63 protein-coding genes, 2 tRNA genes, 3 rRNA genes and 1 other RNA gene (2 of these 69 running past the window's edge) are annotated in these 53,981 nt (G+C 54.4%); 27 read left to right on the top strand and 42 right to left on the bottom strand.

Annotated features, from left to right (window positions below; all coding sequences use genetic code 11):
* Positions 1-219, bottom strand: the 5' portion of a protein-coding gene (locus tag H3L93_RS12880) for a hypothetical protein (protein WP_003793095.1). 150 nt of this gene lie to the left of the window's left edge; only the first 219 of its 369 coding nucleotides appear in the window; it begins with the start codon at positions 217-219; its stop codon lies off the left edge, out of view.
* 27 nt (positions 220-246) lie between these two features.
* Positions 247-414, bottom strand: coding sequence for a hypothetical protein (locus tag H3L93_RS12875; protein ID WP_155802902.1), 168 nt, complete (start codon positions 412-414; stop codon positions 247-249).
* A gap of 450 nt (positions 415-864) precedes the next feature.
* Between H3L93_RS12875 and H3L93_RS12870 the strand changes: the two genes are divergently transcribed.
* Together H3L93_RS12870 and H3L93_RS12865 are read left to right on the top strand one after the other, a co-directional pair.
* A complete protein-coding gene (locus H3L93_RS12870; RefSeq protein ID WP_003793086.1) occupies positions 865-1,113 on the top strand; it encodes a hypothetical protein in 249 nt (82 codons plus the stop codon).
* Between the two features lie 25 nt (positions 1,114-1,138).
* Complete coding sequence (locus tag H3L93_RS12865) at positions 1,139-1,468, top strand: NGK_0946 family protein (RefSeq protein ID WP_003793085.1); 330 nt, start codon at positions 1,139-1,141, stop codon at positions 1,466-1,468.
* Between the two features lie 80 nt (positions 1,469-1,548).
* On the opposite strand, the gene rnpB is transcribed toward H3L93_RS12865, so the two are convergent.
* Positions 1,549-1,898: RNase P RNA component class A (gene rnpB, locus H3L93_RS12860), an RNA gene on the bottom strand.
* Positions 1,899-2,103: 205 nt separating this feature from the next.
* On the opposite strand from rnpB, the gene H3L93_RS12855 reads away from it, so the two are divergent.
* The 3 genes from H3L93_RS12855 (at position 2,104) to H3L93_RS12845 (ending at position 4,113) form a co-directional block, all read left to right on the top strand.
* Entirely contained in the window at positions 2,104-2,730 is a 627-nt protein-coding gene (locus tag H3L93_RS12855; RefSeq protein WP_003793081.1) for a TetR/AcrR family transcriptional regulator, read from the top strand.
* On the top strand, positions 2,727-3,785 hold the full coding sequence (locus H3L93_RS12850) for an HlyD family secretion protein (protein ID WP_003793079.1): 1,059 nt from the start codon (positions 2,727-2,729) through the stop codon (positions 3,783-3,785). Before H3L93_RS12855 ends, H3L93_RS12850 begins: the two co-directional genes overlap by 4 nt.
* A gap of 100 nt (positions 3,786-3,885) precedes the next feature.
* Entirely contained in the window at positions 3,886-4,113 is a 228-nt protein-coding gene (locus tag H3L93_RS12845; RefSeq protein WP_003793076.1) for a hypothetical protein, read from the top strand.
* A 118-nt stretch (positions 4,114-4,231) separates the two neighbouring features.
* Here the strand turns inward: H3L93_RS12845 and rpiA are convergent, their stop codons facing one another.
* The 3 genes from rpiA to H3L93_RS12830 all read right to left on the bottom strand — a co-directional run bounded on the left by rpiA (position 4,232) and on the right by H3L93_RS12830 (position 5,840).
* A complete protein-coding gene (gene rpiA / locus H3L93_RS12840) occupies positions 4,232-4,915 on the bottom strand; it encodes a ribose-5-phosphate isomerase RpiA (RefSeq protein ID WP_003793074.1) in 684 nt (227 codons plus the stop codon).
* Between the two features lie 25 nt (positions 4,916-4,940).
* Positions 4,941-5,147 (bottom strand): hypothetical protein, encoded by a 207-nt coding sequence (locus tag H3L93_RS12835; protein WP_003793072.1) that lies wholly within the window; start codon positions 5,145-5,147, stop codon positions 4,941-4,943.
* A 159-nt stretch (positions 5,148-5,306) separates the two neighbouring features.
* Positions 5,307-5,840, bottom strand: coding sequence for a hypothetical protein (locus H3L93_RS12830; RefSeq protein WP_003793068.1), 534 nt, complete (start codon positions 5,838-5,840; stop codon positions 5,307-5,309).
* Positions 5,841-6,005: 165 nt separating this feature from the next.
* Between H3L93_RS12830 and H3L93_RS12825 the strand changes: the two genes are divergently transcribed.
* Entirely contained in the window at positions 6,006-7,040 is a 1,035-nt protein-coding gene (locus H3L93_RS12825) for an ACP S-malonyltransferase (protein ID WP_003793066.1), read from the top strand.
* Between the two features lie 1,164 nt (positions 7,041-8,204).
* On the opposite strand, the gene H3L93_RS12820 is transcribed toward H3L93_RS12825, so the two are convergent.
* From H3L93_RS12820 to H3L93_RS13235, 12 genes are all read right to left on the bottom strand, one after another.
* Positions 8,205-8,633: a hypothetical protein gene (locus tag H3L93_RS12820; RefSeq protein ID WP_050755527.1), complete on the bottom strand. Its 429-nt coding sequence runs from the start codon at positions 8,631-8,633 to the stop codon at positions 8,205-8,207.
* A 1-nt stretch (position 8,634) separates the two neighbouring features.
* Positions 8,635-9,171 carry a hypothetical protein gene (locus H3L93_RS12815; protein WP_003793058.1) on the bottom strand — a complete coding sequence of 179 codons (537 nt, stop codon included), beginning with the start codon at positions 9,169-9,171 and terminating at the stop codon, positions 8,635-8,637.
* Positions 9,172-9,205: 34 nt separating this feature from the next.
* A complete protein-coding gene (gene uvrA / locus H3L93_RS12810; RefSeq protein WP_040558205.1) occupies positions 9,206-12,058 on the bottom strand; it encodes an excinuclease ABC subunit UvrA in 2,853 nt (950 codons plus the stop codon).
* 143 nt (positions 12,059-12,201) lie between these two features.
* Positions 12,202-12,314: ribosomal RNA gene (rrf, locus tag H3L93_RS12805) — 5S ribosomal RNA — on the bottom strand.
* Positions 12,315-12,452: 138 nt separating this feature from the next.
* A 23S ribosomal RNA gene (locus tag H3L93_RS12800) occupies positions 12,453-15,341 on the bottom strand.
* A 369-nt stretch (positions 15,342-15,710) separates the two neighbouring features.
* Positions 15,711-15,786: transfer RNA gene (locus tag H3L93_RS12795), tRNA-Ala, on the bottom strand.
* Positions 15,787-15,836: 50 nt separating this feature from the next.
* Positions 15,837-15,913: transfer RNA gene (locus H3L93_RS12790), tRNA-Ile, on the bottom strand.
* Between the two features lie 67 nt (positions 15,914-15,980).
* A 16S ribosomal RNA gene (locus tag H3L93_RS12785) occupies positions 15,981-17,521 on the bottom strand.
* Together the 16S, 23S and 5S rRNA genes with 2 tRNA genes alongside form the textbook arrangement of a ribosomal RNA operon.
* A 509-nt stretch (positions 17,522-18,030) precedes the next feature.
* Positions 18,031-19,485 carry a cell division protein ZipA C-terminal FtsZ-binding domain-containing protein gene (locus tag H3L93_RS12780; RefSeq protein WP_003798556.1) on the bottom strand — a complete coding sequence of 485 codons (1,455 nt, stop codon included), beginning with the start codon at positions 19,483-19,485 and terminating at the stop codon, positions 18,031-18,033.
* Between the two features lie 203 nt (positions 19,486-19,688).
* Complete coding sequence (gene grpE, locus H3L93_RS12775) at positions 19,689-20,222, bottom strand: nucleotide exchange factor GrpE (protein ID WP_040559084.1); 534 nt, start codon at positions 20,220-20,222, stop codon at positions 19,689-19,691.
* Positions 20,223-20,360: 138 nt separating this feature from the next.
* Positions 20,361-20,792: a hypothetical protein gene (locus H3L93_RS12770; protein ID WP_003798553.1), complete on the bottom strand. Its 432-nt coding sequence runs from the start codon at positions 20,790-20,792 to the stop codon at positions 20,361-20,363.
* A gap of 53 nt (positions 20,793-20,845) precedes the next feature.
* On the bottom strand, positions 20,846-21,034 hold the full coding sequence (locus H3L93_RS13235) for a hypothetical protein (protein WP_246313983.1): 189 nt from the start codon (positions 21,032-21,034) through the stop codon (positions 20,846-20,848).
* A gap of 63 nt (positions 21,035-21,097) precedes the next feature.
* On the opposite strand from H3L93_RS13235, the gene H3L93_RS13230 reads away from it, so the two are divergent.
* Positions 21,098-21,343: a hypothetical protein gene (locus H3L93_RS13230; RefSeq protein WP_003798551.1), complete on the top strand. Its 246-nt coding sequence runs from the start codon at positions 21,098-21,100 to the stop codon at positions 21,341-21,343.
* Positions 21,344-21,372: 29 nt separating this feature from the next.
* Here H3L93_RS13230 and H3L93_RS12760 read toward each other — a convergent pair whose 3' ends face one another.
* The 8 genes from H3L93_RS12760 to H3L93_RS12725 form a co-directional block, all read right to left on the bottom strand.
* Entirely contained in the window at positions 21,373-22,095 is a 723-nt protein-coding gene (locus H3L93_RS12760; RefSeq protein WP_003798550.1) for a hypothetical protein, read from the bottom strand.
* 46 nt (positions 22,096-22,141) lie between these two features.
* The gene (locus H3L93_RS12755; RefSeq protein ID WP_003798549.1) at positions 22,142-22,591 is read right to left on the bottom strand and encodes an Imm63 family immunity protein; all 450 of its coding nucleotides are present in this window, start codon (positions 22,589-22,591) and stop codon (positions 22,142-22,144) included.
* A gap of 23 nt (positions 22,592-22,614) precedes the next feature.
* Complete coding sequence (locus tag H3L93_RS12750; protein ID WP_040559082.1) at positions 22,615-23,019, bottom strand: hypothetical protein; 405 nt, start codon at positions 23,017-23,019, stop codon at positions 22,615-22,617.
* A 101-nt stretch (positions 23,020-23,120) separates the two neighbouring features.
* Positions 23,121-23,798, bottom strand: coding sequence for a DKNYY domain-containing protein (locus tag H3L93_RS12745; protein ID WP_003798547.1), 678 nt, complete (start codon positions 23,796-23,798; stop codon positions 23,121-23,123).
* A 42-nt stretch (positions 23,799-23,840) separates the two neighbouring features.
* Positions 23,841-24,152, bottom strand: a complete 312-nt coding sequence (locus H3L93_RS12740) for a hypothetical protein (RefSeq protein ID WP_003798546.1) — start codon at positions 24,150-24,152, stop codon at positions 23,841-23,843.
* 81 nt (positions 24,153-24,233) lie between these two features.
* A complete protein-coding gene (locus tag H3L93_RS12735) occupies positions 24,234-24,575 on the bottom strand; it encodes a hypothetical protein (protein ID WP_003798545.1) in 342 nt (113 codons plus the stop codon).
* Positions 24,576-24,881: 306 nt separating this feature from the next.
* On the bottom strand, positions 24,882-25,385 hold the full coding sequence (locus tag H3L93_RS12730; RefSeq protein WP_003798542.1) for a hypothetical protein: 504 nt from the start codon (positions 25,383-25,385) through the stop codon (positions 24,882-24,884).
* A 7-nt stretch (positions 25,386-25,392) separates the two neighbouring features.
* The gene (locus H3L93_RS12725) at positions 25,393-25,815 is read right to left on the bottom strand and encodes a toxin-antitoxin system protein (RefSeq protein ID WP_155803228.1); all 423 of its coding nucleotides are present in this window, start codon (positions 25,813-25,815) and stop codon (positions 25,393-25,395) included.
* A gap of 64 nt (positions 25,816-25,879) precedes the next feature.
* On the opposite strand from H3L93_RS12725, the gene H3L93_RS13415 reads away from it, so the two are divergent.
* Entirely contained in the window at positions 25,880-26,014 is a 135-nt protein-coding gene (locus H3L93_RS13415; RefSeq protein ID WP_281365006.1) for a hypothetical protein, read from the top strand.
* Here H3L93_RS13415 and H3L93_RS12720 read toward each other — a convergent pair.
* From H3L93_RS12720 to H3L93_RS12690, 8 genes are all read right to left on the bottom strand, one after another.
* Entirely contained in the window at positions 25,978-26,967 is a 990-nt protein-coding gene (locus tag H3L93_RS12720; RefSeq protein WP_003798538.1) for a Rieske 2Fe-2S domain-containing protein, read from the bottom strand. The genes H3L93_RS13415 and H3L93_RS12720 overlap by 37 nt on opposite strands.
* A gap of 74 nt (positions 26,968-27,041) precedes the next feature.
* Positions 27,042-27,224 carry a hypothetical protein gene (locus H3L93_RS13035; protein WP_211204742.1) on the bottom strand — a complete coding sequence of 61 codons (183 nt, stop codon included), beginning with the start codon at positions 27,222-27,224 and terminating at the stop codon, positions 27,042-27,044.
* Positions 27,160-27,972 (bottom strand): pentapeptide repeat-containing protein, encoded by an 813-nt coding sequence (locus tag H3L93_RS12715; protein ID WP_003798534.1) that lies wholly within the window; start codon positions 27,970-27,972, stop codon positions 27,160-27,162. The genes H3L93_RS13035 and H3L93_RS12715 overlap by 65 nt, the downstream gene beginning before the upstream one ends.
* A 201-nt stretch (positions 27,973-28,173) precedes the next feature.
* Positions 28,174-28,914: a hypothetical protein gene (locus H3L93_RS12710; RefSeq protein WP_003798531.1), complete on the bottom strand. Its 741-nt coding sequence runs from the start codon at positions 28,912-28,914 to the stop codon at positions 28,174-28,176.
* Entirely contained in the window at positions 28,907-29,533 is a 627-nt protein-coding gene (locus tag H3L93_RS12705; RefSeq protein ID WP_003798530.1) for a hypothetical protein, read from the bottom strand. Before H3L93_RS12705 ends, H3L93_RS12710 begins: the two co-directional genes overlap by 8 nt.
* 552 nt (positions 29,534-30,085) lie before the next feature.
* A complete protein-coding gene (locus H3L93_RS12700) occupies positions 30,086-30,415 on the bottom strand; it encodes a hypothetical protein (protein ID WP_003798520.1) in 330 nt (109 codons plus the stop codon).
* Positions 30,412-31,419 carry a Rieske 2Fe-2S domain-containing protein gene (locus tag H3L93_RS12695; RefSeq protein ID WP_003798518.1) on the bottom strand — a complete coding sequence of 336 codons (1,008 nt, stop codon included), beginning with the start codon at positions 31,417-31,419 and terminating at the stop codon, positions 30,412-30,414. The genes H3L93_RS12700 and H3L93_RS12695 overlap by 4 nt, the downstream gene beginning before the upstream one ends.
* 24 nt (positions 31,420-31,443) lie before the next feature.
* The gene (locus H3L93_RS12690; RefSeq protein WP_003798513.1) at positions 31,444-32,031 is read right to left on the bottom strand and encodes a class I SAM-dependent methyltransferase; all 588 of its coding nucleotides are present in this window, start codon (positions 32,029-32,031) and stop codon (positions 31,444-31,446) included.
* A gap of 133 nt (positions 32,032-32,164) precedes the next feature.
* Between H3L93_RS12690 and H3L93_RS12685 the strand changes: the two genes are divergently transcribed.
* From H3L93_RS12685 to H3L93_RS12650, 8 genes are all read left to right on the top strand, one after another.
* Positions 32,165-33,262: a GNAT family N-acetyltransferase gene (locus tag H3L93_RS12685; RefSeq protein WP_003798508.1), complete on the top strand. Its 1,098-nt coding sequence runs from the start codon at positions 32,165-32,167 to the stop codon at positions 33,260-33,262.
* Between the two features lie 123 nt (positions 33,263-33,385).
* Positions 33,386-34,105 carry a hypothetical protein gene (locus tag H3L93_RS12680; RefSeq protein WP_003798507.1) on the top strand — a complete coding sequence of 240 codons (720 nt, stop codon included), beginning with the start codon at positions 33,386-33,388 and terminating at the stop codon, positions 34,103-34,105.
* Positions 34,106-34,200: 95 nt separating this feature from the next.
* The gene (locus H3L93_RS12675; RefSeq protein WP_003798506.1) at positions 34,201-35,112 is read left to right on the top strand and encodes a fatty acid desaturase family protein; all 912 of its coding nucleotides are present in this window, start codon (positions 34,201-34,203) and stop codon (positions 35,110-35,112) included.
* A gap of 87 nt (positions 35,113-35,199) precedes the next feature.
* On the top strand, positions 35,200-37,014 hold the full coding sequence (gene recQ, locus H3L93_RS12670) for a DNA helicase RecQ (RefSeq protein ID WP_003798505.1): 1,815 nt from the start codon (positions 35,200-35,202) through the stop codon (positions 37,012-37,014).
* Between the two features lie 233 nt (positions 37,015-37,247).
* On the top strand, positions 37,248-37,904 hold the full coding sequence (locus H3L93_RS12665; RefSeq protein ID WP_155803227.1) for a leucine-rich repeat domain-containing protein: 657 nt from the start codon (positions 37,248-37,250) through the stop codon (positions 37,902-37,904).
* An 88-nt stretch (positions 37,905-37,992) separates the two neighbouring features.
* Complete coding sequence (locus H3L93_RS12660) at positions 37,993-38,295, top strand: hypothetical protein (protein ID WP_003798501.1); 303 nt, start codon at positions 37,993-37,995, stop codon at positions 38,293-38,295.
* A 13-nt stretch (positions 38,296-38,308) separates the two neighbouring features.
* On the top strand, positions 38,309-39,289 hold the full coding sequence (locus H3L93_RS12655) for a PhoH family protein (protein ID WP_003798500.1): 981 nt from the start codon (positions 38,309-38,311) through the stop codon (positions 39,287-39,289).
* A gap of 58 nt (positions 39,290-39,347) precedes the next feature.
* On the top strand, positions 39,348-40,019 hold the full coding sequence (locus tag H3L93_RS12650) for a tetratricopeptide repeat protein (protein WP_003798499.1): 672 nt from the start codon (positions 39,348-39,350) through the stop codon (positions 40,017-40,019).
* 57 nt (positions 40,020-40,076) lie between these two features.
* Here H3L93_RS12650 and H3L93_RS12645 read toward each other — a convergent pair whose 3' ends face one another.
* A complete protein-coding gene (locus H3L93_RS12645) occupies positions 40,077-40,394 on the bottom strand; it encodes a hypothetical protein (protein WP_003798498.1) in 318 nt (105 codons plus the stop codon).
* A 95-nt stretch (positions 40,395-40,489) separates the two neighbouring features.
* On the opposite strand from H3L93_RS12645, the gene H3L93_RS12640 reads away from it, so the two are divergent.
* A complete protein-coding gene (locus H3L93_RS12640; protein ID WP_003798497.1) occupies positions 40,490-40,930 on the top strand; it encodes an RpiB/LacA/LacB family sugar-phosphate isomerase in 441 nt (146 codons plus the stop codon).
* Positions 40,931-40,980: 50 nt separating this feature from the next.
* On the opposite strand, the gene ampD is transcribed toward H3L93_RS12640, so the two are convergent.
* Complete coding sequence (gene ampD / locus H3L93_RS12635) at positions 40,981-41,550, bottom strand: 1,6-anhydro-N-acetylmuramyl-L-alanine amidase AmpD (protein WP_040559157.1); 570 nt, start codon at positions 41,548-41,550, stop codon at positions 40,981-40,983.
* A 398-nt stretch (positions 41,551-41,948) separates the two neighbouring features.
* Between ampD and H3L93_RS12630 the strand changes: the two genes are divergently transcribed.
* The 5 genes from H3L93_RS12630 (at position 41,949) to H3L93_RS12610 (ending at position 46,090) form a co-directional block, all read left to right on the top strand.
* Positions 41,949-44,045: an ATP-binding protein gene (locus tag H3L93_RS12630; protein WP_003798491.1), complete on the top strand. Its 2,097-nt coding sequence runs from the start codon at positions 41,949-41,951 to the stop codon at positions 44,043-44,045.
* Between the two features lie 12 nt (positions 44,046-44,057).
* The gene (locus tag H3L93_RS12625; RefSeq protein ID WP_003798489.1) at positions 44,058-44,423 is read left to right on the top strand and encodes a response regulator; all 366 of its coding nucleotides are present in this window, start codon (positions 44,058-44,060) and stop codon (positions 44,421-44,423) included.
* A 105-nt stretch (positions 44,424-44,528) separates the two neighbouring features.
* Positions 44,529-44,981, top strand: coding sequence for a chemotaxis protein CheX (locus tag H3L93_RS12620; RefSeq protein WP_003798487.1), 453 nt, complete (start codon positions 44,529-44,531; stop codon positions 44,979-44,981).
* A 39-nt stretch (positions 44,982-45,020) separates the two neighbouring features.
* The gene (locus tag H3L93_RS12615) at positions 45,021-45,863 is read left to right on the top strand and encodes a substrate-binding periplasmic protein (protein ID WP_246313981.1); all 843 of its coding nucleotides are present in this window, start codon (positions 45,021-45,023) and stop codon (positions 45,861-45,863) included.
* A 65-nt stretch (positions 45,864-45,928) separates the two neighbouring features.
* Entirely contained in the window at positions 45,929-46,090 is a 162-nt protein-coding gene (locus H3L93_RS12610; protein ID WP_182077691.1) for a hypothetical protein, read from the top strand.
* A gap of 34 nt (positions 46,091-46,124) precedes the next feature.
* Here H3L93_RS12610 and cysS read toward each other — a convergent pair whose 3' ends face one another.
* Positions 46,125-47,549: a cysteine--tRNA ligase gene (gene cysS / locus H3L93_RS12605; RefSeq protein WP_003798484.1), complete on the bottom strand. Its 1,425-nt coding sequence runs from the start codon at positions 47,547-47,549 to the stop codon at positions 46,125-46,127.
* Positions 47,550-47,651: 102 nt separating this feature from the next.
* Positions 47,652-48,104: a surface-adhesin E family protein gene (locus H3L93_RS12600; protein WP_003798483.1), complete on the bottom strand. Its 453-nt coding sequence runs from the start codon at positions 48,102-48,104 to the stop codon at positions 47,652-47,654.
* Here H3L93_RS12600 and H3L93_RS13410 point away from each other — a divergent pair.
* Positions 48,103-48,225 carry a hypothetical protein gene (locus tag H3L93_RS13410; RefSeq protein ID WP_281365004.1) on the top strand — a complete coding sequence of 41 codons (123 nt, stop codon included), beginning with the start codon at positions 48,103-48,105 and terminating at the stop codon, positions 48,223-48,225. The genes H3L93_RS12600 and H3L93_RS13410 overlap by 2 nt on opposite strands.
* A 197-nt stretch (positions 48,226-48,422) precedes the next feature.
* On the opposite strand, the gene alr is transcribed toward H3L93_RS13410, so the two are convergent.
* The 4 genes from alr to H3L93_RS12580 form a co-directional block, all read right to left on the bottom strand.
* Positions 48,423-49,478 carry an alanine racemase gene (alr, locus tag H3L93_RS12595; protein ID WP_003798479.1) on the bottom strand — a complete coding sequence of 352 codons (1,056 nt, stop codon included), beginning with the start codon at positions 49,476-49,478 and terminating at the stop codon, positions 48,423-48,425.
* A gap of 81 nt (positions 49,479-49,559) precedes the next feature.
* A complete protein-coding gene (locus H3L93_RS12590; RefSeq protein ID WP_003798477.1) occupies positions 49,560-50,414 on the bottom strand; it encodes an aldo/keto reductase in 855 nt (284 codons plus the stop codon).
* Between the two features lie 82 nt (positions 50,415-50,496).
* Complete coding sequence (locus H3L93_RS12585; protein ID WP_155803225.1) at positions 50,497-50,820, bottom strand: hypothetical protein; 324 nt, start codon at positions 50,818-50,820, stop codon at positions 50,497-50,499.
* 179 nt (positions 50,821-50,999) lie between these two features.
* Complete coding sequence (locus tag H3L93_RS12580) at positions 51,000-52,148, bottom strand: M20 metallopeptidase family protein (protein WP_003798471.1); 1,149 nt, start codon at positions 52,146-52,148, stop codon at positions 51,000-51,002.
* 254 nt (positions 52,149-52,402) lie between these two features.
* On the opposite strand from H3L93_RS12580, the gene rpsP reads away from it, so the two are divergent.
* The 4 genes in view from rpsP to rplS are tightly spaced (at most 24 nt apart) and all read left to right on the top strand, a layout consistent with a single transcriptional unit that may run on beyond the window.
* Positions 52,403-52,651, top strand: coding sequence for a 30S ribosomal protein S16 (gene rpsP, locus H3L93_RS12575; protein ID WP_003798468.1), 249 nt, complete (start codon positions 52,403-52,405; stop codon positions 52,649-52,651).
* 10 nt (positions 52,652-52,661) lie between these two features.
* Entirely contained in the window at positions 52,662-53,171 is a 510-nt protein-coding gene (rimM, locus tag H3L93_RS12570; protein WP_003798466.1) for a ribosome maturation factor RimM, read from the top strand.
* Complete coding sequence (gene trmD / locus H3L93_RS12565) at positions 53,171-53,938, top strand: tRNA (guanosine(37)-N1)-methyltransferase TrmD (protein WP_003798461.1); 768 nt, start codon at positions 53,171-53,173, stop codon at positions 53,936-53,938. Before rimM ends, trmD begins: the two co-directional genes overlap by 1 nt.
* 24 nt (positions 53,939-53,962) lie before the next feature.
* Positions 53,963-53,981: the start of a 50S ribosomal protein L19 gene (gene rplS / locus H3L93_RS12560; protein ID WP_003798459.1), read on the top strand. 353 nt of this gene lie beyond the right edge of the window; the window shows 19 of its 372 coding nt (coding positions 1-19); its start codon is at positions 53,963-53,965; the stop codon falls past the right edge of the window.

Here is a 53,981-nt window from a genome sequence, read left to right as displayed (position 1 = left end):
TATCGGCATATTCATCGCCGTTATGCCGTTGAGGCGGTAATCGGTATCCGGCGCGGCGACGTAGTATTTGCCTTCATACGACAGCTCCACTTTAACCGTATGGCTATGCGCGTCCGGCTGCATGCACGCGCAGCTGTATTCGCTGGAAAAATATTTGATAATGGCGGGATTTTCCAGTCGCCACGAAATTTCCGCCTCTGCGCTGCCATCGTTTTTCAAATAAACCTTATCGATTCTGACCGCCGCTTAGGGATATTGCTGCGCCCAGCGGTTCATTTTGGCAAATATTTTTGCCTGATGCTGGCGCAACGTTGATTCATTAGGCGACAACACCAGATGATGCCGGTCGGTCATCATAATCAACTGCCCGTCTTTGTCCAAACCCATGTAGCACAGGGTTTCTTGGCTGTACATTTCCTTTTGCTCAGGTATTTGATCGACTTTGTCGTGCATCAACTATGTGGCGCAACCGCCCAATAGCCAAGCGGATAATGCGATAACGCTAAAACGAATTTTGGTTTGCATGGTAACGCTCCTATTCGGGTTCACTAAACAGCGCAAATTTTACGCGATTTCAGGCTGCCTTGATAATTAAGGCGCGCGATTATACGCGCTTTTAAAACCATTTTTGCCTTACCGTTTGACTGCGCTTTTCAGGCTGCCGCAAAAGCGAGAACCAAGCCGGTTCTTTCATACCCAGCCGTCCGAATGCAAAACACTGTTTGCCTGTATCATCTTCACCAGCAAACACCGCTTAATTTGAAAAAAACAATAAGAAAAACCCAATTTTCAGGTAAAATAACGACTTTCCCATATGGCTGAATTTTCTCGCCATTTACTTTTCTTAAAACGGAGTAACTCATCGTGTTGAAACACACCCTATTATCCTTGGTATTGGCTGCAAGCCTCACCGGCTGCGTAACTTACGGCACGCAACACTTCAACCCCACGCCCGAGCAATCCGCCGCCATGGAAGCCGATTCCCGCGCCGTGCAAGCCGCAGAACGCGCAGAACGCCGCGAACGCCGTGCAGAACGCCGCGAAGAAATGATGGACGAAGCCGATGCCATCAACCGCGCTTACGGCAACCGCAAAGTGTACATCCTGCACTAATTTTTAATCCTTTGGAGTTTATGCAATGAAAAATAACATTCTATTCTTGGTTTTAACTGCATTCATCGCAACAGGTTGCACCACCAGCGGCAGCTCTGTGGGCGACATGGCAATCGGCAGCGATTCTGCCGCCATCAAAGCTGGTCGTAACCGCAAAGAAGCGCAACTTTCACGCGCCGAGTTGGAACAACACCGTCGCCAACGTGCTAACGTATCCGAAGAATTGGCTTTGGAGCGTGAAAAACGTGCCAACAAACGCGATCAAATCAACGGCGCAATGGGCACAGCCGCTGGCGCGGTGGGCTTGATTGGCGGCATCGCAGCAACTGCGGGCATGATTAAATCCATTTTCTAATCGCTTAACCGCGCAAGATAAGGCAGCCTGAAAACGGAAAAACCAGTTTTCAGGCTGCCTTTTTATGCTTGGATAATGGGGGCGCAGGTAAAACGATAAGCCGGGTTCTGTCGTTGAACAGCCATTCATCTAGACTTTGCGTTGCCACAAAGTTCAAGCAACCTACCCGAACGCTCGGCGAGCAGCGTCAATGCGTTCTGTTTGGTCTTGCTACCAATGGGGTTTAGCCTGCTGCGCGTTGTTACCAACGGCACGGTGCGCTCTTACCGCACCTTTTCACCCTTGCCTGTGCGCGATGCGCCATCGGCGGTCTTGCTCTCTGCGCCACTTTCCGTCGTGTTACCACGCCCAGCCGTTAGCTGGCATTGTGCTCTGTGTAGCCCGGACTTTCCTCCCCGTGTTGCCACGCGGCGGCTGTCTGTTTTGCCTGCGCGGCCGATTATACAAGGTTTCGTTGGTTTCAGGCAGCCTGAAAAGCGCGGCAAAGCCCGAACCGCGAAATCATTGCGCCGACCTTGATGGCTGGGCTACAATCCGCCATCTTGTTCTGCCAATTCATCCCGCCAACGGGCCAGCGTGGTTTTCAGGCTGCCTTAATTTTTTAACCTTTATTGGACGGCTGTCCAACCGCTTTTATGTCACTTGATTTTTCTTCTTCCCAACAATTTATCCGTGCGGCGGAAAGACTTTACCCGCAGCTGGGCTATCAAAAATTATCGGTGCGCGCGTTGGCTGCCCAAGCGCAACTCAGCTCGGGGCTGTTTCATCATTTGTTTGCCAACAAGGATGATTTTATGGCGCAGGTGTTTGCACAGCATTTTCAACGCGCGTTTGGCTGGCTTGCGCCCGAGTTTGCCGCCGATGCGCCGCCGTTGGAACGCTTGCGCCGTTTGTATTTTCAGGCTGCCTTATCGTTGCGCAATGAAGTGCCGTGGATTACGCGGATGATGATTGATAGCGCGGATAATGTGGCGACGGCGCAGCAAAGTATGCAGGATTTGGTGCTGCGCGAGTTTCATATTGTGCGCCAGATGGTGCGCGAGATTGCGCCGCAGCTATCGAACGAGCAGGCGATGCTGGCGATTAGCCAAATGCAAACCAGCATTTTGCTGCCGATTTTGGCGGCGAACACGTTTAGCCGCATTCGCGTGGTGCCCGATGAATTGCGCCGTCCGATTTTGCAGCAGCTAACTGATGAGGCGCTGGCGCAGCGTGTGGATTGGATGATAAAGGCTTTGTTTAGTGCGAAGGAAACGCAATGAAAAAATGGATTATTCCGGTGGTGATTGTGGCTGCGGGCGCGGCGGGTTTTGCAGTTTACCAAAAGCAGCACGCCGATAGGCAGCCTGAAAACATTATCGCCTCCAACGGGCGCTTGGAATTGGAGCGCATTGATGTCGCCACCCTGTATGCGGGGCGGGTGAAAAGCATGAATGTGGACGAAGGCAGCGAAGTGAAGGCGGGCGATGTGTTGGCGGAATTGTCGTCCGACACCACGTCTAGCCGCGTGGAAGAAGCCGAAGCGGGCGAATTGGCGGCGAAAGAGATGGTGCAGCGGGCGCAAGCGGGCGTGAAACAGGCGCAGGAAGCGGTGGCACGGGCGGATGCCCAGATTGCGGCGCAGTTGCAGCAGCAAAAATTGGCGCAGATGGAATTGGACAACGCGGGCAAGATGCAAAGCGAGGATTTGGTTTCGCCCGTGGAAACGCAGCGTCGCCGTTCGCAACGCGATGGCGCGGCGGCGGCGGTGAAAGCGGCGCAGGCGGCGAAAGCGGAAGCCTTGGCGGCGGTGCGGCAGGCGCAGGCGCAAGTGGCGGAAGCGCAAGCGGGCGTGGCGGCGCGGCAGGCGCAGCTTAAATTGGCGCAGTCTGCCAACAGCGACATGCAAATCACCAGCCCGAAAGACGGCGTGGTGGAATACAAAATCGCGCAGGCGGGCAATGTGGTCGGCGCGGGCGGCAAGGTGGTGAGCCTGCTGGATTTTAGCGATGCGAGCATGGCGATTTTCTTGCCTACGGCGCAAGTAGGCAGCCTGAAAGTGGGCGACGAGGCGCGGATTAAGCTGGACGGCTTGGATGCGGTGTTCCCCGCCAAAATCAGTTTTATCGCTACCGAAGCGCAGTTCACGCCGAAAAATGTGGAAACGGCAAACGAGCGGGCGAAGCTGATGTTTAAAGTGAAACTGCGGATTCCGAAAGAAACGGCGTTGCAATACAAAGGATTGCTCAAAGGCGGCATGGTGGGCAACGGCTATGTGCGCACCAACGGGCAGCAGGCTTGGTCGGCGGATTTGGCGGTGAAACTGCCGCAGTTTTGATTGTTTGGATAATGGGATAGAGGCAGCCTGAAAATGGGATGGGCGTTTTAACGCGCTTCGCTCGTTTTCAGGCTGCCTCAAATTTGGCTTTTGGCAAATAATGGAGAACATCATACCCGCTATCCATCCCCATCTCACCATCACGCTGATTGCGCTGCCACTTTTTTGGGCTTGGCTGCCTTGCGTATGCGCGGCGCAAAAGGGCGATTTCGCCGGGCATGGTGGGCTGCACGCGCTGGTGGATTTGCCCGTTGCACAGTGGCAGGCAGGCTTGTTGGCACAGAGGGGAATGGCGTTGGCGGTGTTGAGCAAACGGTGTTTGCGGTAAGCATAAGGCAGCCTGAAAACGGGATAAGCATTTTCAGACTGCCTTTATTTGTGGTTAGGATTTCAATTTTCAGGCTGCCTTTTTATCCGCAAAAGGCAGCCTGAAAACCGTATCCCCATCAAACGTGCGCTTGAATCACTTCCGCGCCGTCTTTTTTGGCGAGTATCAGCAAATCGGCATAGCGGTGGGCAAACAAGCCGTTTTCCACCACGCCCGTGATGCGGTTGAGCGTGTCTTCCATTTTCATCGGCTCGGAAAGGTCCAGCCCGTGCACATCCAAAATTTCGTTGCCGTGCAGGGTTTTGCAGCCGATGCGTAATTCAGGCTGCCCGCCCAGTTTCACGATTTTGCGCGCCACCATGGAACGCGCCATCGGAATCACTTCCACCGGTAGGGGAAACTTGCCCAGCTTGCGCACATATTTGCTTTCGTCGGCGATGCAGATAAATTGGTCGGACAGCGTGGCGACGATTTTTTCGGGCAACAATGCCGCGCCGCCGCCTTTTATCATTTGCATCATGTGGTTGATTTCATCCGCGCCGTCAATATACACGCCCAAGCGCGTTACTTCGTTGAGCTGGATTTGCGGGATGCCGTATTGCTCCATCAGCTCCGCGCTTTTGAGCGAAGTGGTTACCGCGCCCTTGATTTTCTTGCCGCTTTGCCCGAGCGCTTGGATAAAGAAGTTTACGGTGCTGCCTGTGCCGATGCCGATGTATTCGTTTTCGGGCACAAATTCCACCGCTTTGGCGGCGGCGAGTTGTTTGAGTTGGTCTTGGGTGAAGTTGCTCATTTTGCACATCCTTTGGTTGGGGGGAACGGGATGATTATAGACGTTTCAGGCTGCCTTTGGGGGAGTGTTTTGCGGAGGCGGAGGCAGCCTGAAACCCTATTCGGCACGGAGCGACGATGGCTTGTTGTTCAATCGCGTTGATGGCGCTGGCGAGCGGTTGATACGTTTTGCAAACGATGCAGCTTGAAAAGCCAGAGTCGTTATCAGACAAACCGAGGGCGCGCGTTTTAGCAAAGCCCAAACGTTTTCAGACTGCCGTTGAGTGTTCAGATGGTGTTGGACGTTTAAAAATAGACGGGTTGGATGGCTTACAGCGAGCAGCGAGATTGGTTGCCGCCGGATTGCGGCAGCCTGAAAATAGCGTTTCAGGCTGCCTCATAGCACAAAAGCAGCCTGAAAACTATATCGCAGCGTGTTTGGCGGCGGCTTTGATTGCTAGGATTTGGTGCACGAAGGCGGCGAGTTTTGCGGGGAAAGCGGTGTCGTTCAGGCTGCCGATTAGGGCGAAGGTGTCGGGTTTGCCGCCGTCGTCTGCGGTAAGGGTTTCGCCTTGGTAGTATTGGAAAAACAGGGCTTTTCCGCCGCGGATTTTGCCGCGGTGCAGCACCCAAACGCCGCCGTTGCTATCCTCCGCGAACACGCCGGAAACGGCGCGGTTCAGACCTTCAGTGGGGAAATTGATTTCCGCCGCAATCAACACCTTTTTGCCGGCCACGGGCTGGCCGATACCGAAGCCGTTCCAACATTTTTTACCCTGCGCCTGCATGGCGTACCACAAATCCAGTTCGGCTGAATAAGACACTTCAGCTTCAAAGCCGCCGCCCGCACCCGATACGGTGCAGGCTGCTTTTTGCGGCAGCGCGGCCAGCAGGGTTTCGACAAACAAGGCTTGCGCAGCGGCGAGTTTTTCTGAGGCAGACATAACAGCGAGCATAGAATTTCCTTTCAACAATAAAACGGAATGATAACGGGAAATCGGATGAGGCAGCCTGAAAGCTGTGACTGACTCGAAGGCGTGGCACAAGCGCGTTATTCGTCATACAATCATCACATTAAGTTTTGCAAACCGTTCAACACCGATTACGGAGGGAGTGAAACCATGAGCCAACTGCAACAAAACCGCCTGCCGGAACATTTTTATGACAAACCGTTCGCATTGTGTTTTTCCGGACAGGGCTTTGATTGGATAAGCAGCCTGCGCGAGACTTTGGCCGACGGGGCGCGGGACAGGGCAAATGAAGTGGCCGCCGCTGCCGCCCGAATTTTGGCACCAGTCGCAGAGCAGCTTGCCACCGCCCGCCCGCAGGGTTTCGAGCCGATCAAATGGGCGGAAAATGGCGCAGACGGCATTGATTTGGTGCGTGCCGCCGTGAGCGCGCCCGGCATTTTCCTTGCGCAAATCGCCAATCTGCACACGCTGGAAGCGCGCGGGCTGGACAGCGGCAAGGCGGCGGGCGTTATCGGGCATTCGCAGGGCATACTCGGGCGCTATCTGATGCGCGAGCCGCAGCACGCCGCCAAACTGCTGGCTTTGGCCGAATTGATTGGCGCGGCGGCCACGCTGCAAGGGCGCGCAACGGGCATGTATCTGCACGACGACTTGCATCCGATGGTGATGGTGCAGGGCGTGAGCCGCGGGCAGCTTGCCGCCGTGATTGACGAACTGTTCCCCGCGGATTCTGCCGACCGCCCGTGTATCGGCTTGCAGAACAGCGCGGACGGTTTTGTCGTCAGCGGCAAGCCCGAATCGGTGGCGCGTGTGTGCGGCGTGTTGTCCAACACGGTGAAAGACGAAAACGGCCAAACGCCCGAAAACCTGCTGTGGCGGTTGGACGTGGAAGTCGGTTTCCACCACCCCGCCATGCTGCCCGCCGTAGCGCAAGTGGCTGAATGGGCGGCAGCCTGCGGTTTGGATGCGGAACAGGCACGCAGCATCGCGCAAAATGTGTTGGTCAATCCCGTGGACTGGGTGGCCGAATGCCGCAGCATGGCCGCGCTGGGCGTGCGGCGGATTTTGGAAATCGGCCCCTCCGGCGGTGTGGCCATGCTGACGCAGGCCGTGCTGGACGGGGAAGGAATTGAAGTGCTGGATGTTTCCGGCGCGGAAGGCAAGGCGGCGTTGTTTGGCGGATAACGGCGGTCTCTGATTTTTGAAACTGCGGCTGCCGTGAAGTTAAAAAAGGCTACCTGAAAAATATTCGGCTTTGTTGAAGTGTATAATTTTCAGGTAGCCTTTATTGATGGGATATTTGAATGGCAGCTTGCTCAAAACGAAACTTCAACGAAGTTGAAAAGTAGCCTGCACATGGATTTGTTTTAGGTGGGTAGGTGATTGGGGCTGGAGGCTACGGCTTCCTAGGTTGGCTGAATAGTATGGGAACAACTAGAGATATTCATGATAAACTTAAAAATATTCGATAAAATGAAGCAAAAAAATCGCTTCTTTCTTATTGCTCAAATTTTATTAAATCTCCCATCATCGATATTTTTGACCGTATGGCTCATAAAAATAACCATAGTGATGGATGCAGAATTATTTTCATATTTACGTAAATTCATTAAATTATCAAGCTATATTGCAAGCCTATTCGCAGTGGCAACCTTGATCAATTTATTTTTTATAAGAGATATAAAAACCCTACCCATTGCGATGCTCATAAGTATATTTACATTGTTATTCAGTGCATATACCGTAACTTCGTATGCCTGTGATTCTTTTTATGGATATTGCATGTGCTTGGTTAGCAATTATATTTATGAAATTATTCACTAAACAACAAGAGAGACGTAGCCCTATGAAAACTTCAATTCCGAAGTGGCGTGAATATGGTTTGGCAGCACGCATACGGCGATGGTTTCAAAGGGATATTGTTTTTGCACATCCATATAAGCCGCGCGCGAAGCCGATATGTTCGACAAGCAGGCGTGATTTCGAGTCGGCGAGTTTGACAGTGAAAAAGAATGTGCCGCCGGCAATGAAGTTTCTGCGATAACGCGCCATAGGATTTTTGTTTGTGGTTTAGGTGTTGGATGTGCAGGCTGCGGCTTACTCACTTTGTTTGTTTTCAGGTAGTCTTTATCGATAGGATATTTGAATGGCAGCTTGTTGAAGACGAATCTTCAACGGAGTTGAAAAGCAGCCTGCACATTTGAAAACGGCAAACCGACAATCAAGTAACCGCGTGCGTGCGTACTGCACACACCCTACACGTTGGCTTTGAAGTTCCTTGTAATTCACAGGTAGGGTGTGTGGCGCAGCCACGCACGCGGTCGGTTGGGTATGTAAGCTACGGTTTGCTTATTTAATTAAAATAATTTTATCTCCAATTTTAACATTATTTAATGGTTTTAAATTTGCTTCTTGAGGTTTAATTATTTCTGTTGTCGTTTGGCTTGGAGAGAGATTACCAAGTATTCTTGTTAGCGCATCACGTCCTTCGTGTAATTTGCTTACTTTTGTAATTTCTCTAACATCTGGCCTTTTAATTAAATCAGTGGATTGAAGTGTTGCCATTTTTTCTTGTACATGCACTACTTTTACATTTCCCTTGATAATTTCTACAAATCCTAGGGACTCTTCTGTATCTGGATCAAAGATTTCCTTGCCAATACCTACAATAAGAAATTGATTTCCAATTTTTACTCCCCTATTCTCTCCAGCATTCATCACAACATTAAGGTTATCTATAATATCAACAATTTGAGCAAAATATCGGTTGTTAGACATTTCAATAGCCTCCATTATTAGTTAAAACATCGATAGCTTGTCTAGGAATTACAGGTCTAATTTCAATAGATGATAATATTTCTTGCTTAATATTTCCTTGCAAATCAAATAGATCAACTTCTTGAACCCAAGTATTTACCCGAATCTGTAGCATTTTTTCTTGAGCATTTTCTACAAAACCAACAAATAATAAGGTATCTAATTGATTTCTTTTGCCGTATCCAGCAACAAATATATTATATTTAAAATTCTCATTATTTCTGATTAAAAATATTACTTCATTATTACCCATCTCATTTACTTTCATGCAGCTTATTGGATTTTCCATTGCTGGTTTACTCTGTTTTTTTAATAGTTCAAAAATATATTTACCAAGTGCACAAATCAAAGTTAAAGATATTACGATTAAAAATATTACCCATTTTATAGATATCTTCATATTTAAATCAATAAAAAGACTAACTATACTTGATGAAAAACCAATAACAGCTACCAATATTGGGAAGGAATAGTTAAAAATTTGTTTTAAATTTTTCATGATACTCCAAAAACAAGCTTAAAATTATCAAGTGTCAGATATTAATAACATCCTTCAAATACTTCCCAGTATAACTTCCCTTAACCTTCGCTACCTGCTCAGGGCTACCTGAAGCAATAATCCTCCCCCCGCCATCGCCACCTTCCGGCCCTAAGTCGACAATCCAGTCCGCAGTTTTAATTACGTCCAGATTATGCTCAATAATCACAATCGAGTTGCCTTTGCCTTTCAGACGGCCTATGACTTCCAGCAGCAGGGCGATGTCGGCGAAGTGTAGGCCGGTGGTGGGTTCGTCGAGGATATAGAGCGTTCTGCCAGTGTCGCGTTTGGACAGCTCCAAGGCGAGTTTGACGCGCTGGGCTTCGCCGCCGGAGAGGGTGGTGGCGGATTGGCCGAGGCGGATGTAGCCGAGGCCTACGTCCATCAGGGTTTGCAGTTTGCGCGATACGGTGGGGACGGCGTCGAAAAATTCGCGGGCTTCTTCGACGGTCATGTCGAGGACTTGGCTGATGTTTTTGCCTTTGTATTGGATTTCGAGGGTTTCGCGGTTGTAGCGTTTGCCGTGGCAGACTTCGCAGGGGACGTATACGTCGGGCAGGAAGTGCATTTCGACTTTGATGACGCCGTCGCCTTGGCAGGCTTCGCAGCGGCCGCCTTTGACGTTGAAGGAGAATCTGCCGACGTTGTAGCCGCGTTCGCGCGAGAGGGGCACGCCGGCGAAGAGTTCGCGGATGGGAGTGAACAGGCCGGTGTAGGTGGCGGGGTTGGAGCGCGGGGTGCGGCCGATGGGGGATTGGTCGACGTTGATGACTTTGTCGAGGTGTTCGAGGCCGTGGATGTCGTCGTATGGGGCGGGCTCTTCTTGGGCGCGGTTGAGTTCGCGGGCGGTAATTTTGGCGAGGGTGTCGTTAATCAGGGTGGATTTGCCGCTGCCGGATACGCCGGTGATGCAGGTAATCAAACCGAGCGGCAATTCGAGGGTAACGTTTTTAAGGTTGTTGCCGCGCGCGCCTTTGAGGACAAGCATTCGGTCAGGATTGACGGGCGTGCGTTCAGACGGCACGGCAATGGATTTTTTGCCGCTTAGATATTGTCCGGTAATGGATTTTTCGCATTTGGCGACGTTTTCGGGGGTGTCGGCAATCAGTACGTTGCCGCCGTGTTCGCCTGCGCCCGGGCCCATATCGACCACGAAATCGGCTTCGCGGATGGCGTCTTCGTCGTGTTCGACCACAATCACGCTGTTGCCCAAATCGCGCAGGCGTTTGAGGGTGGCGAGCAGGCGGTCGTTGTCGCGCTGGTGCAGGCCGATGGAGGGTTCGTCCAAAACGTACATCACGCCGGTCAGGCCGCTGCCGATTTGGCTGGCGAGGCGGATGCGTTGGGCTTCGCCGCCGGAGAGGGTTTCGGCGGAGCGGCTTAAATTTAGGTAATCCAGCCCGACGTTAATCAGGAAGCCGAGCCGCTCGGTGATTTCTTTGAGGATTTTTTCGGCGATTTGTTTTTTGTTGCCGTCCAAATCCAGCGTTTCGAAGAATTGGTGGGTTTTGGTGAGCGGCCAGGCGGAGACTTCGTGCAACGGTTCGCCGCTGACGTAAACGTAGCGGGCTTCTTTGCGCAAACGTGCGCCGCCGCAGCTCGGGCAGGCGCGGTGGTTTTGGTATTCGCGCAGTTTTTCGCGCACGGTTTCGCTGTCGGTTTCGCGGTAGCGGCGTTCGAGATTGGGGATGATGCCTTCGAAGGCGTGGCTGCGGTTGAAGGTGGTGCCGCGTTCGGATAGGTAAGTGAAATCAATGACTTCTTTGCCCGAGCCGTGCAGCACGACTTTTTTGACTTTTTCAGGTAGCGTTTCCCAAGCAGCCTGCACATCGAAACCGTAATGCCGCGCCAGCGACTGAATCATTTGGAAATAGAACTGGTTGCGCTTGTCCCAGCCGTCAACCGCACCCGAAGCCAGCGACAATTCGGGATGGGCGACTACTTTTTCGGGGTCGAAGAAATTGGTGTTGCCCAAGCCGTCGCAAGTCGGGCAGGAGCCCATCGGGTTGTTGAACGAAAAGAGGCGCGGCTCCAATTCGGGCAGGCTGTACGAACACACGGGGCAGGCAAACCGCGCGGAAAACCAATGTTCTTCGCCGCTGTCCATCTCCATCGCTAATGCGCGCTCGTTTCCGTGGCGCAGCGCGGTTTCAAAACTTTCTGCCAGCCGCTGTTTGATGTCCGCCTTCACTTTTACGCGGTCGATGACCACGTCGATATTGTGTTTGATGTTTTTTTCCAGCTTCGGCACTTCGTCAAGTTGATAGACTTCGCCGTCCACACGTACACGCGCAAAACCCTGCGCCTGCAAGTCGGCAAAGAAATCGACAAACTCGCCCTTACGCTCGCGCACCGCCGGTGCCAGAATCATCACGCGCGTGTCTTCCGGCAGCTTCAATACGGCATTGACCATCTGCGATACGGTTTGGCTCGACAGCGGCAGATTATGTTCGGGGCAATACGGCGTGCCGACGCGGGCGTATAAAAGGCGCAGGTAATCGTGGATTTCCGTAACCGTGCCGACGGTGGAACGCGGATTGTGGCTGGTGGATTTCTGCTCGATGGAAATCGCGGGCGACAGGCCTTCGATCAAATCGACATCGGGTTTGTCCATCATCTGCAAAAACTGCCGCGCATAGGCGGACAGGCTCTCGACATAACGCCGCTGCCCTTCGGCATACAGCGTGTCAAACGCTAGCGACGATTTGCCGCTGCCCGACAGCCCCGTTACCACCACCAGCTTGTGGCGCGGAATGTCCAAATCGATGTTTTTCAAATTATGCGTGCGCGCGCCGCGGATGCGGATGGTGTCGTGATCGCGGGTGTGTTGGGGCTTGGTTTTGGACATTTTCAGGCTGCCTGTAAAATTAAGAACCGTGTATTTTAACATTTGCTGGTAAATCCAATAAATAAAGTCTAACACTTCCCAACAAGTTGCCAAGACTAAACCCCTTTGGCTGTGATGGCAACCAAAGGGGTTTTGCATAAGGAGTTTGGCGATGACCTACTTTCGCATGGGAATCCATACTATCATCGGCGCTGGTTCGTTTCACTGTCCTGTTCGGGATGGGAAGGAGTGGGACCAAACCGCTATGGTCGCCAAACATAAACTGTCAAATTGGCAAGCCGTTTATCAACTTTTTATTTATTACTTTATTTTGTCTTATTTCGGTGATGAATGTATTCATCAGTAAGCTTTATCTTTGCTTCACTTTGTTTTATTGCAAAGTTCTTCAAATGATAGAGTCAAGCCTCACGAGCAATTAGTACAGGTTAGCTTCACACGTTACCGTGCTTCCACACCCTGCCTATCAACGTCCTGGTCTCGAACGACTCTTTAGGAGGATTAAATCCTCAGGGAAGTCTCATCTTCAGGCGAGTTTCGCGCTTAGATGCTTTCAGCGCTTATCTCTTCCGAACTTAGCTACCCGGCGATGCGACTGGCGTCACAACCGGTACACCAGAGGTTCGTCCACTCCGGTCCTCTCGTACTAGGAGCAGCCCCCGTCAAACTTCCAACGCCCACTGCAGATAGGGACCAAACTGTCTCACGACGTTTTAAACCCAGCTCACGTACCACTTTAAATGGCGAACAGCCATACCCTTGGGACCGACTACAGCCCCAGGATGTGATGAGCCGACATCGAGGTGCCAAACTCCGCCGTCGATATGGACTCTTGGGCGGAATCAGCCTGTTATCCCCGGAGTACCTTTTATCCGTTGAGCGATGGCCCTTCCATTCAGAACCACCGGATCACTATGTCCTGCTTTCGCACCTGCTCGACTTGTCGGTCTCGCAGTTAAGCTACCTTTTGCCATTGCACTATCAGTCCGATTTCCGACCGGACCTAGGTAACCTTCGAACTCCTCCGTTACTCTTTGGGAGGAGACCGCCCCAGTCAAACTGCCTACCATGCACGGTCCCCGACCCGGATTACGGGTCTGGGTTAGAACCTCAAAGCCACCAGGGTGGTATTTCAAGGACGGCTCCACAGAAACTGGCGTTTCTGCTTCTAAGCCTCCCACCTATCCTACACAAGTGACTTCAAAGTCCAATGCAAAGCTACAGTAAAGGTTCACGGGGTCTTTCCGTCTAGCAGCGGGGAGATTGCATCTTCACAACCATTTCAACTTCGCTGAGTCTCGGGAGGAGACAGTGTGGCCATCGTTACGCCATTCGTGCGGGTCGGAACTTACCCGACAAGGAATTTCGCTACCTTAGGACCGTTATAGTTACGGCCGCCGTTTACTGGGGCTTCGATCCGATGCGCTAACATCTTCAATTAACCTTCCAGCACCGGGCAGGCGTCACACTCTATACGTCCACTTTCGTGTTAGCAGAGTGCTGTGTTTTTAATAAACAGTCGCAGCCACCGATTCTCTGCGACCCTCAGATGCTTCCGGAGCAAGTCCTTTACATTAGAGGGCATACCTTCTCCCGAAGTTACGGTATCAATTTGCCGAGTTCCTTCTCCCGAGTTCTCTCAAGCGCCTTAGAATTCTCATCCTGCCCACCTGTGTCGGTTTGCGGTACGGTTCAATTCAAACTGAAGCTTAGTGGCTTTTCCTGGAAGCGTGGTATTTGCTGCTTCATGTCCGTAGACACTCGTCATCACGTCTCGATATTAAAGAAGCGGATTTGCCTACTCCTTCTACCTACCGGCTTAAACAATCTATTCCAACAGATTGCCAGCATAACCTTCTCCGTCCCCACATCGCATTTGAATCAAGTACGGGAATATTAACCCGTTTCCCATCGACTACGCATCTCTGCCTCGCCTTAGGGGCCGACTCACCCTACGCCGATGAACGTTGCGTAGGAAACCTTGGGCTTTCGGCGAGCGGGCTTTTCACCCGCTTTATCGCTACTCATGTCAACATTCGCACTTCTGATACCTCCAGCATACCTTACGATACACCTTCTCAGGCCTACAGAACGCTCCCCTACCATGCACTAAAAGTGCATCCGCAGCTTCGGTTACAGATTTGAGCCCCGTTACATCTTCCGCGCAGGAAGACTCGACCAGTGAGCTATTACGCTTTCTTTAAATGATGGCTGCTTCTAAGCCAACATCCTGGCTGTCTGTGCCTTCCCACTTCGTTTACCACTTAATCTGTCATTTGGGACCTTAGCTGGCGGTCTGGGTTGTTTCCCTCTTGACACCGGACGTTAGCACCCGATGTCTGTCTCCCGAGGAGCAACTTGATGGTATTCTTAGTTTGCCATGGGTTGGTAAGTTGCAATAACCCCCTAGCCATAACAGTGCTTTACCCCCATCAGTCTCATACTCGAGGCACTACCTAAATAGTTTTCGGGGAGAACCAGCTATCTCCGAGTTTGTTTAGCCTTTCACCCCTATCCACAGCTCATCCCCGCATTTTGCAACATGCGTGGGTTCGGACCTCCAGTACCTGTTACGGCACCTTCATCCTGGCCATGGATAGATCACTCGGTTTCGGGTCTACACCCAGCAACTATGTCGCCCTATTAAGACTCGGTTTCCCTACGCCTCCCCTATCCGGTTAAGCTCGCTACTGAATGTAAGTCGTTGACCCATTATACAAAAGGTACGCAGTCACGGAATTATTCCGCTCCCACTGTATGTATGCATCAGGTTTCAGGTTCTATTTCACTCCCCTCCCGGGGTTCTTTTCGCCTTTCCCTCACGGTACTGGTTCACTATCGGTCGATGATGAGTATTTAGCCTTGGAGGATGGTCCCCCCATCTTCAGACAGGATTTCTCGTGTCCCGCCCTACTTGTCGTATACCTAGTACCACCAATCTGTTTTCGAATACGGGGCTATCACCCACTATGGCAGAAGTTTCCAATTCCTTCTTCTAACAGTTTGGCTATCTTATACAGGCTCCTCCGCGTTCGCTCGCCACTACTTGCGGAATCTCGGTTGATTTCTTTTCCTCCGGGTACTTAGATGGTTCAGTTCTCCGGGTTCGCTTCTCTTGTCCTATGTATTCAGACAAGGATACTTAGTAAACTAAGTGGGTTTCCCCATTCGGACATCACCGGGTCATTGCTTTATTGCCAGCTCTCCGATGCTTTTCGCAGGCTTACACGTCCTTCGTCGCCTATCATCGCCAAGGCATCCACCTGATGCACTTATTCACTTGACTCTATCATTTGAAGAACCTTTTGACTTCGTTATAACCAGCGTTGACTACCGCTATAACTTAGATTCCCTACTTTGATAAAGCTTACTGCTTTGTTGTGTCTTAATCCTGCCTTTTGTGTTTCAGGATTAAGTCGATACAATCATCACCCAAATTCTTTTGTTTGTTTCTTTTTTGCCTGTTTGCTTTTTAACTTGCGTTAAATGGCATTTCAGGCTGCCTGAAATGCTGTTGCACCAGCATTTCAAACCAATCCAAACTTTTGTCTTTGTTTGTTGATTTCGGCTTTCCAATTTGTTAAAGATCGATGCGTTGTTTTCGCAAATTAAAATAGCCTAACATGCTTTCAGGCTGCTTTGATTTGGGAAATCTTGGTGGAGGCAAACGGGATCGAACCGATGACCCCCTGCTTGCAAAGCAGGTGCTCTACCAACTGAGCTATGCCCCCAGTATTCTCTTTTCCTCTCATGAGGTTTTTTACTTGCGGCTTGCTTCTCTTGGTGGGTCTGGTAGGACTTGAACCTACGACCCCACGCTTATCAAGCGTGTGCTCTAACCACCTGAGCTACAAACCCTATGTGTCGCATCTTTATGTACAGTTTACCGATAAGTGTGAGTGCCTAATCGTCTCTTTTTCTCTAGAAAGGAGGTGATCCAGCCGCAGGTTCCCCTACGGCTACCTTGTTACGACTTCACCCCAGTCATGAAACATACCGTGGTAAGCGGCCTCCTTGCGGTTAGCCTACCTACTTCTGGTATCCCCCACTCCCATGGTGTGACGGGCGGTGTGTACAAGACCCGGGAACGTATTCACCGCAGTATGCTGACCTGCGATTACTAGCGATTCCGACTTCATGCACTCGAGTTGCAGAGTGCAATCCGGACTACGATCGGTTTTCTGAGATTGGCTCCACCTCGCGGCTTGGCTACCCTCTGTACCGACCATTGTATGACGTGTGAAGCCCTGGTCATAAGGGCCATGAGGACTTGACGTCATCCCCACCTTCCTCCGGTTTGTCACCGGCAGTCTCATTAGAGTGCCCAACTGAATGGTGGCAACTAATGACAAGGGTTGCGCTCGTTGCGGGACTTAACCCAACATCTCACGACACGAGCTGACGACAGCCATGCAGCACCTGTGTTACGGCTCCCGAAGGCACTCTTCCGTCTCTGGAAGATTCCGTACATGTCAAGACCAGGTAAGGTTCTTCGCGTTGCATCGAATTAATCCACATCATCCACCGCTTGTGCGGGTCCCCGTCAATTCCTTTGAGTTTTAATCTTGCGACCGTACTCCCCAGGCGGTCAATTTCACGCGTTAGCTACGCTACTAAGCAATCATGTTGCCCAACAGCTAATTGACATCGTTTAGGGCGTGGACTACCAGGGTATCTAATCCTGTTTGCTACCCACGCTTTCGAGCATGAACGTCAGTATTATCCCAGGGGGCTGCCTTCGCCATCGGTATTCCTCCACATCTCTACGCATTTCACTGCTACACGTGGAATTCTACCCCCCTCTGACATACTCTAGCTTACCAGTTCAAAACGCAGTTCCCAAGTTAAGCTCGGGGATTTCACATCTTGCTTAATAAACCGTCTGCGCTCGCTTTACGCCCAGTAATTCCGATTAACGCTCGCACCCTACGTATTACCGCGGCTGCTGGCACGTAGTTAGCCGGTGCTTATTCTTTAGGTACCGTCAGCAGATAATGGTATTAACACTATCCTTTTCTTCCCTAACAAAAGTCCTTTACAACCCGAAGGCCTTCTTCAGACACGCGGCATGGCTGGATCAGGCTTGCGCCCATTGTCCAAAATTCCCCACTGCTGCCTCCCGTAGGAGTCTGGGCCGTGTCTCAGTCCCAGTGTGGCGGATCATCCTCTCAGACCCGCTACTGATCGTCGCCTTGGTAGGCCTTTACCCCACCAACTAGCTAATCAGACATCGGCCGCTCGAATAACGTGAGGTCCGAAGAGCCCCCACTTTCCTTCTCAAAGCGTATGCGGTATTAGCTATCCTTTCGGATAGTTATCCCCCATTACTCGGTACGTTCCGATGCATTACTCACCCGTTCGCCACTCGCCACCAAAAGAGCAAGCTCTTTCGTGCTGCCGTTCGACTTGCATGTGTAAAGCATGCCGCCAGCGTTCAATCTGAGCCAGGATCAAACTCTTATGTTTAATCTCTAACTTACTTTATTCTGGTCTGCTTCAAAGAAACTGACAAGGCAATCAATAACAATTCAAACTAAAAGCCTAAATCATCATTAATCCTTCTTGTCTGTTTTTGTCGCAGTGTGAGACCATCAGGCACTCACACTTATCGGTAATCTGTCTTCTTAAAGAACAAAACTTAAGCTTCTTTACAGAAGCTTTGACTGCCGTAGCAGCGAAAGATGCGAACTATACGCACACAAACCAATATTGTCAATCCCCACAACAGAAAATGTTTCTGTAAAACGGTCAAATGATTGCGCAATAATGGTTTTTTGTTCGGGGACTTTTATCAACAGAAGCAGCAAACAGCAAAAATGGCAGCATAAAAATGGAGGCACAGTTTCAGACTGCCTTGGAGGTTTAACACCTCATTTAGACAGAGGCAGCCTGAAAACGAGTATATGCGCTTCTGTGAAACCAACCTAATCCGCAAACAAAAACCGTATCCAAAATTTTAGGATACGGTTTGTTTATTAGGCGAACACGCGTTTGGCAAGCGGGCTGTTGGGTTCTATGCCTACGCGGCGCATTTCGGTTTGGCGCGCGCCAACATAGGTGCGGACTTCTTTGAGCCACTCGGTGGAGAGCTGGCGCACTTGGTCGTCCACAAGGTCTAAGCCGAGTTCGCCGGACAGCTTGACGGCGATGTTCATAAATTCGTTGAAGTCTTCTTCGGCACTGGGAACGCGCGTGATGTCAAACAGCATGCTGAATCCTTTGTAGGGCTGGTTGCTGAGCAGGGCTTCGGTGAACACGCTGCCATCAAGGGCGGCGATGGTGTATTTGGGGTCGCCGTCGCTGCCAAGGTAGGCGAATGTGCCGTCGTGCATCAGCATAAAGCCTGCTTTCTCTACGGCATGCCGCAGTTCGTTGCCTGATACGTTGGAGCGGGCAACGAGATGGATGGCGATGGTTTGATCGACGCGGGCGCAGAGTTCGTCTAGCGGTCGGGCGGCTTCAAGGAAATCGCCTGTGTGGGTGGTGCTGGCGATGCCGTTCATTTTTTCGGCGAATTGGCGCGATTGCTGGGCAAAGTGTTCCAGCTCTTCTTCGCTGGCTAAACCGCTGCGACTGATGGCTTGCAAGCCGATTACAAAGGCTTGGTAGGCAACGCCTGGGATGGGTTCGGCGACTTGGAAGCGTCCGTCTAGGGTGCAGCCGACAATTTGAAAGCGATGGCTGCCTGATAGGCGGGGGATAACGTTGAGTTCTTGGAGTTCGTAGAGAGCGATGTAGCTCATGTAGTCAAAGCGTTTATCAAACCATTGCAAATCGCTGTTTTCTAGGCTGGCGAGTGAAATCAAGGGTTTGCGGGCTTCGGCTGGGGGGGCGGCTACGTTGGTTACGCTGTTGATGATTTGGGCGAATGGGGTTTCGCGCTTGGGTTGTTGCTCGGTGCGGTCAAATTGGAGCTCGGATTGGTTGGGATTGGTTTTGGGTTTGGCGATGGGCTGGGCGGGAGGGGCTAGATTAACGGAGATTTCTTGTTCGGCAGCCTGAAAATCGGGTTTGGCGTTAATGGTTACGCTAATTTCGTTGTCAATGGGCTGGGCAGTGAGTTGTAGCGCAGCTTTTGCGGTGGGTTTTTCGGCGGGTTGGGTTTGGGGTTTAGGCTGGGGCAATTCGGTTTTGGGTTTTTCAGGATGCGTTTGTTGCGGCGCGGGCGTGGGTTTGGCTGGGTTGGGCGCAACGGTGGGCTCGCTTGGGGTTTCGGGTTTTACGGGGCTGCGGCGCAGGCGTTTGCCTGTTTCGGCGAAGGTTTGTCCGTCGCGGGTGGAGCGGTGGCTGGCGTTGAGCAGGGCATCGCTGTCGGCGTGTCCAAATTGGCTGCGGATTTTTTGGCGGTATTGGTTTTCTTGGTGCATGTTGTAGGCGACAACAACGATGAGTACGGCAAGTAGGATGATGATGAGGAGAAAAATATTCATTTTTTGTTGTTCCGTGCGAATAGAGTGATGCGCCTAATGCGCTAAATATTGGGATTATAACGGATTTAAGATGATGAGGCAGCCTGAAACGAGGTTGGGCGTTGTTGAAGCGGGGATTGAGAACTTGTATTCACTCTTTTCATCTGACGCGACAAAGGCAGCCTGAAACGTGTTTTCTCGTTTTCAGGCTGCCTTTGGATGGATTAGGCGGCTTTGGCGACGGTTACCATCGCGGGGCGCAATACGCGCTCGTTGAGGGTGTAGCCTTTTTTGAGTGTGCCGACGATGGTGCCTGCTTCTTGTTCGCTGGCTTCTACTTCTTGCATGGCTTGGTGGTGGTGCGGGTCTAGTTTGCTGCCTTGTTCGGCGGGGATTTCTTTGATTTGGGTATTGTCAAAGGCTTTGTTAAGCTCGTTGAGAGTCATGCTGACGCCCATTTTCAACGCTTCAAAATTGCCGCTTTGGTCTTGCAATGCCATTTCTAGGTAGTCTTTGACGGTGAGCATTTCGGCGGCGAATTTTTGCGCGGCGAATTTGTGGGCGGCTTGGATTTCTTCTTGGAAGCGACGGCGTAGGTTTTGCTCGTTGGCGAGGCTGCGCAGTTGTTCGTCTTTAAGCTGCCCTTCTAGCTCGGCGATGCGGGCTTGCAGGGATTCTAGGGTGGGTTGCTCGGCTTGGCTTTCGGCGGTTTCTACGGTTGGATTTTCTGTTTCGGGGGTTTGGGTTTGTTTGGTCATTTTTTTGCCTCTTTTGAATGGGTTGTATTTCATGGTGCGCTCTTAATTAGGGGCTACGGTGTGGATTTTCAAGTTTTCAGGCTGCCTAATATATAGAGCGTATAAGGCAGCCTGAAAATGGATTACGCCCATTGGGGTTTAATCAGTAGGCAGGGTGAGTTGTTTGAGCTTGGTGATAACGTTGGTGGGCATGGTGCTGGTTTTGTCCACGGCGATGTAGATAAACATGTGCGGGCGCATGGGGATGGGGTAGAAAACGTGGTGTTGGTTTTGCAGGGTTACCCAAAAATATTCCATCGGCTCTTTGGTTTGCAGGGCGCGCGAGATGCGGGCTTTGAAGTTGTAGATGGCGACGATGCCGTGGGTGAGGGTGTCAAAATCGGTGTGGTTGCCTTCGTGTTTCATCAGTTTGCCTGCTGCGCCGTCCACAAGGGCGGAGTCGGTTACGCCTTCAATGTCCATGAAGATGCGGTGCATCAGAGTGTTGAGATTACGCATGAGTTTCTCCTCTTCTGTTTCAAGATGGGTTGATTCAATGTAGGTAAAGATGATGGGTTTTTCAGGCTGCATGGTACGCCTTTGGTTTGATGTGTGGTTGGGGGTTTATCGGATTTTCAGGCTGCCTAATCATAGCAATTTGTTGATTTTTCGTCCACTTTACCGATGTGGATTTCGCCCTCCACGGGGTTGGCGTTGAGCCGCGCGTAGCTTTGGGCGACTTCTTCGGGCGACACGCCGTGCAGGTTGGGATGGAAGTGGTGCAGGCGGTAGGTTTCGGTGGAAAAGCCGTGGCTGCGGGCGGTGGCGAGCATGGCTTCGCAGGTTTTGCGTTTTTGGTTGGGATTGGCGTTGATGATGAGTAAATCGGCTTGGGGATGGGCTTTGCCGTATTCAAACGCGGCTTGCTGGCGGGCTTGGTTTTGGCGGTGGGCGGCGGCGAATTGCTCAAAGTCAAAGCGGTAGTTGCCTTGCGGGTCGGTGAGGGCTTGGTCGTTGTCGATGTAAACGATTCAGGCTTGCGGGTAGTCGCGTTGGAATTGGGCGATGAGCCGGGCGGCGTAGGTGGTTTTGCCTGCGCCTTCGTGCCCGCGCAGGAGGATGAATTTTTGCATGGGGTGTGAATGGTGTTGGTTTGTTGTTTTCAGGCTGCCTAATCGGTTGCGCTGGCGGCAAGGGCGGCGATGGTTTGGCGGCGGGGATGGTGTATGGTGAGGCACCAGATGTCCCACCATTCTAACCCCGCATCAAAATAGTTGCTGAGCGGGTGTCGGCTGTATTGCGCTCTGCCATTGTGGTTGTAGCTGTTGTGGCGCACCCAGTCGCGCACGCTGATATTGGCTTCTGGCAGCAGCCCCGTTTGTTCGCAGAAATCTGCCCACAGGGCGCGGCGGTCGGCTTCGGGCAGGCTGCCCAAACCGTAGGGCGGCTCGTTGAACGCGCGATAAAGACGGACGAACCAGTTTTGCGGATCAAATTCGGCTTGGGCGTAGTCGCGGCTGGGGCGCAGGCTGGCGGCGGGCTGGATAAAGCAGGTGTCCAACGGTGCGCTGCGGGCGGCTTGGGGGTGAAAGCTGAGCGGCGGCAGCGGGTTTTGCGCGGCGGCGCGGCGGATTTTTGCGCGTTCGGTGTCGTTTTGCGCGGCGGCGAGCCGCTCGGCGTGGTATTGCGCAATGCGCTCGGCTTGGGCATCGTGGTCGGCTTGCAGAATTTGCGCAAACAGGGCGGCAAGCGCGGCGGCGTGGTCGGCTTCGGGGTCGCTGTGCGCGGGGGCTTGCCATACGCCGAAACGGAATACGACGCCTGCGCGGGCGAGCTGGGCGCACAGGGCGGCTTGGCGGTGGGGGTGGGCAAGGTTGGCTTCGGCAAGGGGCATGGCGGGCTTTCAGGCTGCTTTTGGGCAGCGGACGGCAAACAGATTTTCAGGCTACCTTGTATCCAATTTCATCGTTAAACGGGTATTGCGCCAGAACGGCATCGTATTCCCGCTGCTTGCGTTCGCGCCATTCGGGTTTCAGGCTGCCTAATAATTCCAAATCTTTGGCGAACAGCATACGGCGGAAGTCGGTTTTGGGTACGCGGTTTGCGACTTCGTAATCCACCGCCATGCTGAACGTGATGTCTTTCATTATCCAATACAGCAGTTCGTCTAAATCCTGCGTTTTTCTTTCGTTGTAAACATGACCGCGCTCTTCGTTGGCGTAAATATAGCCGTCTGCCACGACGCGGAGAAAGGGCGAGCCGTCGCCAAACGAGGAACTGAGCAGCGGACACACATTATCGGGTGCGCCTATAAGGGCGCGCAGGCGGTCGGTCTCGGCGCGGATTTGCTCGAAGGTGAGTATTTTGGGGCGGCGGAAGAAGTTGAACATGGGGGGCTCCGTGGCGCGGGTTTTCAGGCTGCCTCATCCGGCCGCACGCCGTACCACACCAGCGCGTTTTGCACGCGGCGCAGTTCGCGGCGGATTTGCTTGGCATGGTCGGGATGGGGCGGGTTTTTCGCGTTGTTTAACCGTGCCGACAGGGCGGCGGCTTCGCGTTCCAGTTGGTGCTTGCGGGCGGCAAGCGCGGCGGGGTCGTAGCCGTTGCGGCGGCGTTGCTCAGCTAGGGTGCGGGCGAACAGCGCCGCCCATGCTTTGCCTTTGTTTTTGGGCGGAACGGGGGCGCGGTAGTCCAATTCGGTGCACGCGCCGCCGCAATGGGGGCAGCGCGGGGCGCGTTCTTCGTCGCCGCGGCACCATGATTTTGCGCGTTTGACGGCGGTGCGGCAGGGGAAGCAGACGTAATGGGTGTTGCTCATGGCGGGTTCCTTTTTGGATTTTCAGGCTGCCTTGGGTGTTGCCTGCATAGGCAGCCTGAAAACGGGGCAACGGGTTTTAACTTCGTTGAAACCTGCGGTTTTCAGGCTGCCGTATCGTTTGCTTGGGCTTGGGCGATGTGCCGCATGACACGCATAACATCGGTAGTCTGGGCGCGTTCCGTGTTCCAATCGGCGGGGTTTTCGCGGGGGATGATGCGTGTACCGTAATAGACGTGGCGGAGTTTTTTGGAAAAGCTGTCGTGCAGATGCCGCCAGCTTGCGGGGTCGGCTTGTGGCAGGAGTTTACCGTCCCAGTAAACGTGATCGGCATCGGCGGCGTAGCATGCTCCGATGAGGCGCAGGGTGTCGAGGCGGGTGCAGTGTTTGACGCGGCGGGTGGCGTAATAGGCGTGGTGTCGGTCGGCTGCCCAGTCATTGCCGAGATAGCGGAAGGTGGCGGGGTCGGCTTCGGCAATGGCGCGCAGGGAGGTTTCGTGTTCGGCGTAAACGTGGTTTTTGTCGCGCCAGAGGTAGGCGGCAATGTGTTCAAAGCTGGCGCGGCCGATGTTTTTTAGGGTTGTCCATGCGTGGTAAACGTGGTTTTTATCGCGGGCGATAAAACCTGAGCCGCCATCTGTTTGGAAGACTTCTAGCGTGGCAGGGTCGGCGCGGTGGATTTTGCGGTGTTGGTGCCAGACTGCGCCATCGCGGATGTGCCAGTAGACGATTTTGCCTCTGTGGGTTTGTTGGTTGGGGAGCGTTTGCAGTTTTTGCCACATGGGATTTCTTTTCGCGGATAGGTTTTCAGGCTGCCTTTGGGCTTACGCCTCGGCATACAGCAGCACCAGCGCCGCGGCGACCACCAGCAGCAGCAGCGACAGCGAAAACAGCCATTCCGCCAGCCGCACCAAGCGGGAGTAGTAATGCTGTTCGCTATGTTTTTGCGCCAGATAGCCGATAACCACCACCAGCAAAAAGCCGATGGAGGAAAACAGAAACATATCGTCCGAAATCATTTCGCTGTATTGCATCGACTGCTTCGCCGCCAAAATGCCGACGATTGCCAAGCCCATGCCGGCGATGGTGCCGCTGGTGGAGATTAAGGTGTTGAGTGATTCGCTGTTGCGTGCCATAAGGGTCCTTGGTGATGACTGGTTGGAGCGGCAGCCTGAAAGCCGCAGGCTTCAACGGAGTTAAAACGGGTCGGCGGGCTTTCAGGCTGCCTGTTCGTCTTGCCATTCAATGTCGCTGATTTGCGGATGCGCGCGCAACACGGCATCCAGCGCATCGGCGAGCCTGCCCACCGCGGGGCGGGTGTCCACGGCGCGAAACAGGCGTTTGAGCGGGCGCAGCGTGGCGCGGCTGGGCGTGATAAAGCAGCAGAATGCCACCGCTTCGCCCGCTCCCGCTTCGCCCGCTCCCGCTTCTTCGTCCATATTGCCGCAGCCCAAGCGCAGCGGGAAACCGGCGTGCTCAAATTCAATTTCCCAGCCCCAATCCTCGTCATAGCAATCGGTTACGGGCAAACCGTGCTTGGCAATTCGGCGGCAAGCCATTGGGCGAGTTTTTAGGGTCTGTTGACATTCGGCTTGCGAGACGGTTTTTTGAGTAAAAAATGCCCGAATGCAAGGAAAAAAGCACAGCAAGGTTGGACACCTTGCGAGCATTTTTGACGCGGCAGGCGGGTATTTTTTGCCAAAAACACCGCCGCAAGGCTGATTGTCAACAGACCCTAGCGCATGGGGGCGTTGATGGTGTCGTTTTTGACGGGCGGGAAGGCGTTGGAGCGGAAGGTTACGCTGGTTTTCATCGGTTTTCCTTTCGGGTTGGGTTAAAAATGGGATTTCAGGCCGTCCTATCGGCTAATCAAAATATCGATACGGATAACGCGCAAACAAGCCTTGGGCGATGCGGTTGAGCGTGTCGGCAAAGGCTTGGCGGTGTGCGGGGTTGGCGAAATAGTGTTCGTTTGTGTCTAGGGTGCGTTCTATTTGCGCGAGGTAGGCGGATAGGGCTAGAAATTGGTCAAATGTGATGTCGAAATCAACGATGGCGGCGGGGGTGATTTCGCCTAAATCGTGGTCGTACCAGCAGATATTGCCGTCGCGGCGCAGTAACCAAAAGTCGCCCTGCCCTGAGCTGCCGATTTGCCAGTATTGCCCGCGCAATTCGGGATAATCGCGCCAAAGTTGGCGGTTGCTGCGGGCGGCTTGGGCGTGGTCAAACAGTATGGCATCGCCGTGGATTTCGTGGGCGAGGTTGTATGCGGTGAGGGCGTGTTGGTAGCTGGGGCTGTGGAAATCGGTGAGTTCGGGCGGCAAGGGGGCGGGGGTGGAGCGTTGGGGGAAGAGGGGTTCGGGGGGCATGGGTTTCCTAACGGTATCCGTAGATTTTCAGGCTGCCTGCAAGCCATTCGGTGTCGTATTGCCCGCTGGCAGCCAGCGCGGTGGCAAGGGTTTCGCGGCAGATGGTTTCGGGCAGCGGTATGATGATGTATTCAATTTCCACCAAGGCAATCGGACCTGCGATGTAGTCGCTGGTGTAGCCGCGATGTTGGTCGGAATAGATTTCTAGTTCTATGTCGTATAGCTGGTCGCTGGTGAGGGGTTTGGCTTGGGCGTATTGCAAGCCTGCGCTGCGCCAAAGTGTGTCAAATAGTCGCGCCCATTTGCTGTTGTTCATTAGCGAAACTTTGCGGGCGCGAAGGGCGGCGATGCGTTTTTGGTGGCGGGTTTGGGTGTCGGTGGGCATGGGGTTATCCGTTTCAGGCTGCCTGAAAGCTGTTGGGCGTGGCAATAGTTTGTTGGTTTGGGATTGATGCCTGATATTGTTCACATTTGTCGGGACTTGTCGGGCATGAATGCCCGACCTACTTTGCGGCGCGGAATACGTTTTAGCTTCGCAACTCCGCTTCGCTACGCAGGCTGCCTTTGGGCGATATAGGCAGCCTGAAACGGTTTACGGCTCGGGTTGGATTTCCGCCAATTCCGATTGAAACGCGCTCACTTGTTGCACGCCGATGTCTGCCACGCCGTCCAGCCGCATTCTCATATTTTCCACCACGCCAAAATCTTTGCGCAAAAAGGCGAGATACAGCATGCGCGCGGCAAAGAGTTGGGCGCGGGCATAGGGCGCGGCTTTGGGCACGGCGATGGCGGCGAAGGCGCGGGTGCGGCGTTGCTCGGGCGGGGTGTCGGGCGCGTCTTGCGGCAGGGTGGCAAAGATGCCGGTGGTTTGGAACGCGCCCACTTTGCTTTGCACCATCACCGCCGTGCCGATGCAGGTATGGCGCAGCGCGAGCCGTCCGCCCGACAGTTTTTGGATAACCGCGCTGGACCAGCCGCCGTGTTCCAGCACGCGGCTTTGGTAGTCCATATAAAAGCCTTGCGGGCGGTTGCCGCTGTCGGGCAGCCTGAAAAACTGCGGCTCGCCCACGATTTGCCGCTGGTGCACGGTTTGCATGTGGGAGATGTCAAAGCCGTTGCATATCATGGCGCGCCAGTCGGCGGCAATCAGGCGATCGGTGTGCGTCCACAGGTGGTCGTGTTCGTTCACCATGTTGAACGGGGGGATGGCGGGGGCTTGCGGCGCGGGCGGATAGAGCCACACCAGCCCGAAGCGTTCGATAACGTGCCATGCGCGAGTGGCGAGGCAGCAGCCTTGTTGCACGGCTTGGGTTACAGGGGCGGCGGCATCTTGGCTTTGCGGGATAATGTGGCAGCCATGCAGCCCGCAGGCGATGGCTTCTTGCACGACGCTGCCGCCTTTGAGGTGCGCGCCCATGTGTGGGCAGAAGGCATCGGCGGCTTTCAGGCTGCCTGATTCGCTACGGTACACGACGTAGTGCAAGCCGCCCAGTTGCCCTGATAGGATTTGCTTGGGTTTGAGCTGACGGGCGATGGCGATGGCGTACCATGTTTGGGGATAGTGTTTCCAGTTGGGGGTCATGGTTTGAGTTGGGGTTGAGTAAGGGAATGTGGTTGTTGCGGCAGCCTGAAAGCGCAGCTTCGGCGCAGCCAAAACTATCTCACGCGGCAACCGGTGGCTTCGGCGGCTTGGCAGACGAAATCGTAAAGCTGGCGGGCAAACGGGATGGTTTCGGGTTTGTTGGCGTGGACGAAATCGTCGGCGTGGGCGAACTTATAGGGTGTTTGGATATGTGGGCGGTAAAACGAGTTTGCATAGGTGAGCAGCTTGTCTTTCAAATCCGCATCGGCATGGCTGGCAATCAGGCGGTTGAGTTCGGCGAACAATTCGTCGGTGATGTGAACCAGGCAGTTGTTCGGCGAGGGTTTGACTCTGTCCAAATAGCAGAAGCTGTGGAAGGTGCACATAAATGAATTCGGCTTCGGTGCAGTCTAAATTATTGAAGCGGTTATCCACTTCGTCGGGGCTGACGTAGCCCTGCTTCCATTTGTCGGAATTAATGTTCAGCCCTTCAAACGAGCAGTCATACAGCGTGCCTTTGAAGGTGCAGTTGTCCAGCGGCGAGCCCCAGAATTTGAGCTTGCGCATTTCGCCTTCAAACAGGCAGTTTTTAATCGAATCGCAGAGAAATCTCAGTTTGGTATTGCTTTTTTTCATGCCTGTGAAGGTGCAGTTTTCGATGGTGTTGAAATAGACGCAGTATTTGAACACGCAAGCATGGAACGAGCAGTTGCGGATGTTTTCCACACGGTATGCCAAGCCGTTGTGGAATTTGCTCTCGTCGAATACGCAGTCGGTGATGTTGCAGATTTCGTCGTCGTCCATCGTGGAGCTGATGGTGAAGCACGTCCACGTTGAACCGCTGAAATCGGCGCGGTGCAGGGAAACGGGCAGTTCGTAGGTTTGCGCGTAGTTTTTGTCCAACCCGCTTTCCAGTTTGATGCCGCGAAAGCCCAGCAGCCCGTTTTCGGTTGTGCCGAAGGGGGAGACGGACAGGTTTTGCGTGGCGGAAAGCACGTCTTCCAATGTGGGATAGATGTCCCAGCGTTTTTTGAGTTTGGCGGGGATGGCATGGGGACTCCTTTTAGATTGGGGTTGTCGGATTGGGTTTCAGGCTGCCTTAACGGTTTGAGGCAGCCTGAAAACGAAAAACGCGGCTTTCAGGCTGCCTTGGGTGGCATGAGGCAGCCTGAAAATGGGGTTGTCGGTTTTCGCTTCGCAACGCCGCTACGCTCCGCAGGCTGCCTGTTGTTGCGCCGCTTGCCCTGCCAAAAACCCGCGCAGGGCAAAGGATTTGAGATTATCGGCGGCGAGCAGGGTTAGGCAGACAAGTTCGTCGCCTTGTTGGTAGTGGGGATTTCTTTCGGCGAAAAATTGGGCTTCGGGGTTGCGGTTGCTCGCGCTGTTGTGCCATTGGGCTTTGAGATGCCCTTGCGATTGCGGGTAGTGCACGATGCCGCGCTCGGCTTGGTAATACGCGCCAAAGCGGTCGCGGGCGAGCTGGTTTATCAGGCTTTGGATTTCGGGTGGGGTGGGGGCTTTGCGGTTGGGGTAGTATTGTTTGCTGAACACGTTGAGATAGCGATAGGTGCGGTTACCTTTGACAATCAGCAGCCAGTAAAGCGGGATATGCGGCTGCTGGGCTTGGATTTTGCCGACAAGTTCGCACCATGCCAGCGGCAGGGTTTGGCTGCCCCAGTATTCGTGGCGGATGATGGTGTCGCCCGAAAAGACGGCGCGAACGGGTTGGTTTTGGTGTTCGGCGCGGATGATTTTGAGGGTGGTGAAGCCGACGGGGGTGTTGCCGTCTTGCAGGATGAGGATTTGGTCTTTTTCTTGCAAATCGCGTTGGAACAGCTCGGGGCTGGTGCCGCCGTAGTAGGTGGCGTAGAGAGCGTAGAGTTGGGCGGTTTGGATTTCGCTTAGGCTTTGCGGGGTTTGGGTGCGGGTGGCGAGGGGGTTAGTCATGTTGGTTGAGCCATGTGTCTATGCGATGCAGCCATTTTAGCAGGATGGCTTCGCTGATGAGTGTGAAAATCAGGTTGGGGATGTGTTCGCGTTGCCAGTTGATAAACCAAAGCTGGGCGTGGGTGTGCTGGGCGTTGAAGTGGGAGATGTAGTAGGCGAATAGGGCTTCGCATAGGAACATGGCGGCGATGATGTGCATATGGTGGATTTCGGGCGAGGTGGGGTTGGGATGGGGGTGGTTGCGTTCGGTTTCAGGCTGCCTTTGGGGCTGAGTTTGGGCGTAGTGCGCGCCGATAAGCAGCAGGGCGGCGGAGCATAGGTCGTGGGCGATGCCGTAGCTGTATTTCCATTGGTGCACGCCGTAGAGTAGCCAGAGTTCGGTGGCGGCGCGGACGAGCATCAATGCCCAAAATAGCCGCCATACGCTTTGGGCGCGGGGGAGATGGCTGCGGCGGATGATAAGCGGGGGTTGCAGCAGCCAGCAGTAAAGCGTTAGCCCGAGCCACAGGCTTTTGGGCAGGGCGATGGCGCCGCCGTGCGGGGCGTGGTGGTTTTGCCAGAGGTGGAAGACGAGGGTGGCGAGGAGGGTGAGAAGGGCGAGCAGGCGATTGGGGGGCATGGTGTGTATGGGGCGTTAAGGCAGCCTGAAAGTGGGGGGCAGGCTGCTTTTATTATTGTTTACAGGATTGGGGAGTTTGGAAAAAGGGTTGGTGCTTTGTGGTTAGCTTGTGGTGTAGTTTTAACCATGCGCTTCATGCCAGCGGGGCACTTACTTTTCTTTGCTTCGCCAAAGTGTGAACCTGCATTCATCATCCACACGACAGCTTTTACGCCCTAAAAGCATGGCTACGGCGTTGCAAATGCTCGCAAGGTATTTAACCTTGCTGCACTTTGCGCCTTGTATCCATGCTTTTATGACGCAAAATCTATTCGCGCGGATAATGAATACAGGTTCAAAGCAAAAGAAAGGCGACCCCGACGTGCAGGTCTGCTTCGCAGACTTCCCTCACTGCGCATCCTTTTTTCGGCGCGTGCGAACTAGCCGCACTTCGTGCGTCGTCGAACAAGCGCACGCTTTTTTCCGAAAAAAGGATGCTCCATTCGGCTGGACGTAGGGGAATGGGCAGTAGCATTAAACATTTGTGAAGCGTTAGGCAGCCTGAAAGGCAATCTATCCAGCAAGCCCGTAGGGTGGGCAACTGGTTTGCCCACCACAATTTGTTTGATGGGGTTGGTGGGCAACTGCTGGGGTGATGATTTTCAGGCTGCCTTTTGGGGTGGCGCGAATGGTTGGGCTACGGTGGGGTGCAGGGGCTTGCCCCTGCTCGTGGTAGGCGGCAAAACGCCTGCTCTGGCGAAAAATAAAGAATACTAAAAGGCAGCCTGCGTAGCGAAGCGGAGTTGCGAAGCTAAAATGGAATTGGGGCGCGGTTAAAATGGCTAAAACTACGGCGGGGGCGTAGGCAGCCTGAAAGCTAAGGCAGCCTGAAACCGCCATCACAAAAACAACTCGCGCACTTCGCTTTTGCCTGCTTCGGGCGGGGGGCTGTTTTCGTCCAGCGCTTTGCGCCATGCTTCTATGGCAGGGAGCAGCAGGTCGGCTTGGCTGCGGTAGAAGCGGGGTTTGCCGCCGAAGCGTTGGATGGTGTCGTGTTGGCGTTTGAGCATTTTGATGTCTTGCCCGATGATGATGTGCGACAGCGGCTGGAAAAACAGGCGGATGAGTGGGGCGAGCTTGCCGTATTTGTAGCTGATGACGGTGTGCACTTGGGTTTCGCGCTCGTTGATGGGGGTGCAGGACGAGGTGATGATGTAGTGCTTGCTGTCGGAGAAGATGTAGTCCACGCGCGATGTGTTGGGGGCGATGAAGCGGTCGGTGTGGCGCATTTGCGCGCGGCTGTTTTGCAGGGTGTCCCACACCACGCTTTTTTGGCGCGGTTCGCCGTGGTATTCCACTTCTGCGCCGTCGGCCAGATAGCGCAGCTCGGCTTGCATGGCTTGGCGGGTGGGGCTGCGGAACAGCCCGCGGTGCACATAGACGGCGTGCGGGCAGTCTAGGAAGTTTTCCAAGCATTGGGCGACAGGGGCGTGGAAGTGTTTGTTCATGCGAAAGGTTGTCCAGCCTGCTTCGTTGCAATGCGGGAAGGGCAGGGGTTTTTCGCTGGCGGGTTCGCCGATGCAAAGCCAAACGTAGCCGTCTTGGGCGAGGGTGTGGGCGGTGGGGATGCGCACATCGTGGCAGCAGCTTGGGGTGGCGGGGATGTGGGCGAGCTTGCCTGCGCCGTCAAATTGCCAGCCGTGGTAGGGGCATTGGATGTTGCCGTTGGCGGTTTTGCCGCCCGAGAGCGGCACGTTGCGGTGCGGGCAGCAGTCCAGCAGGGCGGCGTATTGGTTGTTTTGGGTGTGGAAGACGACATAGTGCTGCCCGAAGATTTGCACGGCTTGCGGTTTTTTGCGCACGGCGGCTTCGGTGGCGGCGATGTACCAATGGTTTTTCAGCGACATGGGTGTTCCTTTTTTTGGATGGAGTTAGGCAGCCTGAAAATTAAGCGTGTAATTCTTTTCCGTGCCGTAGCTTTGGCACAAAACAAATTGGTGCGCCTGCATCAGCGCGGTAAGCTGGGCGCGGGTGAGCTTGTCGGGGTCGCCTGCGGTTTCGGAAATGGACACGATGCCATCGGGGTGCAATAGGCGGTGGAACTCTTGCAAATAGGCGGCTGGGTCGGCGATTTCGCCGAGCACGGTAATCAACACAATGCGGTCAAAGCTGCGGTCGGGGAAATCAAAAGGCGTGCCTTGGCAAAGATAATAGCGCGTATTGCGGATTCGGCGTTTTGCCAGCCGTTTTTGCGCGTAGGCAAGCATTTCGGGCTGGATGTCCGCCAGCACCAATTCGCCTTGCGGCACGGCCTGCGCCAGCGCGGGGCTGAAATAGCCTGCGCCGCAACCCATTTCCAGCACGCGATGTTGTGGCAACAAATGCAGCCGCTCCACCACTTGGTGCGGCGATAGGGCAAGATTGCGCAGGGGAATCAGCAGGGTGAAAGCGAGTTGGTGCGGGAAGACTTTGCCCTTTTGGGTTAAGCCCTGCCAGATGGTTTTGAGCGTGGAGAACATGGTTTGCTTGGGTTGGGGATGGTTTGGATGGCGTTGAACCGCGTTTCAGGCTGCCTAACGGGGCAACATAGCGGCAGCCTGAAAACAAGTTTATGCGTACAATTATACCTTTACCCCGCAACCCTTGCCCGCCATGCCCCAAGTCTCTTTTCAGGCTGCCTCAGCCGCCGATGATGCCGATTTGCGCCGACTGCTGCGCGATAACCCCATGCAGCAAGGCGGCTTAACCTTGTCGTTTCGGCGCGAGCCCTCTTATTTTGCCGCGTGCAGCGTGCTGGGGCAAAGCGCGGAAGTGTTTGTCGGGCGCGACACGCAAACAGGCGCGCTGGCCGGCGTGGGCGCGCGTTACCATCTCCCCGCTTTCATCAACGGGCAGGCGCAAAGCATCGTATACCTTGCCGACTTGCGCGTGCAAACCGCCTACCGCAACAGCATCCACCTGCGCCGCGCCTATCAATTTTTGCGCCAACGCCACGCCGCCGACCCCGCGCCCGTGTACACAACCATGATATTGCAAGACAACCGCGCCGCGCTTGCCACCATCGCCGCCCAACGCGCAGGCTTGCCGCCCTATCACGCGCAAGGCACGGTACACACCCCGCTTATCCTGCTAGGCTGGCAAAAACCCACCCTCGCCGCCCCTTGCACCATCCGCCGCGCCACCGCCGCCGATTGGGCAGCCATCGTCGCCTTTTTAAACCGCGAAAACGCCCGCTACCAATTCGCCCCCGTGTACCACGAAAACGATTTAACCAACGGGCGATTGCGCGAAATGCAGCCTGAAAACATCCTACTTGCCGAAGCAAACGGCAGCATCATCGGCACGATCGCCCTCTGGCAACAAAGCGCGTTTCGCCAACTCCACATTGATGCCTACCACGGCGCATGGCGGTTTATCCGCCCCGTTTACAACGCCCTCGCAAGGCTGACCCCGCTCGCCCCCCTGCCCCGCGCAGGCGAAGCCCTAAAATACGCCTATCTTTCGCTGATGGCGGTGCAAAATGACGATTTAGCCGTGTTCCGCGCCCTGCTGCGCCAAGCCTACCGCGCCAGCCACGGCACGGGGCTGCATTATCTTATCGGCGCGTTTCACGAACGCCACCCGCTGCGCCCCGCCTTCGCCGATTACGCCGGCATCCCCAGCGGCGGGCAATTGTTTACCGTGCAGTTTGATAGCGAACCCTATCTGCTGGATGGGCGCGTGCCGTATATTGATGCGGCGGCGATATAGCCATTTGAGGCAGCCTGCGTAGCGAAGCGGAGTTGCGGAGCTAAAACCCCTTACACGCCTTATTCCCCATTTTCAGGCTGCCTCAACCGCAACCGTAACCCTCCCCCAACAAGGAAACCCAACATGAAACCCACCCTCCTCTTCGCCCTAGCCTTGTTCCCCAGCCTTGTCCCCGCCGCCCCCACATGGAAAACCGTCCAACAAGCCAGCGGCGACCTTAACGGCGACGGACGCGCCGACAAAGTCATCATCGAGCAGCAACAAGACCCGCACAAAATCATCAAAAACGAAAGCCTCGGCGCGCCCGAACTCAATCTCAACCCCCGCCGCCTCACCGTATTGCTTGCCGGCGCAAACGGCTTCCAACCCGCCGCCCGCGCCACATGGCTGCCCGGCGAACACAACCGCGACACCCCCTGCTTGGAAGACCCGCTGGGCGACGACAGCCTTGCCATCAAAAACCAAATACTCACCCTCAATTTGGGCTACTGGCTCTCCTGCGGCTCATACGGCGTGAGCCACAACGCCTACAAATACCGGCTGCAACACGGCGCATTCATCCTTATCGGCGCAGATTCCAGCAGCTATATGCGCAACGGCGGCTACGGCACCGCCATCAGCATCAACTTCCCCGCCCGCAAAATCAAAGCCACAGGCTACATCCAAATTTTTGAAGAAGAAAACGGCGCAACGCCCCAGCCCCAGCAAGACCGCTGGACAACACTCAAAAGCCACAAAACCTACACCCTCGCCCAACAACCGCCCGAACCCTACGACTTGCTAAAACAATCCGACTCCCGCCTGCTGGATTGGCTTTCCCAAGCCGATGGGCGGTCAGAATAAGCGGCTTGCTTTGTTTGTTTTCAGGCTGCCTCAACAGCGCAACCCCCAAAAGGCAGCCTGAAACCCCGCCCCAAGCCCCAAAAAAAGGACATCCCATGCCCCCCACCCGCCTCAACCTCGCCATTCTCGCCGCCGCCAGCCTCGCCAACCTGCTCGCGCTCCACACCGCCACACACGCCGCATGGTATTTCGCCCTGCCCGCCGCGCTGCTGTTTTCGTTGAGTAACAACACGATTTTTGCCCTGCTGCATGAATGCGTGCACGGCATTTTCGCGCGCAACCCCACCTTAAACCGCTGGGCAGGGCGCTACGCCGCCGCATGGTTTCCCACTGGCTACGCGCTGCAAAAAACCTTCCATCTGGTGCACCACCGCAACAACCGCAGCCCATCCGAGCAATTTGACATCATCCATCCGCAAGACATCCGCTGGCTCAAATACGCCCAATGGTATGCCATCTACACCGGCATGTATTGGGCGACCGCCGTGCTGGGCGCGGTTGTCTTTTCGCTCACCCCGCGCATTGTCGGCAACGCCCTGCGCCAAGCGTTCGGCAAGCAAGGCGGCGAGCAGACGGGCGCGGCCAACTACATCGGCGCGCTCAACGCCTTGCCGCTCGCCGCCAAAGCCGAAATCTGGGGTGCCATCGCTTTTCAGGCTGCCTTGTTCGCGCTGCTGGATTTGACATGGCAATCATGGCTGCTGTGCTACGCCGTGTTCGGCTGGCAATGGAGCAACCTGCAATACACCGACCACGCCTTCTCGCCGCTGGACAGCCAAAACGGCGCGTGGAATTTAATCGTTCCCAAGCCCGTGCGCCTGTTTTTTCTCAACTACCACTACCACCTCGCCCACCACCAGCACCCGCAAGTCCCGTGGACGCAGCTCCCCCGATACGCCCACCGCGGCGCGCGGTTTTGGACGGTTTGGCGGCACTGCATCACCGGCCCCAAGCCGCAAAACAAACTGCCGCACATCCCCACCTATCCGCTTAACCCGCCCCGCTAATCCCCCAAGGCAGCCTGAAAACCAATAACCCGTTTTCAGGCTGCCCCAATGCTAAAATCCCCCCGTTCCCCATCCCTCATCAGCCCTATGATCCCCGCCCAGCAAATCCTGCAAGACACCTTCGGCTACCCCAACTTCCGCGGCAACCAAGCCCAAATCATCGACACCGTTGTTCAAGGCAACAGCGCCTTTGTGCTGATGCCCACCGGCGGCGGCAAATCGCTGTGCTACCAAATCCCCGCCCTGATGCGCGAAGGCGTCGCCATTGTTATCTCCCCGCTCATCGCCCTGATGGACGACCAAGTTGCCAACGCCCGCGCCGTGGGCATCCATGCCGCCGCCGTACACAGCGGCACGCCCGCCGACACCATCCGCCAAATCGCCGAAGACATCGATTCAGGCAGCCTGAAACTGCTCTACGTTTCCCCCGAACGCCTTACCACCGAAAAATTCCTACGCTTTTTAGACCACACCACCGTTAGCCTATTCGCCATCGACGAAGCCCATTGCGTGAGCCAATGGGGGCACGACTTTCGCCCGGAATACCAACAACTCAGCCTGCTCGCCCAGCGCTATCCGCACATCCCGCGCATCGCGCTTACCGCCACCGCCGATGCTCAAACCCGCCTAGACATCAAACACTATTTGCAGCTAAACGATGCCGCCGAATTCATATCCAGCTTCGACCGCCCCAACATCCATTATCAAGTGATAGAACGGCAAAACGGCAAAAAACAGCTGCTGGATTTCATCCAAAAACAAGCCGCAGGGCAAAGCGGCATCGTGTATTGCCTGAGCCGCAAAAGCGTGGAAGACATCGCCCAATATCTGTGCGACAGCGGGCTGAACGCGCTGCCGTATCACGCAGGCTTGCCCATCCAAACCCGCAGCCAAAATCAACACCGCTTCACGCACGAAGACAACATCATCATCGTCGCCACCGTTGCCTTCGGCATGGGCATCGACAAACCCGACGTGCGCTACGTTGCCCACTTGGATATGCCGCAAAGCGTGGAGCATTTTTACCAAGAAAGCGGCAGGGCGGGGCGCGACGGCTTGCCCGCCACCAGCTGGCTGTGCTACGGCATGAACAACCTGATGCTGCTGCGCGAGCGCATCCAAGAAAGCAGCGTGAGCGAGCAGCAAAAGCAAATTGAGCTGCAAAAACTCAACGCCATGTTTGACATCTGCGAAACCGCCGAATGCCGCCGCGTGTTGCTGTTGCGCCACTTTGGCGAAGAAAGCCAGCCCTGCGGCAACTGCGACAACTGCCAACACCCGCCCATCCGCTTTGATGCCACCGAGTTGGTGCAAAAGCTGCTGAGCTGCATCTACCGCGTGGGGCAGCAATACGCCGCAGGCTATGTGATTAACGTGTTGCGCGGCAAGGCGGACGATTGGATTACGCGCAACGGGCACGAGCAACTCAGCACCTTCGGCATCGGCGCAGGCTTAACCGACAAAAACTGGCGCAACATCATCCGCCAATGCATCGGGCAAAACCTCATCGCCGCCGATGTAAGCCACCACCAAGCCCTGATGCTCACCCCCGCCGCGCTGCCCGTGTTAAAAGGCGAGCAAAGCGTGATGCTGCGCCCGCTCAAACGCGAAAAAGCCGCCACCCAATCGGGCAGCCTGAAAAGCCAATGGCTGCGCACCGAGCGCGAAGAACGCATCTGGCAAGCCCTGCGCCAATGGCGGCTGGACCAAGCCCGTAGCGAAAACATCGCCGCCTACATGATTTGCGGCGACAAAACCCTGCAAGACATCATCCGACAGCAGCCGCGCACCCTTGCCGACCTGCCGCCTATCTACGGCTTGGGCGATGCCAAAATCGCCAAATACGGGCAGGCGATTTTGGATGTGTATCTGCCGTTGAACGGGCAGGAAGCGGGCGGTTGAGGCAGCCTGAAAATCTGTTTTTGCTTTTCAGGCTGCCTCAATATCGCCAACACGCCAACGCGCAGCGCATTTCAGACTGCCTCATGCCACAAAAGGCAGCCTGAAACCCAATCCCCAACCCGCCGCAAAGGAAAAACCGTGAACAAATTTATCTACCACAACTAGACCTACAGACCCCTCCACCCGATTAACGATATCGTCGCCCCGCCAATTTTTTGGAAGAAGCTGTGCTGTTGGCAAAACAGCACCGCACCGGTTTGCAAATCGGCTATTCCCCCTTTTGCAAAGCAGACAGCGCAGAAGTAAGCGCGCTGATGCGCCGGCTCGCCGCTGTCGATTTCGCCCCGCTCGCGCTTTATCCCGAGCTGGAAAAATTGTGTATAAACGAACTGCCGCGGGAAACCACCGAAATCAAAAATGTTGAACAGCTTTACGCCATGCCCAAGCTGAAAAATTTAAGTATTTGGGACAAACAAATGCCCCGGCTGGACGTTTCGCGCTTCATCGCTTTGGAATCGCTGCAAGCCAACCCCGCCGACCTCAAACACATCATCAACATCGGCAAGGCGGCAGGGCTGAGGTTTCTGAGCCTATATTCCTACAAAGGCAAAGATTTGACCGAATTCGCCAGCCTGAAAAACCTTACCAACATCGATTTAATCAACCCCGCCATCGGCAGCCTGAACGGCTTGGAACAAATGCCGCAGCTGGAAAGGTTGGAGCTGATGGGTACGCGCAACCTGAAAGACGTTTCGCTTATCGGCGAACTGCTCACCCAAAACCGCCTGCCCAAGCTGCGCAGCCCAATGCTGCCGAAAAAATTTCAAGCCGATCAGGAACGTTTTAGAGCCCTGTGCATCCAACAATGGCAGGCGCGGCAGACGAAATAGGCAGCCTGAAAAGCCATAAAACCTGTTTTCAGGCTGCCTCAAACCCACCCCCGCCCATAAACATTCATGCCACGCAATCGGCGTAACCATGTTCCAAAAAACTACCCGCCCTGCCCAACCTGCCCCCCCAGCCAAGCAAGAAATCTTGGACGGCGCGCAAGTAAACGACGCGCAAGACGAACTGGAACACTACGGCAAAACGCCCGCCAAAGAATATTCATGGCGACTGGCTTTGCTGCAAGCCTATCTGCTGGTTTGGGCGCTGGGCGCAACGGGCAAGCTAAGCCCCTCTGCCGTCATCGGGCAAATCAACGAAAACATCGCCCGCCTGCAAGAATTAGCGGTTCTAATCCGCGCCAAAAAGGAGCAAAATCCGCCTATTTTGTATTAACAAGGAAACCCTTATGACCCACACCGTCCACCTAAAATTTGACGACATCGACAACACCACCCTGCAACGCCTATGCGGCGCGTTAGACGAAAACCTCACCGCGCTCGGCAAAGCCCTTTCCGTGCAAACCAGCCGCCGCTTCGCCGATTTCACCTTTATCGGCGACAACGCCCACGCCGCCCGCCGCGCCCTGCTCGCGCTTGCCGACACCGCGCAAAGCCGCGATTTAACCCCCGAAGACATCCAACTCGCCGCCGTGGAAGCCAAAACCGCCGACGCGCAACACGTTGAACGCAGCAACGACAACCACGCCTACCATTTCCACACCAAGCGCGGCAACATCGGCGGGCGCACCCCGCGCCAAAACGGCTATATCCGCGCCCTGCTCAACCACGATGTCGTGTTCGGTCTCGGGCCCGCAGGCACAGGCAAAACCTATCTTGCCGTGGCCGCCGCCGTGGACGCGATGGAAAAACACCAAATCGAACGCATCGTGCTGGTGCGCCCCGCCGTGGAAGCGGGCGAAAAACTGGGCTTTCTGCCGGGCGATTTGGCGCAAAAAGTAGACCCCTACCTGCGCCCGCTGTATGACGCGCTGTATGACCTGATGGGCTTTGACCGCGTAACCAAGCTGATGGAAAAAGGGCTGATTGAAATCGCCCCGCTCGCCTATATGCGCGGGCGCACGCTCAATGGCGCGTATGTGATTTTGGACGAGGCGCAAAACACCACGCCCGAGCAGATGAAAATGTTTTTAACCCGCATCGGCTTTGGCGCAAAAGCCGTGATTACAGGCGATTTAAGCCAAGTGGATTTGCCGCGCAACATCAAATCAGGCTTGCGCGATGCCAAAGAAAAACTGCGCGACGTGGAAGGCTTGTATTTCCACACGTTTACCAGCGAAGACGTAGTGCGCCACCCGCTGGTGCAGAAAATCGTGGAAGCGTATGACGCGGCGGAAACCACGCACGTTGAATTGAGTTTGCAGGATTAAACAGAGGCAGCCTGAAAATAGGATTACCCCGTTTTCAGGCTGCCCCAAAGGAACCGCCATGCCCCCAGCCAAATTTTTCGCCGCCCTTATCCTAACGCCCCTGCTCGCCATCGCCGCCCCCGCACCGATAACGCTGCCACAAATCCAAACCCAAGCCCAGCAAGGCAACCCCGAAGCCCAAGCCCGCCTTGGCGAAGCCTATTTAAACAGCAACCTCGGCATCGCCCAAGACTGCGCCCAAGCCCTCGCATGGAGCAGCAAAGCCGCGCAGCAAGGCAACCGCCAAGCTAGGCGCAACCTTGCCGTGCAATACCTCAACGGCTGCGGCACAGCGTTTGACTACCCCAAAGCCCTCGCCCTGCTGCAACAATCCTACCAAGCAGGCGACAAAAAATCCGCCCTCTATCTCGGCATCATCTACGAACGCGGGCTCGGCGTAGCCCAAGACTACGCCCAAGCCGCCGCCTACTACCAACAAGCCGACCAAAACAACGACATCACAGGGCAATACCGCCTTGCCAAACTCTACGAACAAGGGCTAGGCGTGCCACGCGATTTCGCCCAAGCCCGCGCCCTCTATCTCAAACACACCACCCGCCAAGACCACATCACCGCCCCCAGCTTCCAAGCCCTCGGCGACCTCTACCGATACGGCTTGGGCGTAAACAAAAACCCCCGCGAAGCGCAAAAATGGTACCGCCTCGCCAAGCAATCCGCCGCAGTGAAATAAAGCATAAAGGCAGCCTGAAACCCGCCCAGCGCCGCCCAAATAACGCAACCCACCGCCTCACTGTTTCACCCAAACGCTTTTCAGGCTGCCGCAACACAACAGATAGGCAGCCTGAAAATGGAAACGAGCTTTCAGGCTGCCCATCGCTGATTTTCCGCCCGCGCAGGCGTTTCGCCGCCTGCCACGAGCAGGGGCAAGCCCCTGTACCCCGTGCAGCATCCGCCATTCCGGCAAAATTTGCTCCTTGTCGCGCCGTGACGCAGCAACAGCTTGCCGCCAAGTAACACCGCCTGCCCACAGCCATTCCCCATTTTCAGGCTGCCGCCACATAATTAAGCAGCCTTGCCCCTTTGTCTGAATCTTTGATTTAGTCATGCGAACTGATGCAAAGCCAAAGGGGGAGTCCGCAGCACAACGCGCAAGGTTAAAATCCCACCCCAACCATCCCCCAACCCCAAAAAGGACATCCCATGAAACTCATCATCGCCGCCCCCGCCAACGGCATGGAACTGAAAAATGCCCTCCAAGCCCACCTCGCCGCCGACCCACGCATCAGCAGCCTGCGCGATATGTCCACCGACACCAGCTATCCGCAGCTCTCCTTTGCCGTCGCCCAAGCCGTCGCCGCAGGCGAAGCCGAGCGCGCCATCCTCATCTGCGGCACAGGCATCGGCACCGCCATCGCCGCCAACAAAGTGGCTGGCATCCGCGCCGCCACCGCGCATGATTTAACCAGCGTGCGCGGCGCAGTAGAAAACTACAACGCGCAAATCCTGTGCATGGGGCAAAACGTCATCGCCGCCCCTGCCGCATGGGCATTGGTGGACATCTGGCTCAACCTGCGCCACGACGCACACAGCAGCTACGCCCCCAAAGTGCACGAAATCAGCGCGTTTGAACAGCAAAAATAAGCCGTCCAAATGCTTTTCAGGCTGCCTCAACATCCAAGGCAGCCTGAAACCTACTCGTTCCTATCCACGCAAAACCCCATCGCCCGCACCGCATCCCAATCAAAAAAATGCCCCGGGTCAGTCTTGCGGCCGAGCGCAATGTCCTGATGCCCCGTAACCGCCTCAATCGGATACCGCGCCGCAACCGCGCCCAGCAGCCGCGCCAACGCCGCATATTGCGCCGCCGCAAACGGCTCAAAATCGCAGCCTTCCAGCTCAATGCCGATGGAAAACGCATTGCACCTCTCGCGCCCGCGAAACGCCGACACCCCCGCGTGATACGCCATCTCGTCGCACGACACAAACTGCACCACTTCCCCCGTCCGCGCCACAAAAAAATGGCTGGACACGCGCAACGCCGTCAGCAGCGAAAAAAACGGATGTTCGGCAGCCTGAATCCGGTTGGTAAACAATTTTTGCACCGCGCCCGTGCCATATTCAAACGGCGGCAACGAAATATTGTGCAACACCACCAAGCTCACCGTCTCCCCGTCAGGGCGCGGGCAACAGTTGGGCGAGTGCATTTGCGCCGCGCCTTGCCAGCGCCCCTGTTGCCAAACATCTTGCCAAGCATCGTTCATCATCAACCCCGCAAACAAAAACAAAATTATAACAGCCCCGCCACCGCAGGCACCCCCGCACCACACTCCGCCAATCTTTACACAAACATGCACGCTTCTTGCTTGTAAAACACCTGCCGCCTATTTAAAGCCCCAAAATTTCAACAGCCCGCCCTTGCCCAGCTTGTTTCCCGCAAGGCTTTCTGTAATAATTTGCAAACTTTTGATAAGGCAAGAAGCAGCATGTTTACACGATGCCGCTGCACATATCGCCCCCAGCCATAAAACCAACCTAACCGCACCGGTTCGGCGTGCCGTGCAACTTGCCCGCCTGATTCGACGGATGAGCGCCATCCCGTTTAGCCTGCCCCTCTCGGCAGCCTGAAAACACACTTTTTTACTTCTATAAAGGAAAATCCATGAGCGACAATACTACGCCCAAAGCCAATGTATCCGTTGGCTTGAATCGGTATCGCGGGATGATTATCTCAATCGGTTTCTTTGTTGTGCTACTCGCAGCCCTGCTGATTTACGCCAACAACATTTCCAGCGAAATCGAGGAAGACTCCATCCAAAGCTACGTTACCAGCGAGATGGCAAACTCCTACGGCGAAATGCTGGAAAACATTCAGCTGCTGCAACTGAACACCCACCAAGACCCGCAAAGCCCCGTGGTGCAAGGCGCGTTAAAACGCTTGAAAGAAGCGCAAGACATCTTCTCGCGCTCGCTGCAAGCCACCGCTCAAGGTGGCGACTACACTTCTATTGATGGCAAACACTATCTGGTGGACGCTTCCAATAAAGGGGTTAAAAAGAAATTGATGGCAGAAATGGTTAAAAAATGGAAAGATGCCAAACCATCTGTTGATGCCTACTTAAAAGCTGCTAATGACCCCGCAGCCGATAGCGCATTGCTCAATACCGCTCTATTGAGTTTGCAAAACAACAACGCCCGTTTCACCGAAATCTCCAATTTCTTGCTGGCAAGCAAACGTGCCAAATTGGAAGACCGCACCAACCAATTAAGAAACGTAGAGATTTTCGGCATTGTGGGCGCGGTGTTATACCTTGCGCTGTTCTTGTTCTACTTCATCCGCAAATTGCTCACCGCCGATAAATTAGCCGACGAAGCAAGAAAAGAAACCACCGAGATTATGGACACCGTAACCACAGGTCTGTTCCTGCTGGATAGAGACTTAACCATTGGTTCGCAATACTCCAAACAACTGGAAAGCCTGATTGGTCAAAAAAATGTGGGCGGCAAAAACTTGCTGGATGTGTTAAGCAACTTGATTAACGCAAACGACTTGAACACCACCAACGACTTCGTGGGGCAGCTCTACAACCCCCGCACCAAAGAACGTTTGATTGCTTCTTTGAACCCCTTGATTCACCAAAAAGTGAAAATTGACGACAAAGAACGCTATCTGGATTTCAACTTCCACCGCGTATATCACGGCAAAGACATTGCCCGCGTGTTGGTAAACGTGGAAGATGTAACCAATGCTGTGCTGTTGCAACAAAAAATGGAACAAGAGCGCGAGCAAAATGACGTGCAACTGGAAATGTTGAGCAATATTTTGCACACCGACCGTACCTTGCTCAATGACTTTATTGACAACACCAATCAACACATTCAAAACATCAACACCGTATTGAAATCGCAAAGCGACAACACCAGCTCGCTGCACGAAAAAGTGAACGCCATTTACCGCGAAGTGCACAGTATGAAAGGCGAATCTTCCGCTTTGAAACTGGGTGGCTTTACCACTATGGCAGAAAACTTTGAAACCAACCTCAACCGTTTGAAACAAATGCCCAAACTATCGGGCGAAAACTTCTTGGGCTTGGCGGTGCAACTGGAAGAGTTGATTCGCTTGAACCACACCATTGAAGACTTGCTCGCCAAAATTGGCGGTGGCGCGCCCGTGGTGATGAGCAACACAGGGCAATCCACCGCCGCGCAAAACCCCAATGCGCGCTACGCCAGCTTTATTGCCGACATCGCCGCCCGCAACCACAAACAAGCAGCGTTCACATACAGCGGCTTGGAAACCACAGGCAACAGCAAAGTGGATGGCATCGTAAACGAAGTCGCCATTCAGCTCTTGCGCAATTCAGTGGTACACGGCATTGAAACGCCCGAAGTGCGCAGCCAACGCGGCAAATTGCCCGTGGGACACGTTCACATGAGCCTGAAAGACCAAGGCGACAAATTCTTGCTCACCTTTGAAGACGACGGCAACGGTATTGATTACGCCGCCATCGCGCAAAAAGCGGTGGCATTGGGCAAATACACCGCCGAAGAAGCCACCAAGCTGGATAAGCGTGCGCTGATTTCCTTGCTGTTTACCCCAGGCTTCTCCACTGCCGAAAAAAGCACCGAAGACGCAGGGCGCGGCGTGGGCTTGGATATTATTAAAGACCGCATCGTATCGCTGGGCGGCACGGTAAACGTTGCCAGCCGCTTGCATGGCTACACCCGATTCAGCTTCACGCTGCCAAAGTTAAGATAAGGATTTGATTTTATGTCTAAACGCATCATGATTGTTGATGACTCAAACGTTATCCGTAATCGCATTTCGCGCGGCTCGGGCACGATGGATTTTGAAGTGGTTGCCTCCGCTGCCAATGGCGAAGAAGCTATCGCGCTCTATCGCCAGCATCATCCCGATGTGGTTACCATGGATTTAACCATGCCCAAAATGGACGGCTTGGAGTGCATTTACCAGCTCACCAGCCTAGATGAGAACGCCAATATCCTTGTGGTATCCGCCCTTTCCGACAAAGCAACAGGCATCAAAGCCTTGCAACTGGGTGCGCGCGGTTTTCTCTACAAGCCTTTTTCGGATGAAGAATTGTTCCAAGCCTTAAACGAGATGTTGGAAGATTAACCACCCTTTTTCAGGCTGCCTCAGACAAACGAAACAAGGCAGCCTGAAAACAAGCAAAGCAAGTTTCAGCGGCGCTAAAACCCTTTTGAACCAAGGAGTTTGATTATGAAAGAAGAAAAATTACAAGTCTTTTTGGACGGTGTGCAAAAATATTTTGCGCAAATGATTGCGGGCGAAGAGTTGGTGGTGGGCACGCCCTATTTGATTGAAAACAAAATCCCCTCTGCCAAAGATTTCACGGGCGTGATTGCCATTTCAGGCAAAAATCAAGGCGTGGTGTATTTCACTGCCCCCAAAGAATTGCTGGAACGTTTGCTGGTGCTTATCGGCGAAAAAGATACCAGCGAAGCCTTGATGGTGGACTTGGTGGGCGAAGTGGCGAATACCATTGCGGGCAATGCCCGTAGCGAATTTGGCGAAGAATTTGAAATTTCTGTGCCCATCGTGTTGCGCGGCGCGCCCGATGAAATTTTATTGCCCCGCAAAGACCGTTCGTTTGTGATTCCGATTACTTGGCGCAACCGCGGCGCAGCGATTGTAATTAGCCTGCGCAAATAATCTGAGGCAGTCTGAAAACGCGAAAGATAAATTATGAAAATGACACGTTTAATTCCCCTAGTTGCCGTATTGGCATTGCTTGGCTGCGGCAAATCCGAAGTGCAAAAAGTTGCCGAGCCCAAAGTGGCCTCCGATGTGGCGGTTAATGACACGCGCCCTGTTTACAATGTTTACTTTGACATCAACGGGATTGCCCCGTTTGTGATGGCAGATGCGGATAACCGCCCTTCGGGCTTTGGTATTGACTTGGTTACCGCCATCGGCGACAAACAAGGCTTCCGCCCCAACTTTATCCCGCACGATTTCACAGGAATGCTGGAAGGCTTGGGCAAAGGGGCAGATTTGGCAGTATCGGCGATTTCTATTACAGACGAGCGCAGAGCCTTGGTGGATTTCACCAATTCCCACTTTGAAACTACGCAAGCGATATTGGTGCCAGAAGGCAGCCCCATCACTTCCACCAATGATTTAAAAGGCAAAAAAGTTGCGGTTGTAGAAGACTCCGTGGGCGAAGACATGGTGTTACAAATACAAGCAGGCAATGGCTCTATTGTGCACAACACCAGCGTGTGGTCGGCGGTGCAGCAAGTGATGCGCAAAGAGGTGGATGCCGCCTTTAGCGATTACGCGCCGCTCACTTATTACGCCAATAACTACAAAGACCAAAAATTGCGCGTGATTGTTGACCCAACATCGCCCAAAAGTTATTACGCGCTGGCGGTTGCCAAAAACAAGCCCGAATTGCTCAAACAACTTAACGCGGGCATAGAGCAAGTGAAAGCAGATGGCACGTTTGACAAGATTTACCAAAAATGGTTCAAATCTGCCGCGCCCGTGCAAGCTGCTGAGGCTTCGGCTGCGGCAACTACGGCAACGAAATAAGCCAACATTCGCGTTCACAAACAATAAGATTTCAGGCTGCCTTGGATTGCTGAGGCAGCCTGAAAATGTTTGGGGGCATCCACAGTAGGGGCGTGAGCTTGCTCATGCACCGTCTCACCATGCTTAAATGGTGCGTGGCAAAGCCGCCGCCCCCCCCCTACTTGCTTTGCCACATACAAAGGCAGCCTGAAAACGCATCATCATCATCCGTTTTCAGGCTGCCTTGATTTCATTGCAAGCTAATACAAACAATCGCCCCGCCTACTCCCGCGTCCAAGTCGTCTCGCCGCCCGCATCGCGCAGCACCACGCCTTGCGCGGCGAGTTCATCGCGGATGCGGTCGGATTCTGCCCAATTTTTGTTGGCGCGGGCAAGGTTGCGTTGGGCAATCAAGGCTTCAATCGCGTCTGCCGATAAGCCGTTATCGGGCGCGCCGCTTTGCAAAAATTCGTGGGGTTCGCGTTGCAACAAGCCCAGCACGCCTGCCAATGCTTTCAGGCAGCCTGAAAGCTCGGCGGATTGGGTTTTGTTGACTTCTTTTGCCAGCTCAAACAACACGGCAACGGCTTTTACGGTGTCAAAGTCGTCGTCCATTGCGGCGTAGAAGCGGCGGGTGTAGTCGTTGGCGTGTTCGCTTAATGTGAATGGCGCGGGGGCGACGTTGCCCAAGGCATTATACAGGCTGGTGAGCGAGTGTTTGGCATCGTCCAAATGCGCGTCGGAATAATTGAGCGGGCTGCGGTAGTGTGCGCGCAAAATAAAAAAGCGCACCACTTCGGCATCGTATTTTTTCAGCACATCGCGGATGGTGAAAAAATTGCCCAGCGATTTGGACATTTTTTCGTTGTCCACGCGGATAAAGCCGTTGTGCAGCCAGTATTTCACATGGCTGTCGATGGTTTTGTGCGCGGCGCGGGGCGCGTGTTCGCCGCTGATGCCGTGGTGTGCGCCGCAGCTTTGGGCGATTTCGTTTTCGTGGTGGGGAAATTGCAAATCTGCGCCGCCGCCGTGGATGTCAAACGTGTCGCCAAACAGTTCGCCACCCATCGCGGAGCATTCGATGTGCCAGCCTGGCCGCCCGTTACCCCAAGGGCTTTGCCAATGCGGCTCTTCGGGTTTGGCGGCTTTCCACAGCACAAAATCCAGCGGGTCGCGCTTAAAGCCGTCCACTTCCACGCGCTCGCCTGCGCGCAAATCGTCCAGCGATTTGCCCGATAGCTGCCCATAGGCGGGGAACTCGCGCACGGCGTAGTAAACATCGCCGTTGGCGGCGGAGTAGGCTTTGCCGTTGGCGATGAGTTGCTCAATCATGGCGATCATTTGCGCGATGTGTTCGGTGGCTTTGGGTTCTACATCGGGGCGCTGCACGCCCAGCGCGTCGGAATCTTCGTTCATGGCGGCGATGAAGCGGGCGGTGAGCTGTTGGATGGTCTCGCCGTTTTCGTTGGCACGAGCGATGATTTTGTCGTCGATGTCGGTGATGTTGCGCACGTAAGTCAGCGGGTAGCCGTGTTGGCGCAGCCAGCGGGCAATCATGTCAAACACCACCAGCACGCGGGCGTGCCCGAGGTGGCAGTAGTCATACACGGTCATGCCGCACACATACATGCGCACGTTTTGCGGGTTGAGTGGGATAAAGGGTTCTTTTTGGCGGGTAAGGGTGTTGTAAACGGTTAGGTTGGGCATGGCGGTTCTCTGTAAACAAAAACAATAGGTTGGTTGATTGCAAGGGCAGCCTGAAAAGCGAAAATCGGCTTTCAGGCTGCCTGTTGGTAACGATTGGTCGGACTACTTGGCGGTTTTCGGCGCGCACGCGATGTTCAGCAGGCTGGCGGCGGGGGTGTCGGGCAAAGCGGTTTCGTAGCGCGTTTGGCTGGCGGAATATTGATGTTTGGCGAGCGATTTGCCTTTGTCATTAAAAAACTCGGTTTGCGTAGTGCGGTAAGTACGAGCATCACATTGAAACATCCATTGGCTGATGGCGTATTTGTATTCGGGCGTGTTGCGGTAGCTTTCTTTGCTGGGCTTGTGCACGTATTTGCGGTCGGTGAGCGTGGCGGTGTTGCCTTGCCGTTTCAGGCTGCCTGTATCGTAGGACACGTCAATGTTGCCCTCGTTGATTTTGCCGATTTCTTTCCAGCTTCCCTGCGCTTTCATCGCGGGATTTTTGGAACTGCCGTCGCCCGCGCACGCGGCAAGCAGGGCGAGCGCGGCAACGGCGAGAAAAGAGTGTTTAAGCATGGTGGGTATCCTTTGGCTGGTTTCAGGCTGCCTAGGCTGCCGATGCGGGTGGGGCAGCCTGAAAAAACAGCGCATTGTGCCATGTTTGGCTGATAAAGGCGAATGCACCGCATGGTTTTAGCTTCGCAACTCCGCTACGCTCCGCAGGCTGCCTCCGGCAAACCAGCGCGCATAGGCAGCCTGAAAAACCTATTCCCCCATTTTCAGGCTGCCGCCAAATAATAGTTGATTAAAATAAAAATGAGACAAGGCGACAACGAGAGCCGTGTACGAATAGTACATCAGGGCGTTGGCAACGCCGTATCATTGAAATTCTAATCAACTATAAACCCGCTTCGCCCGCTTCACATTGCACAACACCTCGTAAGCAATCGTCCCCGCCGCGGCGGCGACTTCGTTCACGCTGATGATGTCGCCAAACAGCTCCACCTCGCTGCCCACGCCCATATCCGCCTGCTGCAAATCCACCGTGAGCATATCCATGGAAATCCGCCCAATCAAACGGCTGCGCACGCCGTCAATCGCCACCGGCGTATCGCTCGCGGCGCGGCGCGGATAGCCGTCCGCATAGCCCCCCGCCACCGCGCCCACCCGCGTGGAACGCTTGGTGTAAAACGAAGCGCCGTAGCCAATCGGCTCGTGTGGCTGCAACACTCGCTCGGCGAACACCTCGCTTTTCAAGCGCATCACCGGTTTCAGGCTGCCTGAAAACGCGCCGAACGGGTCCACACCATACAACGCCAGCCCCGCCCGCCCCCAATCGCGCCGCGCCTCGGGATACGCCATTATCGCCGCCGAATTCGCCAAGCTCTCCGCCCCATCCAGTCCCGCGCAAGCCAAATCAAACGCCTCCAACTGCATTTGGGTCATCCCCCTCTCGGTTTCGTCCGCGCAGGCAAAATGCGACATCTTCACAATCTCCCCCACCTTGCCGCTCTGGCGCAGTGCAGCAAACGCCGCCGCATAGTTATGCGGGAAAAAGCCCGTGCGGTGCATCCCGCTGTCCATCTTCAACCACACCGTTGCCGGCTCGCGCCAATCAAACGCCAGCAGCCCCTCCAACTGCGCCTGACAATGCACCACCGGCCACAAGCGGTATTCCGCCACCGCCGCATAATCGGCAGCCTGAAAAACCCCTTCCAGCACCACAATCGGCTTGGTAATTCCCGCCTCGCGCAGCTCCACCGCCTCTTCCAAAAACGCCACCGCAAAACCGTCCGCCGCATCATGCAATGCGCGCGCACACTGCACCGCCCCGTGCCCATAAGCGTTCGCCTTCATCACCGCCAGCAGCTTGTTGCCGTGCAGCGCTTTCAAATATTGATAATTGTCCCGCAAATAATCCAAGCGGATTTCACACGTTAAAGGGCGCATCGTTTCCGTTCCTTAAAAAATAATCACAACACAAAAGGCAGCCTGAAACCCAAACCCGTTTTTCAGACTGCCTGCTCCGTTTCACACATCCATTTCCCGCCCCGCCATCCATTTGATGCGCTCGGGGTCTCGGTGGGAGAAAAATGCGCTGGTAGCGGTGTCCATCGCCGTGATTTGGCGCATTTCGGCTTCGCTCAGTTCAAAATCCCAAATGGCTTGGTTTTCCACCATGCGCTCGGGGCGCACCGATTTGGCAAGACTTGCCACGCCGCGTTGCGCCAGCCAGCGTAAAACCACTTGCCCGATGCTTTTGCCGTGCGCTTGGGCGATTGGCGCAAGCAAAGGGTGCGCAAACAGATTATTGCGCCCTTCGGCAAATGGTGCCCATGCCTGCGGCTGCACGCCCTCGCTTTGGTTAAACGGCACGGCATGAAGCTGCTGGTTAAACGGGTTCACTTCAATTTGGTTTACGGCAGGCTTGATGCCGCTGAACACCGCCAAATCGGTTAAGCGGTCGGGGTAAAAATTGCTCACGCCAATGGCACGGATTTTGCCCGCCGCCTGCAATTCCACCATTGCCCGCCACGCGCCAAACACGTCGCCGTAGGGCTGGTGGATGAGATACAAATCCACATAATCCGTTTGCAGACGGTTCAGGCTGCGTTCAAACTGCGCTTTCGCGCCTTCGTAACTGTTGCCGCGCACCCATAATTTGGTAGTCAAGAAAATTTCCTTGCGGTCAATGCCGTGCGCACGCAGCGCATTGCCAACTTCCGTTTCGTTTTGATAGCTGGCGGCGGTGTCAATCAGGCGGTAGCCGCTGTCAATCGCCGCGTGTACGGCTTGTTCGCACTCGGCTTTATCTGCCATTTGGAACACGCCAAAGCCGAGCAAAGGCATTTCTGCGCCATTGTTAAGGGTTACTGTTTGGTTCATTTGATATTCTCCGTTTCGGGTTGGTGGGAACACGCATTATAGTGGATGGAATGAACGCCCGGGGCAGCCTGAAATCCCGTTTTCAGGCTGCCTCAACCATTATATTCCCCGTTGCCCCTGCCTCCACCGCCCGCTGTATTTCCCCTTTCAAACGCGCCCGCTCAGCACTGCTTAACCCCTGCAAACAATTCAACTCCCCATCCAACGGCACCACCGCCTCCCCATCATCACGCGCCACCGCCAGCAGCAAAGACTGCCCGTTTACCTGCAACCGCCACGAATTGTCTGGTTGCAAACTACCCGCACCAATCTCAATATACAACTCATTACCCATCACCTTAGTGTAGTAGCCAAAGTCAAATCCAAAAAATTTGCTCCCTTTCACTTTAATTTCCACCTCCACCAATCGCCAAGTGCTTGTTGGCGCAGCGTTTAATCGCTCTAACACCTGCCTCTCGCCAACCTTGCACCAACATATCCCACCCCGTTTTGCCCAACATAACCATCATAATCCCCACCATCACATTCACAAAATTGACATTCTGTAAGGCAGCCTGAAATCCTATTTTCAGGCTGCCCCACGCTTCACAACACCCTATCCGATTCCACCAACGCCCAAAACGTCCGCACCCCCACCTCAATCAAATCATCAGGAAAATCATAATGCACCGTATGCAGCGGGTCGGCATCCTCCCCCGTGCCGATAAACAGCATCGCCCCCGGCACCCGTTTCAAAAACCAACCAAAATCCTCCGAAGCCCGAAACGGCACGGGCAATTGCTTAATCGGCACACCCGCGCGCTCGCAAGCTGCCCACACCTTCGCCACCGCCCGTTCATCGTTCACCGTGGCGGGAAAATGGTCGCAGCTTTCCGTACGCAGCCCAATGCCCCGCGCATCGCACAAATGGCGCGCCGCCGCCACAATCAGCTCCTCCAACTTAGTCAAATCGCGCTCGTGATACGCGCGAATGGTCAGCCGCAGCACCCCATCGCCCGCCGACACGCCAAACGCCGCCTCGCCCACCTGCACATTCACAATCGTGCAGCGAATAAACCCTTCAAACAGCGATTCGTCCGCTTGAATCTGCTCAATTTCCCCAATCAAGCGCGCAATCGCATAAGCAGGGTTAATCCCATTTTCAGGCTGGCTCGCGTGCGCAGGCTTGCCATCAAAAAACAAACTCAACCCCTTAGACGTTAAACAAATCGTCCCCGCCAGCAGCGACACTGTTTTAAACGGCTCGCCCGGATAATTGTGATACGCATAGAACTCGCCGATATGCTGCTCATCAAACACGCCCAAACACGTTTTCGCCCCCGCGCCCGTTTCCTCGGCAGGCTGAAACAAAAACACCGCCGAACGTTCAGGCTGCATCGCCTCCACCGTCAAAGCCAGCGCGCACAACGTTGCCGAATGCCCATCATGCCCGCATTTATGCGCCACGCCCGCGCATTGCGAACGATACGGCGCTTCAATTTCGTCCTCAATCGGCAGCGCGTCAAAATCCGCCCGAAATGCAATCGCCGGCGCATCGCTTGTGCCGCGATACAGCGCGTAAAAATAATGCCCGCGGTCAAACAATTCCAAGCCCGAATGGTCGCGCAAAAAATCCATCAGCCGCTGCTTCGTCCACACTTCCTGCCCCGACAACTCAGGATGCGCGTGCAATTCATGGCGCAATTGGGTTGCCAGCGGCACAACACGTTGCAAAGTTTTTTCTAAATCCGACATGGTTATTCTCCTTGTGGTTTGAGCAAGTTCAATTCAAATTGAGCGCGAAGCGGCAAACCCACGCCGCAACCGTTTAACATTCATTCACCGAGTTTAACGAAAACATTGTAGCCCTACGTTCTGCCAACTTCAATGCAACGCCCCGATCATCGCCCCCGTCGCACAATCCCAAATAAATGCTTGCCTAAACAAGGCAAAACACACTAAAATGCGCGGTTTTTCCATATCCCTAATTTTCCTAAGGAATCCCAATAATGGTAGTTATCCGTTTAGCCCGTGGCGGCTCTAAAAAACGTCCTTTCTTCTACATCGTTGCAGCCGACAAACAAGCCCGCCGCGACGGTCGTTTCATTGAGCGCGTAGGTTTCTTCAACCCCGTAGCCAACGAAAAACAAGAACGCATCCGCATCCATGCCGACCGCCTGAACCACTGGGTATCAAACGGCGCGCAAGTGAGCGATGCCGTTGCCAAATTGGTTGCCGAACAAAAAGCGGTCGCCTAATTCTCACGCCATGAGCAACACGCAAAACTGGGTGGCAATGGGCTACATCAAAGGCGCATTCGGTATCAAAGGCTGGATAAAAGTCCAATCCAATACCGAATACACCGATAGCCTATTAGACTACCCACAATGGCGTTTAAGCAAAGGCAAAGAACACATTCTAGCCGAAGTGGAAAGCGGCAAAATGGCAGGCGACGAACTCCAAGTCAAACTCGCCCACATCCACGACCGCGACGCAGCCGCCCTATTACGCGGCTACACCATTGAAGTCCCCCGTGAGCAATTTGAGCCCACCGAAGAAGGCGAGTATTACTGGGCAGATCTCGTGGGCATGGCAGTCAAAAACCGCGAGGGCATCCACCTTGGCGAAGTCATCAATTTGATGGAAACAGGCGCACATGATATTCTGATTGTGCGCGGCGAGCATGGCGAAAAACTGATTCCCTTCGTTGAACAATTTATTGATAACGTGGACAACGAAAACCGCCAAATCACTTGCGACTGGGGCTTGGATTACTGATGTTTATTCAAGCCATTACGCTCTTTCCCGAGATGTTTGCCAGCATCACCGAATACGGCGTAACAGGGCGCGCATTCAAGCAAAATCTCTGGCAATTTGCCGCCATCAACCCCCGCCAATTCGCCGACAACAAACTCGGTTATATTGACGACCGTCCTTTCGGCGGCGGACCGGGCATGATTATGATGGCGTCGCCGATTCAGACTGCTATTGATGCCGCCAAACAGCATTACAAACAACATAGCATAGGGCAGCCTGAAAACAGCCGCGTGGTGTATTTAAGCCCGCAAGGTGCGCCGCTGAACCACGCCAAAGTGCAAGCGTTGTCGCGACTGGATAATTTGGTGCTGCTGTGCGGCCGCTATGAAGGCATTGACGAGCGCGTGTTGCAAACCAGCGTGGATGAAGAAATTTCCATCGGCGATTTTGTGGTATCGGGCGGCGAGCTGCCCGCGATGATGCTGATGGATGCGGTGCTGCGCCTGCTGCCGAATGTGTTGGGCGATAGCGCGTCTGCCGAGCAAGATTCGTTTGCCAATGGTTTGCTGGATTGCCCGCATTACACGCGCCCCACAGAATTTCAGGGCATGAGCGTTCCCGAGGTTTTGAAATCGGGCAATCATGCGCTGATAGCGGAATGGCGGTTGGAACAATCGCTGCGCCGCACTTTGCAACGCCGTCCCGAGCTTTTGGACGGGCGTTGTTTACTCCCACAGGAAGCCCGTCTCTTGGATAAAATCCGCTTGGAACAAGAGCAACAGGCATAATCCATATTATATTAAGGAAAAATCATGAATTTAATCCAACAGT

The sequence above is a fragment of the Kingella oralis genome (assembly GCF_014054985.1).
Lineage (GTDB): Bacteria > Pseudomonadota > Gammaproteobacteria > Burkholderiales > Neisseriaceae > Kingella_B > Kingella_B oralis.
This window is presented reverse-complemented; position numbering and strand designations above follow the sequence as displayed.

Coding starts and splice junctions, on each gene's coding strand:
- H3L93_RS12875 (WP_155802902.1), bottom strand. CDS start 414: ATGTACAGCCAAGAAACCCTGTGCTACATGGGTTTGGACAAAGACGGG.
- H3L93_RS12865 (WP_003793085.1), top strand. CDS start 1,139: ATGAAAAATAACATTCTATTCTTGGTTTTAACTGCATTCATCGCAACA.
- H3L93_RS12855 (WP_003793081.1), top strand. CDS start 2,104: ATGTCACTTGATTTTTCTTCTTCCCAACAATTTATCCGTGCGGCGGAA.
- H3L93_RS12850 (WP_003793079.1), top strand. CDS start 2,727: ATGAAAAAATGGATTATTCCGGTGGTGATTGTGGCTGCGGGCGCGGCG.
- H3L93_RS12845 (WP_003793076.1), top strand. CDS start 3,886: ATGGAGAACATCATACCCGCTATCCATCCCCATCTCACCATCACGCTG.
- rpiA (WP_003793074.1), bottom strand. CDS start 4,915: ATGTGCAAAATGAGCAACTTCACCCAAGACCAACTCAAACAACTCGCC.
- H3L93_RS12830 (WP_003793068.1), bottom strand. CDS start 5,840: ATGCTCGCTGTTATGTCTGCCTCAGAAAAACTCGCCGCTGCGCAAGCC.
- H3L93_RS12825 (WP_003793066.1), top strand. CDS start 6,006: ATGAGCCAACTGCAACAAAACCGCCTGCCGGAACATTTTTATGACAAA.
- H3L93_RS12820 (WP_050755527.1), bottom strand. CDS start 8,633: ATGTCTAACAACCGATATTTTGCTCAAATTGTTGATATTATAGATAAC.
- H3L93_RS12815 (WP_003793058.1), bottom strand. CDS start 9,171: ATGAAAAATTTAAAACAAATTTTTAACTATTCCTTCCCAATATTGGTA.
- uvrA (WP_040558205.1), bottom strand. CDS start 12,058: ATGTCCAAAACCAAGCCCCAACACACCCGCGATCACGACACCATCCGC.
- H3L93_RS12780 (WP_003798556.1), bottom strand. CDS start 19,485: ATGAATATTTTTCTCCTCATCATCATCCTACTTGCCGTACTCATCGTT.
- grpE (WP_040559084.1), bottom strand. CDS start 20,222: ATGACCAAACAAACCCAAACCCCCGAAACAGAAAATCCAACCGTAGAA.
- H3L93_RS12770 (WP_003798553.1), bottom strand. CDS start 20,792: ATGCAGCCTGAAAAACCCATCATCTTTACCTACATTGAATCAACCCAT.
- H3L93_RS13235 (WP_246313983.1), bottom strand. CDS start 21,034: ATGCTCGCCACCGCCCGCAGCCACGGCTTTTCCACCGAAACCTACCGC.
- H3L93_RS13230 (WP_003798551.1), top strand. CDS start 21,098: ATGGGCTTTGCCGTATTCAAACGCGGCTTGCTGGCGGGCTTGGTTTTG.
- H3L93_RS12760 (WP_003798550.1), bottom strand. CDS start 22,095: ATGCCCCTTGCCGAAGCCAACCTTGCCCACCCCCACCGCCAAGCCGCC.
- H3L93_RS12755 (WP_003798549.1), bottom strand. CDS start 22,591: ATGTTCAACTTCTTCCGCCGCCCCAAAATACTCACCTTCGAGCAAATC.
- H3L93_RS12750 (WP_040559082.1), bottom strand. CDS start 23,019: ATGAGCAACACCCATTACGTCTGCTTCCCCTGCCGCACCGCCGTCAAA.
- H3L93_RS12745 (WP_003798547.1), bottom strand. CDS start 23,798: ATGTGGCAAAAACTGCAAACGCTCCCCAACCAACAAACCCACAGAGGC.
- H3L93_RS12740 (WP_003798546.1), bottom strand. CDS start 24,152: ATGGCACGCAACAGCGAATCACTCAACACCTTAATCTCCACCAGCGGC.
- H3L93_RS12735 (WP_003798545.1), bottom strand. CDS start 24,575: ATGGCTTGCCGCCGAATTGCCAAGCACGGTTTGCCCGTAACCGATTGC.
- H3L93_RS12730 (WP_003798542.1), bottom strand. CDS start 25,385: ATGCCCCCCGAACCCCTCTTCCCCCAACGCTCCACCCCCGCCCCCTTG.
- H3L93_RS13415 (WP_281365006.1), top strand. CDS start 25,880: ATGCCCGACCTACTTTGCGGCGCGGAATACGTTTTAGCTTCGCAACTC.
- H3L93_RS12720 (WP_003798538.1), bottom strand. CDS start 26,967: ATGACCCCCAACTGGAAACACTATCCCCAAACATGGTACGCCATCGCC.
- H3L93_RS12710 (WP_003798531.1), bottom strand. CDS start 28,914: ATGACTAACCCCCTCGCCACCCGCACCCAAACCCCGCAAAGCCTAAGC.
- H3L93_RS12705 (WP_003798530.1), bottom strand. CDS start 29,533: ATGCCCCCCAATCGCCTGCTCGCCCTTCTCACCCTCCTCGCCACCCTC.
- H3L93_RS12695 (WP_003798518.1), bottom strand. CDS start 31,419: ATGTCGCTGAAAAACCATTGGTACATCGCCGCCACCGAAGCCGCCGTG.
- H3L93_RS12690 (WP_003798513.1), bottom strand. CDS start 32,031: ATGTTCTCCACGCTCAAAACCATCTGGCAGGGCTTAACCCAAAAGGGC.
- H3L93_RS12685 (WP_003798508.1), top strand. CDS start 32,165: ATGCCCCAAGTCTCTTTTCAGGCTGCCTCAGCCGCCGATGATGCCGAT.
- H3L93_RS12680 (WP_003798507.1), top strand. CDS start 33,386: ATGAAACCCACCCTCCTCTTCGCCCTAGCCTTGTTCCCCAGCCTTGTC.
- H3L93_RS12675 (WP_003798506.1), top strand. CDS start 34,201: ATGCCCCCCACCCGCCTCAACCTCGCCATTCTCGCCGCCGCCAGCCTC.
- recQ (WP_003798505.1), top strand. CDS start 35,200: ATGATCCCCGCCCAGCAAATCCTGCAAGACACCTTCGGCTACCCCAAC.
- H3L93_RS12660 (WP_003798501.1), top strand. CDS start 37,993: ATGTTCCAAAAAACTACCCGCCCTGCCCAACCTGCCCCCCCAGCCAAG.
- H3L93_RS12655 (WP_003798500.1), top strand. CDS start 38,309: ATGACCCACACCGTCCACCTAAAATTTGACGACATCGACAACACCACC.
- H3L93_RS12650 (WP_003798499.1), top strand. CDS start 39,348: ATGCCCCCAGCCAAATTTTTCGCCGCCCTTATCCTAACGCCCCTGCTC.
- H3L93_RS12645 (WP_003798498.1), bottom strand. CDS start 40,394: ATGACTAAATCAAAGATTCAGACAAAGGGGCAAGGCTGCTTAATTATG.
- H3L93_RS12640 (WP_003798497.1), top strand. CDS start 40,490: ATGAAACTCATCATCGCCGCCCCCGCCAACGGCATGGAACTGAAAAAT.
- ampD (WP_040559157.1), bottom strand. CDS start 41,550: ATGAACGATGCTTGGCAAGATGTTTGGCAACAGGGGCGCTGGCAAGGC.
- H3L93_RS12630 (WP_003798491.1), top strand. CDS start 41,949: ATGAGCGACAATACTACGCCCAAAGCCAATGTATCCGTTGGCTTGAAT.
- H3L93_RS12625 (WP_003798489.1), top strand. CDS start 44,058: ATGTCTAAACGCATCATGATTGTTGATGACTCAAACGTTATCCGTAAT.
- H3L93_RS12620 (WP_003798487.1), top strand. CDS start 44,529: ATGAAAGAAGAAAAATTACAAGTCTTTTTGGACGGTGTGCAAAAATAT.
- H3L93_RS12615 (WP_246313981.1), top strand. CDS start 45,021: ATGACACGTTTAATTCCCCTAGTTGCCGTATTGGCATTGCTTGGCTGC.
- H3L93_RS12610 (WP_182077691.1), top strand. CDS start 45,929: ATGTTTGGGGGCATCCACAGTAGGGGCGTGAGCTTGCTCATGCACCGT.
- cysS (WP_003798484.1), bottom strand. CDS start 47,549: ATGCCCAACCTAACCGTTTACAACACCCTTACCCGCCAAAAAGAACCC.
- H3L93_RS13410 (WP_281365004.1), top strand. CDS start 48,103: ATGGTGGGTATCCTTTGGCTGGTTTCAGGCTGCCTAGGCTGCCGATGC.
- H3L93_RS12600 (WP_003798483.1), bottom strand. CDS start 48,104: ATGCTTAAACACTCTTTTCTCGCCGTTGCCGCGCTCGCCCTGCTTGCC.
- alr (WP_003798479.1), bottom strand. CDS start 49,478: ATGCGCCCTTTAACGTGTGAAATCCGCTTGGATTATTTGCGGGACAAT.
- H3L93_RS12590 (WP_003798477.1), bottom strand. CDS start 50,414: ATGAACCAAACAGTAACCCTTAACAATGGCGCAGAAATGCCTTTGCTC.
- H3L93_RS12580 (WP_003798471.1), bottom strand. CDS start 52,148: ATGTCGGATTTAGAAAAAACTTTGCAACGTGTTGTGCCGCTGGCAACC.
- rpsP (WP_003798468.1), top strand. CDS start 52,403: ATGGTAGTTATCCGTTTAGCCCGTGGCGGCTCTAAAAAACGTCCTTTC.
- rimM (WP_003798466.1), top strand. CDS start 52,662: ATGAGCAACACGCAAAACTGGGTGGCAATGGGCTACATCAAAGGCGCA.
- trmD (WP_003798461.1), top strand. CDS start 53,171: ATGTTTATTCAAGCCATTACGCTCTTTCCCGAGATGTTTGCCAGCATC.